General features: G+C 59.8%; 51 protein-coding genes and 2 tRNA genes (2 of these 53 running past the window's edge). 19 read left to right on the forward strand and 34 right to left on the reverse strand.

The features are described from left to right. From EIY72_RS14760 to EIY72_RS14770, 3 genes are all read right to left on the reverse strand, one after another. Window positions 1–134, reverse strand: the 5' portion of a protein-coding gene (locus tag EIY72_RS14760; RefSeq protein WP_093227091.1) for an esterase/lipase family protein. 757 nt of this gene lie to the left of the window's left edge; 134 of the gene's 891 nt are visible here — the first part of the coding sequence; the start codon lies at window positions 132–134; its stop codon lies off the left edge, out of view. A 96-nt stretch (window positions 135–230) separates the two neighbouring features. Next, window positions 231–536 (reverse strand): DMT family transporter, encoded by a 306-nt coding sequence (locus EIY72_RS14765; RefSeq protein WP_093227093.1) that lies wholly within the window; start codon window positions 534–536, stop codon window positions 231–233. Then, entirely contained in the window at window positions 537–1,175 is a 639-nt protein-coding gene (locus EIY72_RS14770) for an FMN-dependent NADH-azoreductase (RefSeq protein WP_093227096.1), read from the reverse strand. It abuts the gene before it with no gap. 110 nt (window positions 1,176–1,285) lie between these two features. On the opposite strand from EIY72_RS14770, the gene EIY72_RS14775 reads away from it, so the two are divergent. The 3 genes from EIY72_RS14775 to EIY72_RS14785 all read left to right on the forward strand — a co-directional run bounded on the left by EIY72_RS14775 (window position 1,286) and on the right by EIY72_RS14785 (window position 3,928). After that, complete coding sequence (locus EIY72_RS14775) at window positions 1,286–2,200, forward strand: LysR substrate-binding domain-containing protein (RefSeq protein ID WP_162276450.1); 915 nt, start codon at window positions 1,286–1,288, stop codon at window positions 2,198–2,200. Window positions 2,201–2,368: 168 nt separating this feature from the next. Continuing rightward, window positions 2,369–3,166 (forward strand): hypothetical protein, encoded by a 798-nt coding sequence (locus EIY72_RS14780; protein ID WP_093227101.1) that lies wholly within the window; start codon window positions 2,369–2,371, stop codon window positions 3,164–3,166. A 78-nt stretch (window positions 3,167–3,244) separates the two neighbouring features. Continuing rightward, complete coding sequence (locus EIY72_RS14785) at window positions 3,245–3,928, forward strand: hypothetical protein (protein WP_093227104.1); 684 nt, start codon at window positions 3,245–3,247, stop codon at window positions 3,926–3,928. A 75-nt stretch (window positions 3,929–4,003) separates the two neighbouring features. Here the strand turns inward: EIY72_RS14785 and EIY72_RS14790 are convergent, their stop codons facing one another. Continuing rightward, a complete protein-coding gene (locus EIY72_RS14790; RefSeq protein WP_093227106.1) occupies window positions 4,004–6,073 on the reverse strand; it encodes an AsmA family protein in 2,070 nt (689 codons plus the stop codon). 387 nt (window positions 6,074–6,460) lie between these two features. On the opposite strand from EIY72_RS14790, the gene EIY72_RS14795 reads away from it, so the two are divergent. The 7 genes from EIY72_RS14795 to EIY72_RS14825 all read left to right on the forward strand — a co-directional run bounded on the left by EIY72_RS14795 (window position 6,461) and on the right by EIY72_RS14825 (window position 11,826). Beyond that, a complete protein-coding gene (locus tag EIY72_RS14795) occupies window positions 6,461–6,973 on the forward strand; it encodes a hypothetical protein (protein ID WP_093227108.1) in 513 nt (170 codons plus the stop codon). A gap of 171 nt (window positions 6,974–7,144) precedes the next feature. Next, complete coding sequence (locus EIY72_RS14800; RefSeq protein ID WP_093227110.1) at window positions 7,145–7,777, forward strand: TetR family transcriptional regulator; 633 nt, start codon at window positions 7,145–7,147, stop codon at window positions 7,775–7,777. A 313-nt stretch (window positions 7,778–8,090) separates the two neighbouring features. Further along, window positions 8,091–8,591, forward strand: a complete 501-nt coding sequence (gene ureE / locus EIY72_RS14805; RefSeq protein ID WP_093227112.1) for an urease accessory protein UreE — start codon at window positions 8,091–8,093, stop codon at window positions 8,589–8,591. After that, window positions 8,588–9,262: an urease accessory protein UreF gene (locus tag EIY72_RS14810; protein ID WP_093227114.1), complete on the forward strand. Its 675-nt coding sequence runs from the start codon at window positions 8,588–8,590 to the stop codon at window positions 9,260–9,262. Before ureE ends, EIY72_RS14810 begins: the two co-directional genes overlap by 4 nt. Window positions 9,263–9,285: 23 nt before the next feature. Continuing rightward, a complete protein-coding gene (gene ureG, locus EIY72_RS14815) occupies window positions 9,286–9,900 on the forward strand; it encodes an urease accessory protein UreG (RefSeq protein ID WP_093227116.1) in 615 nt (204 codons plus the stop codon). Window positions 9,901–9,929: 29 nt separating this feature from the next. Further along, entirely contained in the window at window positions 9,930–10,502 is a 573-nt protein-coding gene (locus EIY72_RS14820; protein WP_093227118.1) for a HupE/UreJ family protein, read from the forward strand. 190 nt (window positions 10,503–10,692) lie between these two features. Further along, a complete protein-coding gene (locus EIY72_RS14825; protein ID WP_093227120.1) occupies window positions 10,693–11,826 on the forward strand; it encodes an AGE family epimerase/isomerase in 1,134 nt (377 codons plus the stop codon). A gap of 77 nt (window positions 11,827–11,903) precedes the next feature. Here EIY72_RS14825 and EIY72_RS14830 read toward each other — a convergent pair whose 3' ends face one another. From EIY72_RS14830 to amaB, 9 genes are all read right to left on the reverse strand, one after another. Further along, window positions 11,904–12,809 carry a cation diffusion facilitator family transporter gene (locus tag EIY72_RS14830; protein ID WP_093227122.1) on the reverse strand — a complete coding sequence of 302 codons (906 nt, stop codon included), beginning with the start codon at window positions 12,807–12,809 and terminating at the stop codon, window positions 11,904–11,906. 182 nt (window positions 12,810–12,991) lie between these two features. Continuing rightward, window positions 12,992–13,753, reverse strand: coding sequence for an SDR family oxidoreductase (locus tag EIY72_RS14835; protein WP_093227125.1), 762 nt, complete (start codon window positions 13,751–13,753; stop codon window positions 12,992–12,994). 750 nt (window positions 13,754–14,503) lie between these two features. Beyond that, window positions 14,504–15,220, reverse strand: a complete 717-nt coding sequence (locus EIY72_RS14845; RefSeq protein ID WP_093227127.1) for an ABC transporter ATP-binding protein — start codon at window positions 15,218–15,220, stop codon at window positions 14,504–14,506. Next, a complete protein-coding gene (locus tag EIY72_RS14850) occupies window positions 15,217–16,089 on the reverse strand; it encodes an ABC transporter ATP-binding protein (RefSeq protein ID WP_093227129.1) in 873 nt (290 codons plus the stop codon). Before EIY72_RS14850 ends, EIY72_RS14845 begins: the two co-directional genes overlap by 4 nt. Beyond that, the gene (gene livM / locus EIY72_RS14855; RefSeq protein WP_093227132.1) at window positions 16,086–17,369 is read right to left on the reverse strand and encodes a high-affinity branched-chain amino acid ABC transporter permease LivM; all 1,284 of its coding nucleotides are present in this window, start codon (window positions 17,367–17,369) and stop codon (window positions 16,086–16,088) included. Before livM ends, EIY72_RS14850 begins: the two co-directional genes overlap by 4 nt. A 3-nt stretch (window positions 17,370–17,372) precedes the next feature. After that, window positions 17,373–18,287, reverse strand: a complete 915-nt coding sequence (locus EIY72_RS14860) for an ABC transporter permease subunit (RefSeq protein ID WP_093227135.1) — start codon at window positions 18,285–18,287, stop codon at window positions 17,373–17,375. 239 nt (window positions 18,288–18,526) lie between these two features. Next, window positions 18,527–19,660, reverse strand: coding sequence for an ABC transporter substrate-binding protein (locus EIY72_RS14865; RefSeq protein WP_093227138.1), 1,134 nt, complete (start codon window positions 19,658–19,660; stop codon window positions 18,527–18,529). Between the two features lie 364 nt (window positions 19,661–20,024). After that, window positions 20,025–21,308, reverse strand: a complete 1,284-nt coding sequence (amaA, locus tag EIY72_RS14870) for an L-pipecolate oxidase (RefSeq protein WP_093227141.1) — start codon at window positions 21,306–21,308, stop codon at window positions 20,025–20,027. A 156-nt stretch (window positions 21,309–21,464) separates the two neighbouring features. Next, window positions 21,465–22,955 carry an L-piperidine-6-carboxylate dehydrogenase gene (gene amaB / locus EIY72_RS14875; RefSeq protein WP_093227144.1) on the reverse strand — a complete coding sequence of 497 codons (1,491 nt, stop codon included), beginning with the start codon at window positions 22,953–22,955 and terminating at the stop codon, window positions 21,465–21,467. Window positions 22,956–23,130: 175 nt separating this feature from the next. On the opposite strand from amaB, the gene EIY72_RS14880 reads away from it, so the two are divergent. The 3 genes from EIY72_RS14880 to nadE all read left to right on the forward strand — a co-directional run bounded on the left by EIY72_RS14880 (window position 23,131) and on the right by nadE (window position 26,223). After that, complete coding sequence (locus EIY72_RS14880; RefSeq protein ID WP_093227147.1) at window positions 23,131–24,042, forward strand: LysR family transcriptional regulator; 912 nt, start codon at window positions 23,131–23,133, stop codon at window positions 24,040–24,042. Between the two features lie 113 nt (window positions 24,043–24,155). Beyond that, the gene (pncB, locus tag EIY72_RS14885) at window positions 24,156–25,391 is read left to right on the forward strand and encodes a nicotinate phosphoribosyltransferase (RefSeq protein ID WP_093227150.1); all 1,236 of its coding nucleotides are present in this window, start codon (window positions 24,156–24,158) and stop codon (window positions 25,389–25,391) included. 4 nt (window positions 25,392–25,395) lie between these two features. Further along, window positions 25,396–26,223: an ammonia-dependent NAD(+) synthetase gene (nadE, locus tag EIY72_RS14890; protein WP_093227153.1), complete on the forward strand. Its 828-nt coding sequence runs from the start codon at window positions 25,396–25,398 to the stop codon at window positions 26,221–26,223. Between the two features lie 118 nt (window positions 26,224–26,341). On the opposite strand, the gene azu is transcribed toward nadE, so the two are convergent. Continuing rightward, complete coding sequence (azu, locus tag EIY72_RS14895; RefSeq protein WP_093227156.1) at window positions 26,342–26,788, reverse strand: azurin; 447 nt, start codon at window positions 26,786–26,788, stop codon at window positions 26,342–26,344. Window positions 26,789–27,133: 345 nt separating this feature from the next. Between azu and EIY72_RS14900 the strand changes: the two genes are divergently transcribed. Both EIY72_RS14900 and EIY72_RS14905 read left to right on the forward strand, forming a co-directional pair. After that, window positions 27,134–27,721, forward strand: coding sequence for an LOG family protein (locus EIY72_RS14900; protein WP_093227159.1), 588 nt, complete (start codon window positions 27,134–27,136; stop codon window positions 27,719–27,721). Window positions 27,722–27,789: 68 nt separating this feature from the next. Continuing rightward, on the forward strand, window positions 27,790–27,969 hold the full coding sequence (locus EIY72_RS14905; protein WP_093227162.1) for a hypothetical protein: 180 nt from the start codon (window positions 27,790–27,792) through the stop codon (window positions 27,967–27,969). A gap of 212 nt (window positions 27,970–28,181) precedes the next feature. Here EIY72_RS14905 and EIY72_RS14910 read toward each other — a convergent pair whose 3' ends face one another. The 11 genes from EIY72_RS14910 to rnr form a co-directional block, all read right to left on the reverse strand. Next, window positions 28,182–29,072: a transglutaminase family protein gene (locus tag EIY72_RS14910; RefSeq protein WP_093227165.1), complete on the reverse strand. Its 891-nt coding sequence runs from the start codon at window positions 29,070–29,072 to the stop codon at window positions 28,182–28,184. Beyond that, a complete protein-coding gene (locus EIY72_RS14915; protein ID WP_093227168.1) occupies window positions 29,072–31,558 on the reverse strand; it encodes a circularly permuted type 2 ATP-grasp protein in 2,487 nt (828 codons plus the stop codon). The genes EIY72_RS14910 and EIY72_RS14915 overlap by 1 nt, the downstream gene beginning before the upstream one ends. A gap of 88 nt (window positions 31,559–31,646) precedes the next feature. Next, complete coding sequence (locus tag EIY72_RS14920; protein ID WP_093227171.1) at window positions 31,647–34,922, reverse strand: transglutaminase family protein; 3,276 nt, start codon at window positions 34,920–34,922, stop codon at window positions 31,647–31,649. A 255-nt stretch (window positions 34,923–35,177) separates the two neighbouring features. Next, window positions 35,178–37,484, reverse strand: coding sequence for a YgiQ family radical SAM protein (locus EIY72_RS14925; RefSeq protein ID WP_093227174.1), 2,307 nt, complete (start codon window positions 37,482–37,484; stop codon window positions 35,178–35,180). A gap of 242 nt (window positions 37,485–37,726) precedes the next feature. Further along, window positions 37,727–39,124: a replicative DNA helicase gene (gene dnaB / locus EIY72_RS14930; RefSeq protein ID WP_093227177.1), complete on the reverse strand. Its 1,398-nt coding sequence runs from the start codon at window positions 39,122–39,124 to the stop codon at window positions 37,727–37,729. A gap of 121 nt (window positions 39,125–39,245) precedes the next feature. Continuing rightward, complete coding sequence (gene rplI, locus EIY72_RS14935) at window positions 39,246–39,692, reverse strand: 50S ribosomal protein L9 (RefSeq protein WP_007973276.1); 447 nt, start codon at window positions 39,690–39,692, stop codon at window positions 39,246–39,248. A 19-nt stretch (window positions 39,693–39,711) separates the two neighbouring features. Next, window positions 39,712–40,605, reverse strand: a complete 894-nt coding sequence (locus EIY72_RS14940; RefSeq protein WP_093227180.1) for a YybS family protein — start codon at window positions 40,603–40,605, stop codon at window positions 39,712–39,714. Between the two features lie 36 nt (window positions 40,606–40,641). Then, a complete protein-coding gene (gene rpsR / locus EIY72_RS14945) occupies window positions 40,642–40,872 on the reverse strand; it encodes a 30S ribosomal protein S18 (RefSeq protein WP_002551829.1) in 231 nt (76 codons plus the stop codon). A gap of 28 nt (window positions 40,873–40,900) precedes the next feature. Beyond that, window positions 40,901–41,323, reverse strand: a complete 423-nt coding sequence (rpsF, locus tag EIY72_RS14950) for a 30S ribosomal protein S6 (RefSeq protein WP_093227183.1) — start codon at window positions 41,321–41,323, stop codon at window positions 40,901–40,903. 307 nt (window positions 41,324–41,630) lie between these two features. After that, window positions 41,631–42,398, reverse strand: coding sequence for a 23S rRNA (guanosine(2251)-2'-O)-methyltransferase RlmB (gene rlmB, locus EIY72_RS14955; RefSeq protein WP_008064095.1), 768 nt, complete (start codon window positions 42,396–42,398; stop codon window positions 41,631–41,633). Beyond that, complete coding sequence (gene rnr / locus EIY72_RS14960) at window positions 42,395–45,031, reverse strand: ribonuclease R (protein WP_093227185.1); 2,637 nt, start codon at window positions 45,029–45,031, stop codon at window positions 42,395–42,397. The genes rlmB and rnr overlap by 4 nt, the downstream gene beginning before the upstream one ends. A gap of 224 nt (window positions 45,032–45,255) precedes the next feature. On the opposite strand from rnr, the gene EIY72_RS14965 reads away from it, so the two are divergent. After that, window positions 45,256–45,342: transfer RNA gene (locus tag EIY72_RS14965), tRNA-Leu, on the forward strand. A gap of 33 nt (window positions 45,343–45,375) precedes the next feature. On the opposite strand, the gene EIY72_RS29950 is transcribed toward EIY72_RS14965, so the two are convergent. Further along, entirely contained in the window at window positions 45,376–45,537 is a 162-nt protein-coding gene (locus EIY72_RS29950; protein WP_157720949.1) for a hypothetical protein, read from the reverse strand. On the opposite strand from EIY72_RS29950, the gene EIY72_RS14970 reads away from it, so the two are divergent. From EIY72_RS14970 to EIY72_RS14980, 3 genes are all read left to right on the forward strand, one after another. Continuing rightward, window positions 45,512–45,598 (forward strand) — tRNA-Leu (locus EIY72_RS14970). The two genes, EIY72_RS29950 and EIY72_RS14970, sit on opposite strands and share 26 nt — an antisense overlap. Window positions 45,599–45,823: 225 nt before the next feature. Beyond that, complete coding sequence (locus tag EIY72_RS14975) at window positions 45,824–46,834, forward strand: iron ABC transporter substrate-binding protein (protein WP_093227187.1); 1,011 nt, start codon at window positions 45,824–45,826, stop codon at window positions 46,832–46,834. After that, window positions 46,834–48,396: an ABC transporter permease gene (locus EIY72_RS14980; RefSeq protein WP_093227189.1), complete on the forward strand. Its 1,563-nt coding sequence runs from the start codon at window positions 46,834–46,836 to the stop codon at window positions 48,394–48,396. Before EIY72_RS14975 ends, EIY72_RS14980 begins: the two co-directional genes overlap by 1 nt. Window positions 48,397–48,477: 81 nt before the next feature. Here EIY72_RS14980 and EIY72_RS14985 read toward each other — a convergent pair whose 3' ends face one another. The 8 genes from EIY72_RS14985 to miaA form a co-directional block, all read right to left on the reverse strand. Then, entirely contained in the window at window positions 48,478–50,412 is a 1,935-nt protein-coding gene (locus EIY72_RS14985) for a methyl-accepting chemotaxis protein (protein ID WP_093227191.1), read from the reverse strand. Window positions 50,413–50,550: 138 nt separating this feature from the next. Then, entirely contained in the window at window positions 50,551–51,840 is a 1,290-nt protein-coding gene (locus EIY72_RS14990) for an adenylosuccinate synthase (protein WP_085711159.1), read from the reverse strand. 54 nt (window positions 51,841–51,894) lie between these two features. Beyond that, a complete protein-coding gene (locus EIY72_RS14995) occupies window positions 51,895–53,082 on the reverse strand; it encodes an ATP phosphoribosyltransferase regulatory subunit (protein WP_093227193.1) in 1,188 nt (395 codons plus the stop codon). A gap of 307 nt (window positions 53,083–53,389) precedes the next feature. Further along, entirely contained in the window at window positions 53,390–54,259 is an 870-nt protein-coding gene (gene hflC / locus EIY72_RS15000; RefSeq protein WP_093227195.1) for a protease modulator HflC, read from the reverse strand. Beyond that, window positions 54,259–55,440, reverse strand: a complete 1,182-nt coding sequence (hflK, locus tag EIY72_RS15005; protein WP_093227198.1) for an FtsH protease activity modulator HflK — start codon at window positions 55,438–55,440, stop codon at window positions 54,259–54,261. Before hflK ends, hflC begins: the two co-directional genes overlap by 1 nt. A 96-nt stretch (window positions 55,441–55,536) precedes the next feature. Then, window positions 55,537–56,838, reverse strand: coding sequence for a ribosome rescue GTPase HflX (gene hflX / locus EIY72_RS15010; protein WP_093227201.1), 1,302 nt, complete (start codon window positions 56,836–56,838; stop codon window positions 55,537–55,539). Between the two features lie 12 nt (window positions 56,839–56,850). Continuing rightward, on the reverse strand, window positions 56,851–57,111 hold the full coding sequence (gene hfq / locus EIY72_RS15015; protein WP_007902656.1) for an RNA chaperone Hfq: 261 nt from the start codon (window positions 57,109–57,111) through the stop codon (window positions 56,851–56,853). A gap of 92 nt (window positions 57,112–57,203) precedes the next feature. Further along, window positions 57,204–57,671: the 3' portion of a tRNA (adenosine(37)-N6)-dimethylallyltransferase MiaA gene (gene miaA / locus EIY72_RS15020; protein WP_093227204.1), read on the reverse strand. Its footprint extends 504 nt past the window's final position; only the last 468 of its 972 coding nucleotides appear in the window; the start codon falls outside the window, past its right edge; its stop codon occupies window positions 57,204–57,206.

Consider the following 57,671-nt stretch of genomic DNA (forward strand, 5'->3'; position numbering starts at 1 on the left):
GCGAACACCGTCGCACCCGTACCGCGCAGTGCTTCGACGATGCCGTACCAGTACGGATAAAACACCAGCCGGATGAACCCGAGCATCCCCGGGACCAACACCAGCGGATAACGCGGGGTAGAACCTGGCGACATGGGCAGACATCCTTGTGGGCGGGGGGTGACGCAAGGCGGGATGCAATTCATCCGCCAAGCATCGCCAGCGAAGATGACAAGTCTATGTCATCGGCCTTACTTAAGGCCCACAACCCCCGCCACGATCAGCCCGACCGACAGCAGCTTGATCAGGGTCAGGCTCTCGCCCAGCAATGCGAACCCCAGAAACACGGTGCCTAACGAGCCGATGGCGGTCCAGATGGGGTACGCGATGCTCACCGGCAGCTCGCGCATGGCCAAGGTCAGGAAGTAAATCCCGCCCACGGCGGCGGCGACGGTGATCAGCGATGGCCATAGCCGGGTGAAACCCTGGGCGTACTTCATGCCCATGGCGAAGGTGACTTCGAACCCGGCCGCGACCAGCAAGAACACCCAGGCCAATTAGAACTCCCCAGCCAACGCCCGCAAGCGTTCTTCGGCCTCGGCAGCGGAAACATCGAAGGTACGGTCAGCGGATTCTTCGCCCTCGGCGGCCACCACGGTGACATCGGTGATGCCGATGAATCCGAGCACCGTACGCAGCAAGGTGTCGGCATGATTCATCGACTCCAGCTCACCGCCCGGACCGAAACCAAAGCCGCCGCGGCTGGTGATGATCAACGCCTTTTTGCCTCGCACCAGCGGCTGGTACTGAGCTACGCCATTGTCCAGTGTGTGATCGAACGTCAGCCCGACCCGCACGATCTGATCGATCCAGGCCTTGAGGCCGCTGGGTACGCTGAAGTTGTGCATGGGCGTGGAAATCACCAGCAGATCGTGGCCGAGCAGCTCGTTCACCAGTTCGTCACTCAAGGCCAGATCGGCCTGCATCGACAGCGGCCGAGCATTGGGCTCCGGGTAAAACGCAGCGGCCACAAACGCTTCGTTGACCGGCGGTATCAACGCCCGACCGACTTCACGACGGGTTAACTGAGCCTGTGGGCGGCGCGCCTGCAAGGCTGCCAGAAACACTTCGGCCAAGCGCCGCGAGTGAGAGCGATCGCCACGGGGGCTGGCATGAACGGCAAGAATTTTACTCATCTGTATTTCCTCAAGAGCTACACTGGAACTGTTTGTGGCTTGCAGCTTGAAGCTCGCAGCTGCTTAGCTTCAAATGAGCATAAATCAGTCAGGATGAATTCAATTCATCTATGGTATTTCCAATGTTTGCCTCGCTACCCTTGACCGCCCTGCGTGCCTTTGAATCCGCCTCCCGGCTGCTGAGCTTCAAGGCGGCCGCTGAAGAGTTGGCGGTCACACCGACGGCCGTTTCTCATCAGATTCGTTCACTGGAAACCTGGCTCGGCGTGCCCTTGTTCGAGCGCCTGCCGCGCCAGGTGCGCCTGACCGACTGCGGTGAACGGCTGTTCCACAGCCTGCATGGCGCTTTTCTGGAGGTGGCACAAAGCGTCGACACCCTGCGCCCGCAACGCAGTAACGTGAACCTGACCGTCTCCACCACCGCCGCCTTTGCGGCCTTGTGGCTGGTCCCTCGACTGGGACGTTTCTACGCTCGACATCCCAACATCAACGTTCGCCTGGACACCCATTGCGAAGTCATCGACCTGCATCAGGACGCCAGCGTCGATCTGGTGCTGCGTTACAGCCTCGACGATTACCCGAACCTGTATGGGCTGTGCCTGTTCGATGAGTGCTTCGGGGTTTACGGTTCGCCGGAACAAGTGACGCTGGCGGCCACACGCACGCCGGCGCTGATCAGTGTTCATTGGCACAACTCCAAACTCTATGCCCACGGCTGGCAGGCCTGGTGTGCGCAGTCCGGCGAAAACTGGTTGGACAATTCACCGGCTGTGCGCGAATACGACGAAGAGCATTACGCCCTGCAAGCGGCGATTGCCGGACAAGGTCTGGTGCTGGCGAGCAACATCCTGGTGTCGGAAAGTGTTGCCAGTGGATTGCTGGTGCCTTATCGGGGTGACGTGCAGGTCGACGGCGCCGGGTACAGCGCATTGTGTGTACCGGGGCGTGAGCGACATCCGCCGGTGCGAGTGTTTTTTCAGTGGCTGCGGGAAGAGGCGTTATTGTCTGGACATGCGTTGCGATAAAGGGAAGTACGCACCATGCCGACTTTAAAAACCACATATAACGCCAAGACTTATTACCTACTAAAAACCTGAAGTCACAAACAACTTGTAGACTTTGAAAAAAACAAATTTATTCTAACATGGCACAGCCAGCCGGCTGTTCAAAACAAATAGTAAAGGACTACTTATATGTTACTTGAACAACGACTCGAATTCCTGGATTCCCTGCCACCTCTGCCACCTCTGCCACCTCTGCCACCTCTGCCTGCCGCCATACAGCCAGTTGCGTATGGCCCAGATAGCTTCTCGGAGGAATCTGAACACGACATCAACAAACCAACCGCCAGTATCATGCCTGGCACCATCGATGCATTTCTGCCCGGCGTGCCAAAAGAAATTATCGACGATGTGAACCTGTGCAAACTTGTCATGCAAAATGCGGCAGACAAGCTATACCCTAAAACAGAACAAATCTTTGAATGGTATCGATACTATGTCAACGGCCTGGGCAAGCTTGGCTGGGTCACTCAAAACAAAAGTATGCAAGAAATCACAATTCATAAAATTGGCCTGACTATGGACGAAGTGGCCCTCAGAATGGTAACAGGATTGATTGGCAATCAAGCTGCCAGCATTCTTAGCGTGGTTGCGAAAGAAGCACTTGAAAGAGTGAAAAAAGATCCAAAAGCCCTACAGGTATACGAACGAAACAAAACTACTGGTGTTGAGCCAAGATTCGATATATCCCCAATATGGCTTGACAACGGGCAACAGCCAAACATGATCCTAAATTGCATATCCCTTGATGCACGAGAAAGTACTCGGGGTATTTTGTTCTGGAAATCGACGAAGCAGTCCACCACTATAAAAACCGGCGCAGTTCGCTCGTATCTTGACAGCCGGGTTTTTTCCGGACTGCGTAATGAGCTGTACGAAAAATATACTGAAGCCGGTAAAAAATTTATTCGCAACCTTCCTGACCTCTAACAAACATCAATATATTAGATCCTGCGAAAGCGCCCGGCACAATATATTTAATGCACACACTGCAGTGCAGGAGAACACATGACAAAAACTGCGTTCGACACTTGGCTTATCAATGGCAACATAACAATCTTTTTTGGATCACACCCTGATAGCTTTAAAAAGGATATCCTGGCATCCAGCCTGCTAAGTGACCTGATAGCGGAAAAAAAAAGCAGCAATCGTCTCACTTCATGGCCAACATACAAAAATACCGTTCGAAATATTGGCTGGACAACAAACCGTCAAACATCCAGACGACTCGAGTTTGAGAGCACCAGCCTTTTAAAAATTACCAAACAGAGCGTCGGGAGTGCCTTGCTGGAAGATGAACAGCAAACACTCGCCAATGCAATTAAGCAAATGGCACTACTCCAACCTGAGTCGGTGGAGCTGATGACAATCATCAGAAAACTTGAAAGCAACGCGGTAAAGAGCGATACCCCTACCACAACCGTGACATCAACGGCTGCGTTGCTGACCATTATTCGCAGTAACAAGACAGTGATAACCCAACAATTGGCCTTCACCACAAACCATGCGCTATCGGTCGATCTGTTTGATCAACCAGTTCTAAGCTCCATCAACGACCGGCAGACCAACAGCTGGCAGTTGCACAGCCTGTTGGATGAGCGTCATTACAGCCAGATAAGAGATGACGTTCTCAAGAAACTGGGGCAGAACATCGAATCAAAGCTGATGCACATCCTCGCTCCCACCGCTTGATTTAAAAGGTCAGGCATTGCAAGTCGTTCCAGCGCCTCGAAACTGAGGCGCTGGAATCCTAAACGCTGATGCTCGTCAGTTCTTGACCGTTTTCGGCGCCTTGCCCGCCTTCATCTGCTCCAGAAGCGGCGCACACTGGTTTGGCTCCCCGCCGCTCGGCGCCACCAGCGCCAACAACCCGGCGGCTGGCGCAGCAATCACGCCCAGCGCCACCATCCCCGCGCCACGTAACATCAAAGGCACAGCCTTGACCCCGGCATCCGGCTTGATGAATTTGCCTCGCACGTACAACGGCGAACGCAGGGAAATCAGGCGCCAGCCCTTGGATTCAGGCGTGACGGTCAAGTCCAGTTGTTCGGTGGCCATGTTGGCCGTGCCGTCGATGTAAATGATGGCGTTCTCGGTATCGAAGACGAACAGTCGCGTGCTCGCCAGACCGGACTTGATGCCCATGTCGGCCGCCGCGCAGTTGATCTTCACTTCCTTGTCGCCAAAGATCTTGCCGACCACATAGTTGCCGACATTGAGCCCCGCCAGCTCCATCAGCTCACGACTGATGGCGCCATCGTTGATCAGCATTTTCAGGTTGCCGTTGGCGCTGCCCAGCAGCTTGGCCACCGAATTGCCTCGCCCGCTGATATCGGCATCGCCGTTAAGCTCGCCAAAACTGGTTTTCATCGGTTCAAAACCGGGGAACAACTGTTTGAGCTTGAATCCGCGAGCAGTCAGTTTCGCCTGGCCCTCCAGCGGGTCCGTGTGACCATTCAGGCGAATCTGTGCATCCAGTTTGCCGCCAGCCACACCGAAACGCAGCGGCTCCAGGCTGAGCACGCCATCGGTCAGCACCAGGTGGGTATACAAATCGTTGAACGGCAACTTTTCACTGTGGACGATGCGCTTGCCGGTGAACTCGACATCGGCGTCCATATCGCGCCAGCGATCGGTTTTGAATTCTTCTACCGGCAGCACTTTGTCCGCTGGCTGTTTGCTGTCGCCGCCCCGGGCCTGTTGCTTGGCATTGGAGTCGGCGCCGATCAGCGGCGCGAGGTCGGCGAATAACAATTGATTGGAAAGCAACGAACCGCTGAGTTTCGGCCGGGGCTGGCTGGCGACATAACTCAGATTGCCGTGAATGTCGCTCTGGCCGATCTTGCCGTTGAAGTCTTCGTAACGGAACAGCGCACCACCGGCCTCGTGCAGCCTGGCGGTCAAATGACCATCGGTTTCGTAGGGGGGCGTGTCGGGCAATGTCACGCCGGTCAGCGGATACAGGTTGCCGAGGCTGGTGCCGGCCAGTTTCAGGCGCAGATCCAGTGCCCCCAGGTTCATCGGGTCGGTCAGGGTGCCGGCCAGTTCGACGCTGGAATCAGCCACCTTCACCTGCGCCTGCAACGGAAACGGCCGACTCGCATCCTGCAAAGCCAGCAATCCGCCAATCTTGCCCTGGCCATTGAGCTTCTGACCGTGGTACTGGCCGCTGACCTTGATCGCGAACGCATAATCCTGGGGCGCCGCACCCTGCTCCTGCGTTTTTTTGGCGGCCTTGTCGCCGACTATGTCAGTGAACGGAATCGGCTTGCCCAACGGATCGATCAGCACATCGAGTTGCGTCTTCAGGCTTTGGTCATCAAGGGTGACATGGCCTTTATCAAAACCGATTGCACCAATGTCCACCACCCAGTTCGACGGCTCGGCGTTGGGATCTTTCGGGTCGAACTTGAATGTCCAGTTGGCGCGGCCATCAGCCAGGCGCTGTAATGAGGCATTGGGCTCGGTGAGGTCGATGCGCGGAATCACCACCCGCTGAGCGAGCAACGCCAACGGCGAAATGCGCAACTCGACACGCTTGAGGGTGGCCATCTGCGGCACCTTGGACCAGTCCGGATTACCCAGGCTCAGGTCCTGCGCAACCACATGCGGCCATGGCACCCAGGCTCGCCATCCGCCTTCGTCCGGCTCGCGCTGCCAGACCACGGACAGGTCGCCGTTGATGGCAAATGCCCGGTGCAGTTCTTCGGAGACTTTGGCATTGAGCGGCGGCTTGATCCGGTTCCAGTCGAAGAACACGATGATCAGCACCAACACCGCCAGCAGGAGAACGAGGCTGGCGAAGGTCCAGGCGAGGATTTTACGGGTGCGCGTCATTGCACAGAGCTCCTGATACGGCTGAGCGTCCTGACCGCGACGCCTTGATGAAACGGTAGGCCAGAAGCGGCCTGCCATGAAATCTACGACTGAAAAAAGCCGCGCAGGTTTAATCGAAAGACCGATTTCGCGCAAATACAGCAGTCCAATACTGACCAATCGGTCATATGGCGTTACCCCTCCCGCACTTTTGCGCAGCACAAATGGGTCGAAAATACCCACCTCGGTGCAAAACCGTCCGCCTGAAATGCCCGATCTAGAGCCTTCGCGGCAAACAATCAATTCTGTTGATTATTACCATTGCGGTTATGAACTTTTATATCGACTTATCGAGAGTAACATTCACCTCGTACCCACTTTTCAGCACTCCCAAGGAGCACAACAATCATGAAACGCCAATTACTGCTTAGCCTTACCCTTTCGATGCTGGCCAGTACCGCCTTTGCTTTGCCAGCCGCTGACCAGGCCACCCCTCAAGCCAAAGACAGCCGTTCGGTGTTCACCCAGACCGTTGCAGCAGACGGTTCCGACCGTACCCCACAAGGTCAGACCCTGGCCGAAGGTGGTAACGATCGCTTGAAAGAAAAAGGCCTGATCACCCAGGACGGCTCGGACCGTACTCCACAAGGTCAGACCCTGGCTGCTGACGGTTCCGATCGCACTCCACAAGGTCAGACCCTGGCATCCGACGGTTCCGACCGCACCCCACAAGGCCAGACCCTGGCATCCGACGGTTCCGATCGCACCCCACAAGGCCAGACCCTGGCTGCCGACGGTTCCGATCGCACTCCACAAGGCCAGACCCTGGCGGCTGACGGTTCCGACCGCACTCCACAAGGCCAGACCCTCGCTGAAGGCGGTGGTGACCGTGTGATCGAACGCAACAGCGCCCTGAGCTAAGCCCCATGGCCGCCCGGAAAAAAAGCCCAATCAACAGATTGGGCTTTTGACTTTTAGCGGTACGCGCGACACACCCCACACTTCCCGTCAGATCCCCGGATTGTCGTTCGACGCCAGCAAAGCCTATTTGCTAGAGTGCCCCGCTCTTCTTGTCCAGAAATCGTCTTCGTAATGCTGCCCCGCGCCGAACAGAAACAACAAACCCGCAACGCCCTGATGGACGCCGCCCGGCGCTTGATGGACGGCGGCCGAGGATTCGGCAGCCTGAGCCTGCGCGAAGTGGCGAAAACCGCTGGCATCGTGCCCACCGGTTTCTACCGGCACTTTACCGACATGGACGAACTGGGCCTGGTGCTGGTCAGCGAAGTAGGCCAGACGTTTCGCGAAACCATCCGCCTGGTGCGGCACAACGAATTCGTCATGGGCGGCATCATCGATGCGTCCGTGCGGATCTTTCTCGATGTGGTCAGTGCCAACCGCTCGCAGTTCCTGTTTCTGGCCCGCGAGCAGTACGGCGGATCGATAAGGGTGCGAAAGGCCATTGGCCGCCTGCGCGAAGACATCAGCTCGGACCTGGCAGCCGATCTGTCACTGATGCCAAAACTGCAGCACCTCGACATCGCCGGCCTGAGCGTCATGGCCGACCTGATCGTCAAAAGCGTGTTCGCCACCCTGCCGGACATCATCGACCCGCCCGCCGACACACTGCCCGAGCACCTGACGCCTCAGGCCAAGATCACCCAGCAGTTGCGGTTCATCTTCATCGGCCTCAAACACTGGCAAGGGCTCGGCAGTACCGAATAACCCCCATTTTTCCGGTTAAAACAAAACCCAGTGGGAGCGAGCTTGCTCGCGATGGCGTCGGCATGATCGATATCCAGGCCTCCTGACACACCGCCATCGCGGCGATGCGGTGATCCGACAAGCCCCGCAGGTAATCTCGGCGAGCTTCTGCGCCTCACTATGGTGCACGACGAAAAACACACGCACCAAACTCACGCGAAATCCTCCCTATCTGTAATTTATCCTACGTTTCAGACAGCTATTTCCTACACCTCCCGCGATTGGCAAGCCCCTTGCTCTAGCCTGAGCATTGCCCATTGCTGGAAGCCTTCCGATGCTGGTGATTCATCGCAGAATCGACCCTCAACCCGTCTGGGCCGCCGAACTTCACCTGACGTTCGAGGCCCGCAGCAAAAGCCGTTTGCGCTGTTTCAGTGCCGAGGGGGAAGACGTCGGGCTGTTTCTCGAACGCGGTCAGTCGCCACTGTATGACGGTGAATGCCTGCAAGCCGAAGACGGGCGGATCGTACGTGTCTGCGCCCGTCCGGAACAGTTGCTGCACGTCACTTGCGCCAATGCCTTTGAATTGACCCGCGCCGCCTACCACCTGGGTAACCGCCATGTCGCCCTGCAAGTCGGCCATGGCTGGCTTCGATTGCTCGATGATTACGTGCTCAAAGCCATGCTCGAACAACTCGGCGCCCATGTCGAAAGCATCGAAGCGCCCTTCCAGCCGGAGCACGGCGCCTACGGCGGTGGCCATCATCATTCGCGACATGGCGACGAAGACTTCAACTATGCACCGAAGCTGCACCAGTTCGGCGTGCGCACATGAATCCCGCCTGGGCCCTGCTGCGACTGGCCAGCCCGCAATTGCCGATTGGTGGATACAGCTATTCCCAAGGCCTGGAAATGGCTGTGGACAACAGTCGCGTAAAGGATCCGGACAGCGCCCGACGCTGGATCAGTGATCAATTGCTGTTGAATCTGGCGCGCTTCGAAGCGCCGCTGCTGCTCGCCCACTGCGTGGCCGCCCATGAGGAAAACTGGGCCGAACTGCTGCAACGCTGCGAAGAACACCGTGCCAGCCGCGAAACCCGCGAATTGCATCTGGAGAGCCGGCAGATGGGCTATTCGTTGCAGCAATTGCTCAACGGCCTGCCGGAACTCGACGAACCTGCCCGCGCCTTTCTTGCACAACGTGCGGAACCGCACCTGGCACTCGGTTGGGCATTGGCCGCGCGAGCCTGGCGCATCAGCCCGCAGGATGCACTGGCGGCCTGGTTGTGGAGCTGGCTGGAAAACCAGTTGGCGGTGCTGATGAAAACCCTGCCGCTGGGCCAGCAGGCCGCCCAGCGCCTGACCAGTGAACTGCTGCCGCTGTTGCAGCAGGCCCAGCACGAGGCCAGCCACATCCACCCCGATCACTACGGCAGTGCCGCCTTCGGCCTGTCCCTGGCGTGTATGGCCCACGAGCGCCAATACAGTCGACTGTTCCGTTCCTAGGGCCCTTTATCTTGGAGAAGCACATGAACACACAACCCCTGCGTGTCGGCATCGGCGGCCCGGTCGGCTCCGGTAAAACCGCCCTGACCCTGGCCCTGTGCCTGGCCTTGCGCGAGCGCTACAACCTGGCGGTCGTCACCAACGACATCTACACCCGCGAAGACGCTGACTTTCTGGTGCGCAATGAAGCCCTGGCGCCGGAGCGCATCATAGGCGTGGAAACCGGCGGCTGCCCGCACACGGCGATTCGTGAAGATGCCTCGATCAACCTCGAAGCCGTGGATCAGCTCAACCGGCGCTTTCCGGGGCTGGACCTGATTCTGGTGGAATCTGGCGGCGACAATCTTTCTGCGACCTTCAGCCCGGAGCTGTCCGACCTGACGATCTACGTGATCGACGTATCCGCCGGCGACAAGCTGCCGCGCAAAGGCGGCCCGGGCATCTGCAAATCCGATCTGCTGGTGATCAACAAGATCGACCTGGCGCCCTTGGTAGGCGCATCGCTGTCGATGATGGACAGCGACACGACACGCATGCGCAACGGCAAGCCGTTCGTCTTCAGTAACCAGAAAACCGGCCAGGGCCTGGAAGAGATCATCGCCTTCATCGAACGCCAGGGCCTGCTGACCGCCGCCTGATCACGACTTATCAACAAGGAAGCTCAACCATGACACTCCAGCGCATTCTTGGCGCCCTCGCCCTGCTGCTGACCCCGGCCATCGCCTTTGCCCATCCCGGGCACGGTGACAACGGTTTGATCGCCGGCATCAGTCACCCGCTCGGCGGTCTCGACCACTTGCTGGCGATGCTCGCCGTGGGTCTGTGGGCGGCACAACAGCAAGGCGCGGCGCGCTGGGCGCTGCCCTGCACCTTCGTCGGCACCATGTTGCTCGGCGGGTTGCTCGGTTTTGAAGGGCTGAACCTGCCGGCGCTGGAGAGCGGGATTGCCGCATCGGTGCTGGCGCTGGGCCTGGCGGTGGCCTTGGCGGTGCGCCCGCCGTTGAGCCTGGCGGTGGCCGCAACGGCGCTGTTTGCCTTGTTTCACGGTGTGGCTCACGGCCTGGAGCTGCCTGACATGTCGAGTCCGTGGGCGTATGCGGCAGGTTTCGTGGCGGCAACAGCAGCGCTGCATACGGCCGGATATGCCGTAGTACGGGTGTTGCCTCAGGCCGCTGCGCCACTGGTGCGAATTGCAGGTGCGGCCTCGGCGGCGATGGGTGTGTGGTTGTTGGCGGGTTGATTCACTGGCGCCTGCATTGGCCTCATCGCGAGCAAGCTCGCTCCCACGGGTTGTATGTTGCTCACATCATCGTGGATCGGCACAAATCCTGTGGGAGCGAGCTTGCTCGCGATGACGGCCTGACAGCCACCACACCTCTCAGGCCTGTTAACATGTCGCGCAATCAACCCTGCCGTGACGACGCCAGCCAATGCCGCCTGTTTCCCGCTCCGCCTCCCAGCCTGAATTGACCACCCTGTTTGCCTCGGTGCAACAGCACTTTGTGGACGTCATCGTGCCGCTCTGGCAAGGCCCGGGCTGGAACGCCGACATGGCGTTGCCTTACGAGGCGCTGGATGGCGAACACCGGCCACTGCCGCCTCAACGCTACCGGGCCATGGCCTGCGCAAGGCAGTTGTACCTGTTTGCCAGCCTGATCGGTCAGGTGCCCGGCGCAGAGGAACGTGCCAGCGCGCTGTTCCGCTCCCTGCAGCGGCACTTTCACGATGCCGAGCACGGTGGCTGGTTCTACAGCATCGACGCCCAGGGCCTGCCGCAGGATCAACGCAAAGACCTGTACACCCATGCCTTCATTCTGTTCGCCTGTGCCCACTATTGGGACAAGGTCCGTGAGCCGTTGGTGGAGTCGGTACTCAACGCCTGCCTGGAAGTCATCGCGCAGCGCTTCGCAACAGGCGACGGCCTTTACGACGCTGTGCTCGACCGTGACTGGTCGTCACTGGCCAGCGGCCCGTTGCAAAACCCGCTGATGCACCTGGCCGAGGCCTTCCTCGCCACACTGGCGGTACGCGAAGACCCTGCGGTGCAACAGGCCCTCGTCGAGTTATGCACAGCCATGCAGGCGCGCTTCATCGATCCGCAACAGAGCGTGTTGATGGAAAAACCGCTGGGCTCTGTGGATAACTGGTTTGAACCGGGTCATCAGTTCGAATGGTATTACTTGCTGGAGTCCTCCGAGCTGCTGCGCGGTTGCGCCCTGCATGCCTCGCTGGAACGGGCTTTTGCGTTCACCGAGCAATTGGGTGTCGATCAACAGACCGGCGCTGTGCGGGCCATGCTCGACCTCGGGCCGAACGGCGGCACCCGCGATGCCACGCAGCGCATCTGGGCCCAGGCCGAATACCTGCGCGCCTTGACCTTGCGCCCAGACAGCGAGGCCCATGTCCTGCGTCAGTTGCAGGCGTTGCAGCAACGCTCGCTGCACGCTGGTGGCTGGTATGAGTGCCGGGATGAGCACGGGGCAGTGAGCCGTCGCGATATGCCGTCGACCACGCCTTATCACCTGGCGACCTGCTATCGCGGTTTGGCTGAGTATCTTGGCTGACTGATCCGGCGCTTTCGCGAGCAAGCTCGCTCCCATCAGGTCTTCAGTGAGCTTGCTCGCGAAGGAACCGCCGCTCCTCACTCAATCCACTTGCGATCGCCGGTAAAGCTGATGGTCAGCCATCGCGCGGCATCCGGTTCGCCAAGTTTCGCGGAAATCTCCTCGCGCAAACTGTCCAGTTGCCCTACGCCGTCGAGCCAGTAATCCTTCGGCAAAACGATGTGAATTTCGATGAAACACGCACGCCCGTGCCTCTGAACGTAAGAAATGTAGTCGTCGAAACCGTGCTCGACCTTGACCACGTCCATCACCTGCCGCACCTTCTCGTCCAACTGGTTCGGGGCAATGCCCAACACATCGCGCAACGCCGGACCGAGAATCTTGTAGGCCGGGGGCAGCATGCCCAAGGCCAGCAGAATCAGGATCATCGGGTCGACGTACACCGCCCACTCGTCATAGCCCTGGGTCTTGAGCAACAGCGCGATGAGGAAACTCACCAGCAGCCCTGCCGACAACATCGCATCCACCAGCCAACTGATGTTGTCGAAGCCGATCAGCGATGAGTTGAGCGTGCGATTGCGATGACGGACGTAGAAGTAATAAATGAGTTCGATGACGGTGAAGACCGCCGCATAGACGATCACCAGCCCCAGTACGACCTCGCGGCCCCCGCTCAAAATCCCGAACACACCGTTGAGAAAGGCATAGATGGCGACGAGGAAAATGAAACTGCCCTCGATCACCAGCACCATGGGTTCCAGATGCCAGGAGCCGAACTGGAAGCGTTGATTGCTCTCCTTGGCGATCAGCCGCGAGGTGATCAGCATCAACACCTTGATGAATGCCGCGATCAGCGAAAAGAAGCCATCGAAGAGGATCGACTGGGCGCCCGAGACAAACCCGGTGATGATCCCGGCGAAGGTCACGATCAGCATCAGGAATGTGGATTGCTTGAGCAGGTTCTGCTCGATTCGATTGCGCACCGGATCTCCTCGAAAACCTCTAAACCGCCGCTTGTGGCGATTTGCTTGAGGGAGGAGTCTAGCTGATGTCCGGCGTTGTCAGTTTCGACGTCATCGCGAGCAAGCTCGCTCCCACACCGGATTTGTGATCACCGGAAAATCAATGTGGGAGCGAGCTTGCTCGCGATGGCCGTGACGCGGTCTTAAGCCTTGCGCTCGATGGCAAACCCGGCCCAGCTCTGGCTTACCGGCATCAGCTCCAGGGTGTTGATGTTGATGTGCGCCGGGGCATTGAGAATCCAGAAAATGGTCTCGGCGATGTCTTGCGGCTGGATCGGCTCCGCACCGGCGTAGGTGGCGTCGTAACGCGCCTGGTCGCCGGCAAAACGCACCAGCGAGAACTCGCTTTCGCACAGGCCGGGCTCGAGGTTGCTGACGCGCACGCCAGTGCCTTGCAAGTCACAGCGCAGGCTCAGGGAGAACTGTTGCACGAAGGCCTTGGTCCCGCCATACACGTGGCTGCCCGGATACGGATAGTTGCCAGCGACCGAGCCCAGGTTGACGATACCGGCGCCACGGCCGTGGGCAATCAGGCGCGGCAACAACAGGCGCGTGCTGTACATCAGGCCCTTGATGTTGGTATCGACCATGGTGTCCCAGTCGTCAAGGCTGCACTTGGGCGCCGGATCAGCACCCAGGGCCAGCCCCGCGTTGTTGATCAGCCCGCGCAGCTTGGCGAACGACGGCGGCAGGTTGGCAATGGCCTCTTCCATGGCCTTGCGGTCACGTACATCGAGCACCAGGCCATGGACCTCGGTCTGCTTCGACAGCTCGGCGCACAGCGCATTGAGGCGTTCTTCACGACGGCCGGTCAGCACCAGTTTCCAGCCGGCCTCGGCAAAACGACGGGCACAGGCTTCACCAAAACCGGAAGTTGCGCCGGTAATAAACAGGGTGTTGGACATCGTGTTCTCCTAGCTGTGGCTGAGTACCAGCCATTGGAATAGAAAATCAGCAGGCAGCATGCCCGCCCTTGTCCGGAGCAGCAACCACCACGCAGCTGTTCAAAAAACGAACAACCCAGTCAATCCCGCAGCGACCGTGGCTTGCAGCCATGTGCGCGCACGTTATCCACAGGCCGATCCACAGTCTTTGGGGGCAAGTGGAAAAGCTGTAAGCCGCTGCCCATATGGCTTTGCGAGTGTTTTCGAAAGTTTTTTGCTTGACCCTCAAGGGTCCCCCGTGTTGCCCCTGTCCAATTTCTCGACCACACGGTCAAACCGACAATGGCGCGAGGCCAGTAACTACGGCCTTCAGCCAGGTCTTTCCAGAGTTTAGTCACAGACTTATCCACAGGCTTGTCCACTCGGTTCGGGCCTGCTTCAGGCACCAACAAAAAGGTTGACAAAGTGCACTCCTGCTCCCTCAAAAACACCTGCTCAAAAAACAACCACCGCTCTGCAAGCCACGCTTTGCAAGGCTTTCAGCCAGCTACTCCCACGTTATTCACAGCCAGTTCCACAGCAAACGGGGACAAGTCAAAACGATGACAAAACAACGATTTGCAGCGGCTTTATGTCGCGCTTTCGGAGCTTTGGAATATTGTTTTCCACAATTTCCCGCAGGCCCATTCAAAAACCTGCGGGGAGTGCTACTTGGGAGATGTAAAAAGCCCCGACGATTGCTCGCCGGGGCTTGTGCATAACATTAAAAACTCAATGACCGCCGAGGTAAGCGTTGCGCACATCCTCGTTGACCAACAACTCCTTGCCGCTGCCGGTCATGCGGATTTCTCCGTTGACCATCACATAGGCCCGGTCCGACAGGCGCAAGGCATGGTTGGCATTCTGTTCCACGAGGAAAATGGTCATGCCGGTCTTGGCCAGTTCCCGCAGGGTCGCGAAGATCTGTTTGACCACGATTGGCGCCAACCCAAGGCTTGGTTCGTCGAGCAACAGCAGCTTGGGTCGACTCATCAAGGCTCGGGCGATGGCGAGCATTTGCTGCTCGCCGCCGGACATGGTCATTGCACGCTGAGTGCGTCGCTCTTCCAGCCGCGGAAACAGCTCGAACATGCGCTGCATGTCTTCCTTGGCGTATTTGTCACCGATCGGGATGGTGCCCATCAGCAGGTTTTCCTCGACGGTCATGTCGGGGAACACCCGGCGCCCTTCCGGCGATTGTGCGATGCCGTTGGAAGCGATGTAGTGGGATGACTTGTGGGTAATGTCCACGCCTTGATAGAGGATCTGCCCGTCCGCCGCACGCGGCTGACCGAAGATCGACATCAGCAGCGTCGACTTGCCCGCGCCGTTGGAGCCGATCAGGCTGACGGTTTCCCCTTCGTTGATGTGCAGCGAGACTTTTTTCAGGGCCTGGATCGGCCCGTAAAAAACGTCCAGCTCCTTGAGCTCGAGGATAGGTGCGGTCATACCACCTCCTCTTCGTCGGCGCCCAGGTAGGCGGCAATCACTTTCGGGTCGTTACGTATCGCGTCGGGCCCGCCCTCGGCAATCACAATGCCGTGGTCCAGCACCACGATGTGGTCGGAAATACTCATCACCATGCCCATGTCGTGTTCGATCAGCACCACGGTCAGATCGTGCTCGTCGCGCAGCAGCCGGATCATCGCGCTCAGCGCTTCGGTTTCCTGAGGGTTGAGGCCGGCGGCCGGTTCGTCGAGGCAGATGATCTGTGGCCGCGTGCACATGGCCCGGGCGATTTCCAGGCGGCGTTGCTGGCCGTAGGACAGTTCACCGGCCAGTCGGTTGGCGCAGTCCACCAGGTCCACCACCTCCAGCCAGTAGAACGCATGGTCCAGCGCGTCGCTTTCAGCCTTGCGGTAGCCCTTGGTGTTGAGAATGCCGGCGAGCATGCTGCGGTTGACCCACATGTGCTGGGCCACCAGCAGGTTTTCCAGCACCGACATTTCCTTGAACAGGCGAATGTTCTGGAAGGTCCGCGCCAGCCCGGCACGGTTGACCAGGTGCGTGCCGCCGAACATCTTGTAGTACAGGCGGCTGGCGAAGGATCGCGGCGAAACGAAATCGGTCGGTTTGAACGACTCGCCCAGCAGCTTGATGACGTTGGTCTTGTCGCCGCGCACATTGAGTTCGATCTTGCCGCCGCTGGCCTTGTAGAACCCGGTCAGGCAGTTGAACACCGTGGTCTTGCCGGCGCCGTTGGGGCCGATCAGGGCGAAGATGGAATTGCGCTCGACCTTCAGGCTGACATCGTTCAACGCCTTGATGCCGCCGAAGTGCATCATCAGTTTTTCGACACTGAGTACGACTTCGCTCATGGCGCTACTCCTTTACGCGGGGTCACACCGGTACGGCTGATCCGAATCAGGCCGCGCGGTCGCCAGATCATCATCAACACCATCAGGATGCCGAACAGCAGGACTCGGTACTCGGCGAAACCACGCAACAGTTCCGGCGCCACGGTCAGCACGAAGGCTGCGATCACGACGCCAATGGTCGAACCCATGCCACCCAGCACGACGATGGCCAGAATCAGCGCCGACTCGAAGAAGGTGAAGGAGGTCGGGTTGACGAAGCCTTGGTAGGTGGCGAAGAACACGCCCGCCAGACCGGCCGTGGATGCACCGATGGTGAACGCCGAGAGCTTGACCAGTACGTGGTTCAGGCCCATGGAGCGGCAGGCGATTTCGTCTTCACGCAGGGCTTCCCAGGCGCGGCCCACCGGCATTTTCACCAGGCGATGCTTGATGTACAGCACAGCCAGTACCACCAGGAACAACACGGTGTAGATGAAGTAATACTTCACGTCCGGGTTGTAGGCGAGGCCGAAGAACTCGTGGAAAGGTACACCACCGTCCTTCGCGCGCTTGCCGAACTCCAGGCCGAAGAAGGTCGGCAGTGGTGCCGGCATGCCGTTCGGGCCGCCGGTCAGGGACAGCCAGTTGTTGAGGATCAGCCGGATGATTTCACCAAAGCCCAGGGTCACGATTGCCAGGTAGTCACCGTGCAGGCGCAATACCGGGAAGCCGAGGATGCACCCCGCCAGCCCGGCGGTGATCGCCGCCAGCGGCAACACCGTCCAGAACCCCAGCCCCAGGTACTGGTAACCCAGCGCCAGGCCATAGGCACCGATGGCATAAAACGCCACATAACCCAGATCGAGCAGACCGGCCAGGCCGACCACGATGTTCAGCCCCAACCCCAGCAGCACGTAGATCAAGCCAAGGATGACCACACCCAGCAGATAGGAGTTGGAGAAGAACGGGAACACCACGGCGATCAGGATGACCAGCGGGATGACCCAGCGCAGCCGCGACTTGTAGTCGGGCGGCAGCACGTGAACACCGGAGCCGGTGACCTCGAACCCTTCGAGGATCCTCAGGCCCTTGGGCGTTTGCAGGAACAGGCTCAAGGCAAAACGACCGGCCATGACGATGGCGACAATCCAGGCCACCCGGGTCGGTTCCATGATGAAGCTGTAGCCGTCGAGCACGACGCCGACGATCGGGCCGAACACGATCAGGGCAATGAGGCCGGCAAGAATCGCGTCAACCAGGCTTTTTTTGATATCGATTGTTTTATGAGTGGTTGAAGACATCGCTTACACCTTCGACACAAGAGGACGGCCGAGCAGGCCTTGAGGCCGAAAGACCAGAACGAGGACCAGCAGCGAGAAACTGAACACGTCCTTGTAGTCCGAGTTGACCAGGCCGGAGAACAGCGACTCGGAAATGCCGAGAATGATCCCGCCAAGCATGGCGCCAGGCAGCGAACCGATCCCGCCGAGCACTGCGGCGGTGAACGCCTTGATGCCGATGACAAAGCCTGCGTAGAAGTCGAAGGTGCCGTAGTTCATGGTGATCAGCACGCCGGCCAGGGCCGCCATCGCTGCACCGATGATGAACACGTAGGAAATCACCCGGTCGGTGTTGATCCCCAGGATCGAGGCCATCTTGCGGTCTTGCTGGGTGGCACGGCACATGCGGCCGAGCTTGGTGTACTTGATGATGTAGGTGAGCAGGGCCATCCCGGCGAAAGCAGCGACCAGGATGAAGATCTTGGTGTAGGTGAGCTGGACGAAGCCGCTGCCGACTTCGACGCGCCATGCACCGGTGAGCAAGGTGGGTACGCCTTGTTGTTTGGCACCCTGGGCGATCTGTGCATAGTTTTGCAGGATCAGCGAAATCCCGATGGCGCTGATCAGCGGTGCCAGCCGGGTGGAGTTGCGCAGTGGTTTGTAGGCAATACGTTCAATGACCCAGCCATACACCCCCGTGACGACGATGGTGAAGACCAGTGTGCCGAGCATCAGCAGCGGGAAGGATTCAATACCGAAGTAAGCCAGCAGAGCCAGACTGATTGCCGCGAGGTAAGCGGAAATCATGTAAACCTCGCCGTGGGCGAAGTTGATCATGCCAATGATGCCATAGACCATTGTGTAGCCGATGGCGATCAGGCCATAGACCGACCCGAGGGTCAGGCCGTTGACCAGTTGCTGCAGGAAAATACCATCCATAACGCAATCTCACGCAATGAGAACCTGCACATATGTCTGCGCGGTTCTTCTAAGGAAAATACAGATTTACGTCGGAGCAATGTCAGAGCGCGATCACCCAGGCTTCCACATCCTCCTGTGGGAGCGAGCTTGCTCGCGAAAGCGGTGTATCAGCTACCGTTGATGGCGACTGACACCCGCATTCGCAAGCAAGCCCGCTACCACAGGGGTTTGTGGCGTTCAGATGATCGCGTCAGCCCTTACTTCTGTTTTTCCAGCTGGTGGTATTTGCCGGTCGCGTCCCACTGGTAAACCACGTAGTCGGAGACTTTCAGGTCACCTTTGGAGTCCCAGGTCTTCTCGCCCATGACGGTTTTGACCGGGTTGGCCTTGAGCCACTTGGCAGCGTCTTCGCCCTTGTTGGACTTGGCGCCGTTGAAGGCCGCAGCGAGGGTCTGGACCGAAGCGTAGGCGTACAGGGTGTAGCCTTCAGGTTCGGTGCCGGCCTTGCGGAAGGCGTCTACTACGGTCTTGCTCTCTGGCAGCAGACGTGGGTCGGCGCCGAAGGTCATCAGCACGCCGTCAACGTATTGCGGGCCGCCTGCGGTGGTCACCAGTTCGTCGGTCACGATGCCGTCGTCGGACATGAATTTCACGTCTTTCAGGCCTTCGGTACGCAGTTGTTTAACCAGTGGACCGGCTTCCGGGTGCAGGCCACCGAAGTAGACCACGTCGGCACCGGCGGCACGGATCTTGGTCACCACGGCGCTGAAGTCTTTCTCGCCACGGGTCAGGCCTTCATACAGCACTGGCTTGACGCCACGCTTCTCCAGTTGTGCCTTGGTGGCATCCGCCAGACCCTGGCCGTAGGTGTCCTTGTCGTGCAGGACCGCGACTTTCTTGCCCTTGAGGACGTCGACGATGTAGTCGCCGGCGACGATGCCTTGCTGGTCGTCACGACCACACATACGGAACATGGCGCTCAAGCCGCGCTCGGTCACCTGTGGGTTGGTGGAACCCGGAGTGATGGCGATGATGCCAGCCTCGTCATAGATCTCTGAAGCCGGAATGGTCGAGGACGAGCAGAAGTGACCGACAACGCCTGCCACTTTCTGGTTGGTCAGGTCCTTGGCGACCGTCACAGCCTGCTTCGGTTCGCACGCATCGTCGCCCTTGACCAGGACGATTTTCTCCCCGTTGACGCCGCCCGAAGCGTTGATCGCGTCAGCCGCTGCCTGTGCACCCTTCATGTACTGTTCGCCGAACGCCGCGTTGGCGCCAGTCATCGGGCCCGCCACACCGATTTTCACGTCAGCCTGTGCAAACGCAGAAACACCCAGCGCAGTTGCCACTGCGAGAGCCAGAAAGCCTTTCTTGTAAAACGTATGGGACATGAGGTGGTGCTCCAAGGTTTTTTTTTAGTTGGCACTGCGACTTCACTGAATGCTCTGAGCAAGGGCCGTGCCATCGGTTTTTTATTCTTGAACAAGTCGTTGCTTTATTGTTTTTTCGACTGTTTGGGGCCCATTTTCATTGGGCGTGCAACCGTCTAAACCGCGGAAGGTGAAACCCTGTAAATCATGAGGCGCAACCCGACTGCGCCATCATTGCAACCGCGGCACCAAACGACGTGCAACCAGCCTGTAACATCGTGCGTCACCGAAGTGCACACTGCTGGTGCGGGACTGCTACAACCCGCACCATTACAGGCTAGCTGCTGATCGAAAAAGCGCCGCTTCCAAGCACAAAAATCCCCACTCAGATGACGATCCGCAAGCACTGGCCCGCGTGATACAGCGAGAAACCCGCCTCGTACAGACAGCTACGCAAGCCCACCCCTGCCAATGGCTGCATGGGGGCAAAGGGAATCGGCAAGGATTGAGGATTTCCGTTACACAGATAGTCGGCGAAGGCTTTGCCGACGACCGTCCCCGTGGTCACGCCACGGCCGTTGTAGCCGGTGACTGCCACTAGACCGGGCGCTGGTTCGAACAGGCGCATCAGGTGATCAGGGGTGAAGGCGATGCAGCCGGTCCAGGTGCATTCCCACTCCACCGGTTTCAGGTAAGGGAAATAGTGCTGCTGCACACGATCGGCCCAGGCCTTGAGGAACCAGGCCGGCTTCTGATTGCCATTGCCGAGACTGCCCAGCAACAGGCGCCCGTCCTTGTCCCGACGAATGCTGCTGAGGACCTGACGGGTATCCCAGGAACCCTGGCCACCGGGGAGGATCTGTTGCGCAGCATCCTCGGTCAGCGGGACCGATGCCACTTGATAGTAATAACCGGGGAAGAAGTTGCGCCGCAGTTCGGTCCAGTCGCCCTCGGTGTAGGCGTTGGAAGCGATGACTACTTTTTCGGCCATCACCGAACCCTGCGCGGTCTGTACTGACCAGCGCTGGCCTTGCTTTTCCAGGCGCGTCACCGGGGAGTGGTCGAACATTTTCGCGCCGAGGCCAAGCGCCGCCTTGGCCAGCCCCGTGGTGTAGGCCATCGGGTTGAGCGTACCGGCACGGCGGTCGAGCAATGCGGCGGCGATCTTTTTGGTGCCGGTCGCTTGTTCGCAGGCCTGACCAGTCAACAATTCCACTGGAGCGCCACGGCGTTTCCATTGTTCTTCACGACTGCGCAAGTCGGCTTCGCCACGGGCGTTATGCGCCATGTGCAGCGTGCCTTCACGGCGCAACTGGCAATCGATGTTGTATTTATCCACAAGGCTGAACACCAGAGAGGGTGCCGCCCCCAGCATGCGGTTGAGCTGGCTGCCGACTTCGGTGCCGAATCCAGCCTCGATCTCGTCCGGGGGAATCCACATCCCGGCATTGACCAGCCCGACATTGCGCCCCGAACCACCGTGGCCGGCGCGATGGGCCTCCAGTACACACACGCTCTTGCCTTGCTCCAGCAGATGCACCGCCGCCGACAAACCGGTGAACCCGGCGCCGATGACGCAGACATCCACCGTGACCTCACCCTTGAGGGCCGTATTGTCCGGCCTTTGCGGCGTCAGTTTTTCCCACAGACACTCTTCGCGTAACGGCATTGCCAGACTCCGAAAATGAAACCCAACCAACCCACACAAATCAGTGTGGGAGCGAGCTTGCTCGCGACAGCGTCTTTTCAGTCACCTCATTGTTGAAAGTGCCGACGCCATCGCGAGCAAGCTCGCTCCCACAGGGGTCACCGCGTGGCTGAAATATCAGTCAAACGTAATGCCTTGTGCCAACGGCAACTCCAGCGAGTAGTTCACGGTGTTGGTCTGACGACGCATGTAGCCGCGCCACGCGTCGGAGCCCGACTCGCGACCGCCACCGGTCTCTTTCTCACCGCCAAACGCGCCGCCGATTTCCGCGCCGCTCGGGCCGATGTTGACGTTGGCGATGCCGCAGTCGCTGCCCACCGCGGACATGAACTGTTCGGCTTCACGCACGTCGGTGGTGAAGATGCACGAGGACAGGCCTTGCGGTACGGCATTGTTCAAACGCAGCGCTTCCTGGAAGTCGCTGTAGCCGACCACGTACAGGATCGGCGCGAAGGTTTCGTGGCAAACTACGTCGCTCTGCTCCGGCATTTCGACGATGGCAGGCGATACGTAGTAAGCATTGGGGAACTGCGCTTCCAGCTGACGCTTGCCACCGAACACCTTGCCGCCTTCGCTCAGGGCCTGCTCCAGCGAATCCTGCATGTTGTCGAAGCTTTGCTTGTCGATCAGCGGGCCGACCAGGTTGCCTTCCAGCGGATGGCCGATGCGCACTTTCGAATACGCCGCTTTCAGGCGAGTAACGATTTCCTCTTTCACCGATTCGTGGGCGATCAGGCGACGCAGGGTGGTGCAACGCTGACCGGCAGTGCCAACGGCGCTGAACAGGATGGCGCGAACGGCCATGTCCAGATCGGCGCTCGGGCCGAGGATCATCGCGTTGTTGCCGCCCAACTCAAGGATGCTGCGGGCGAAACGCGCGGCAACTTTCGGTGCCACTTCACGGCCCATGCGGGTGCTGCCGGTGGCGCTGATCAGGGCCACACGCGGGTCATCGACCAGGGCCTCACCGGCATCGCGGCCGCCAATGATCACCTGACTCAGGTGCGGTGGCGCATCGCTGAAATTCTTCAGGACGCGGTCGAACAGGGCCTGACAGGCCAGTGCAGTGAGCGGGGTTTTCTCGGAAGGCTTCCACACCACCGGGTTGCCGCAAACCAGCGCCAGCGTGGTGTTCCACGCCCAGACCGCAACCGGGAAGTTGAAGGCGCTGATCACGCCGACAACGCCCAGCGGGTGCCAGGTTTCGCGCATATGGTGGCCAGGACGCTCGGAGGCGATGGTCAAACCGTACAGTTGACGGGACAGGCCGACGGCGAAGTCGCAGATGTCGATCATTTCCTGCACTTCACCCAAGCCTTCCTGAGTGATCTTGCCGGCTTCCCAGGAGACCAGCTCACCGAGGTCGGCCTTGTATTCGCGCAGGACTTCGCCGAATTGGCGGACCAGTTCGCCACGGCGCGGCGCCGGAACCTTGCGCCACAGTTCGAACGCATGATCTGCGCGACTGATGTGCTGCTCGACTTCGGCCGCGCCTTCCCAGTTCACGGCGGCGATCTTGCTGCCATCGATCGGCGAATGCACCGCCACCTTGCCGTTCTGGTACAGGGCCGGGTTCACACCTAGACGATCAAGCAATGCGGCAACCATGGGTCACTCCTCAAGCAAAAGACAGAACATGTACAGCCGCCATGTCGCGGCTGGTCAGACCTGTAGTTTTAGCTGCCCGCAGGTTACTCAACAAACGACCTTTAAGAGAGATATCATTCCGTTTATTCATGCTGTGCATTGCTGGTAATAAAGCGACAAGAACAAAGGACCGTCCATGCTCAATAAACGCTACCTGCCATCGATTGCTGCGTTGCAGTGCTTCGAAGCCGTCACCCGGCATTTGAGCTTCACCCGGGCCGCCGAAGAACTCAACCTGACTCAAAGCGCCGTGAGCAAACAGGTCGCGCAACTGGAAGAACTGTTGCAGCACTTACTGTTTCGCCGGGTGCGCCGCCGCCTGCAAATGACCCCTGCCGGTGATTTGTACCTGGTTGAAGTACGAAAAATCCTCACCCAGGTCGAGATGTCGACCCACTACCTGCGCTCCTATGGCGGCGAAACCGAAGTCCTGCGCGTCTCGACGCCGCCCACCTTCGGCGCACGCTGGCTGGTGCCGCGTCTCAAGGGCTGGCGCCTGCGGCATCCATCGATCCATCTGGACCTGTGCAGTGAGCAGGAAGCCGACGACCTGTTGCAGGGTCGCAGCGACCTGGCGTTCTACTTCGGCCAGGGCTCACGGCCCGGTACCGAATGCCTGAAGCTGTTCGGGGAAGAACTTGTTCCCGTCTGTGCCCCCGGCAGCCTGCCTGACAAGCCATTCACCGACCCGACACAACTGACCGATCTGGTGCTGCTGCAAAACGCTTCACGCCCACAGGCCTGGCACGACTGGTTCGATCATCAGGGCTACCACACCGAGCACAGCTACCACGGGCCGCGCTTCGAAACCTTCTATATGTGCATCCGCGCTGCCCAGGTCGGTTGCGGTGTCGCCTTGTTGCCACGCTTTCTGGTGGAAGAGGAACTGGCCGACGGCAAGCTGGTCATTCCCTGGCAGCATGCGATGCCCAGCACCGACGCCTATTACTTGGCGTATCCGGAGCATTCGGCGGAAGTGCCGAAAGTGCGGGATTTCGTGAAATGGATGCTGGAGCAGATTGATAGCCCGCCGGTGTCGCCAATGTAGGCTGTCATGCTGTACCTGTGGGAGCGATCCAAGAAATGACTGGCCATTGCGCCCTCGGATATGCGCCACTAGCGCCATTGATCAATACCGCGACAACGCTGGAGATTCCCGTTATGAGCGAGAGTGTGTTTGCCGATCGCATCGTGCAGAACCTGCTCGACACCGACTTCTACAAACTGACGATGATGCAGGCGGTGCTGCACAACTACCCGAACGTCGAAGTTGAATGGGAGTTTCGTTGCCGTAACAGCGAGGACTTGCGTCCGTACCTGGCGGAAATCCGTTTTCAGATCGAGCGCCTGGCGGAGTTGAGCTTGAGCGCAGATCAACTGAGTTTCCTGGAGCGCATCAGCTTCATGAAACCGGACTTCTTGCGCTTTCTCGGCTTGTTCCGCTTCAACCTGCGCTACATCCACACCGGCATCGAGAACGGCGAGCTGTTCATCCGCCTGCGTGGTCCGTGGTTGCATGTGATCCTGTTCGAAGTGCCGCTGCTGGCGCTGGTCAGCGAAGTGCGCAACCGCTATCGCTACCGGGAAATCGTCCTGGACCAGGTCCGCGAGCAGCTCTACCGCAAGTTCGACTGGCTCAGCGCCAACGCCAGCAGCGACGAGCTTGCCGAATTGCAAGTCGCCGATTTCGGCACCCGCCGGCGCTTCTCGTACCGCGTGCAGGAAGAAGTGGTGAACGTGCTCAAACACGACTTCCCCGGACGCTTCGTCGGCACCAGCAACGTGCACCTGTCACGTGAACTGGACATGAAACCGCTGGGCACCATGGCCCATGAATGGATCATGGCCCACCAGCAACTCGGCCCGCGCCTGATCGACAGCCAGATCGCCGCCCTCGATTGCTGGGTCCGTGAGTACCGGGGCCTGCTGGGGATTGCCCTGACCGACTGCATTACCATGGATGCCTTTCTCGGCGATTTCGATCTGTTTTTCGCCAAGCTTTTTGATGGTTTGCGCCACGACTCCGGGGATCCGGTGATCTGGGCGGAAAAGGCCATTGCGCACTATCACAAGCTCGGCATCGACCCGATGAGCAAGACGCTGACCTTCTCCGACAGCCTGACCCTGCCCAAGGCCCTGGAGATATTCCGCGCGCTGCGTGGTCGGATCAATGTCAGCTTCGGCATCGGCACTAACCTCACCTGTGACATTCCGGGTGTCGAACCGATGAGCATCGTGCTTAAAATGGCGGCCTGCAACGGCCAGCCGGTGGCGAAGATCTCCGACGAGCCCGGCAAGACCCACTGCAAAGACCCGAATTTCGTCGCCTATTTGCGACATGTTTTCCAGGTGCCTGCCGCCCCTTCCAGTCCATCCAGCCTATCTAGCAAGGAGTGAATTCATGCAAGCCGTACAGCGTGAGATTGCTGAACAGCTCAAGGTCCAGCCACCGTTCGCCGACGAGGCTGCCCTCGAAACCGAAGTTACCCGGCGGGTGACCTTCATTCAGGACTGCCTGGTCAATTCCGGGCTCAAGACCCTGGTGCTCGGCATCAGTGGTGGCGTCGACTCGCTGACCGCCGGCCTGCTGGCCCAGCGCGCCATCCGCGAACTGCGCCAGCGCAGTGGCGATGCCGCCTACAAGTTCATTGCCGTACGCTTGCCGTACGAAACCCAGTTCGATGAGCATGATGCGCAGGCCTCGGTGGATTTCATCAAGCCTGACGAACGCCACACCGTGAACATCGGCCCGGCGGTCAAGTCGCTGGCCAATGAAGTGGCAGCGTTCGAGGGCAAGCACGCCGTCTCGGTCGACTTCGTGTTGGGCAACACCAAGGCGCGCATGCGCATGGTTGCGCAGTACACCATCGCCGGCGCTACCCATGGCCTGGTGATCGGCACCGATCACGCCGCCGAGGCGGTGATGGGTTTCTTCACCAAGTTCGGCGACGGCGCCTGCGACCTGGCGCCCCTGAGCGGCCTGGTGAAAAACCAGGTGCGGGCCATTGCCCGCAGTTTCGGCGCGCCGGAGTCGCTGGTGGAGAAAATCCCTACCGCCGACCTGGAAGATCTGTCGCCAGGCAAGCCGGACGAGGCGTCCCACGGCGTGACCTATGCCGAGATCGACGCGTTCCTGCACGGCCAGCCAGTGCGCGAGGAAGCCTTCAAGATCATCCTCGATACGTACCGCAAGACGCATCACAAGCGGGTGATGCCGTTTGCGCCTTGAGTGGTGAATGAATGAAAAAGCCCGCTGAAGCTCATCACTTCAGCGGGCTTTTTCTTTGGCCGGAACATGCATTGATGCTACTGGCCTCATCGTCCGAACGATAACGCAGTGACCCTGTTTACTTGACGGTCACAGTGCCTTTCATCATCGAGATGTGGCCCGGGAACGAGCAGAAGAAGCCGTAATCAGTGCCGGCTGCCAGCTTCGACACGTCGATGGTCAGCGAGTCCTTTTCACCGGCGCCGATGATCTTGGTGTGCGCGATGACGCGCTCGTCACCGTCCTTCAGGTAGTTCTTGTCGATACCGGCCGACAGGCCATCAGTGGCGATGGGCTGCATGTCCGCCGTCTTGCTGATTACCAGGTTATGGCCCATGACGTTCTTCGGCAGGCTACCGGAGTGAGTCAGTTCGACGGTGAAGGTCTTGCAGCTCTTGTCGATCACGATTTCCTTGCTGTTGAAGGACATCTGGTCGGTGGAGTCGATCGTGGTCTTGCACTCTGCGGCCATCAGTTGGCTGCTGGCCAGTGTCAACAGGGATACCGCAACAAGTTTGGCAAACATGGTGAATCTCCAAGGCAGGGTTAACGAAAATCGCGAATGGACAGAAGACTGCCTGAAATCTTCGCAAGTTCATATGACTTGAGTCAAAAATTGTATACAACTTTCAGGCTATGACAGCGATGCAGACAATCTACCAGCCAGGCGTCTGGTCCGGCCCTATCATCGGATCATCAACCAAAACCTGGAGTTGCGATCATGTCCATCAACAGCCTGTTGTGCAGTTTGCTGGCCGCCTACGCCTGTGGCGCCAGCGGTACCTATGAAACACCCCAGCGGGAAGTTTAGCCCTTGGAGTGCTGCGCACGTGCCTTTACTCTGTGGTCCTGATCGACCCTGGAGTAAGGCATGTCTTTAACATCCGTTTGTGTATTTTGTGGTGCCAGCACCGGCACCAATCCCGCCTATCGCGAAGCCGCCGTGGCCCTTGGCCAGGCACTGGCTGCGCGCAAGTTGACTCTGGTCTACGGCGGCGGTGCCGTTGGCCTGATGGGCATCGTCGCCGACGCGGCCCTGGCGGCCGGTGGTGAAGTGATCGGCATCATCCCGCAAAGCCTCAAGGACAAGGAAATCGGCCACAGCGGCCTGTCGCGCCTGGAAGTGGTCGACGGCATGCATGCGCGCAAGGCACGCATGGCCGAACTCAGCGACGCCTTTATCGCACTGCCCGGCGGCCTGGGCACGCTGGAAGAGCTGTTCGAAGTCTGGACCTGGGGCCAGCTCGGCTACCACGGCAAGCCGTTGGGGCTGCTGGAGGTGAACGGTTTCTACAGCAAGTTGACGGCTTTTCTTGATCACATCGTCGGCGAAGGCTTCGTTCGCGGCCAGCACCGTGACATGCTGCAACTGAGCGAATCTCCACAAACCCTGCTCGACGCGCTGGATGTCTGGCAGCCGACCGTAGCGCCCAAATGGACCGAGCAAAAACCCGGCTAACGGCTCGGCACCGATACAGGGCAGAATATGTGCCGCTCAACCTCACCTTCGACCCCAGAGGATCGCCCATGGCAAAACCTAATTATTCCTTCGCCAAACGTCAGAGAGACTTGGCCAAGGAGCAGAAGAAAGAGGAAAAGCTTCAGCGCAAGAAAGCTTCGGCTGAAGAGGCGGCACTGAACCCTGAGGGTGAAGTGGCGGCAGAAGATGATGTTGATGCACCGAAAGATCAGGCGCCCGACGCCTGAGCACCTCCGGGCCGGATAACCTGATCGGGCCCACAGGATCTGTGTAAGGGTTGGCGGCGTCGCTGCCGGCCCTCACAGGCCAGCCGAATGACTCCAAGACACCGCCGCCCTTTGTGGGAGCAAGCTTGCTCGCGATAGCGGTCTCTCAGTGACACAAATGCCGAATGTACGGCCGCCTTCGCGAGCAAGCTCGCTGCCCCAGTGAATGGGTGTTAATCCAGCGGCATCACGGTGACGCGCACTTCCGGATCATGATTGCCCCCGCCCAGAATCACCCCGCGTAGCGGCGACACATCGGAAAAGTCCCGACCCCAAGCCAACGTGATGTGCTCCAGTGCCGGTTGCACGTTGTTGGTCGGGTCAAAATCCACCCAACCTGACACCGGGCAAAACACCGACACCCAGGCGTGTGACGCATCAGCACCGATCAGCCTTGGCTGGCCCGGTGGTGGCTGGGTCAGCAGGTAACCGCTGATGTAACGCGCTGCCAGGCCACGGGAACGCAGGCAGGCGAGCATCAGATGGGCAAAGTCCTGACAGACCCCGCGCCGACGCTCCAGCACCTCGACCAAGGGTGTCGCCACCTGGGTTGCTTCGGCATCGAAGGTGAACTCGCTGAAGATCTTCTCCATCAAGGCCTGCACGCCAAGCAAGAGCGGCCGCCTCGGCGGAAAACAGCTTTGCGAGAACTCGACGAAGTTGCGCTTGAGGTGCACATAGGGCGACTCGAAGCGATAGCGACAAGCTTCGTGTAGCTCGGGACCGAGCGGTTGATTGCTGTAGGTCAGCGCGTTGCGGGTGTCTTCCCAAGCGGGCGACTGAGTGAAATCGGCGACCGCTCGGGGCAGCACTTCAAGGGTCAGGCTGGCGTTGACCAGCAACTCGTCGTGAGGTCGCTCGAACGCCAGGCGAGTCAGCGGATTACCGAACACATCCAGTTCATCACGGCGCGAAGTCGGCACCGGGCTGATCTGCAGTTGCCGGTCGCTGCAACGCTGCCATGCACACTCGCGCGGCCAAAGATGGGCCAGTTGCTGGGCCAGGGACACCGGACTGTCGTAGTGATAGTGGGTGTCGTGGAAAATCTGGTAGTGAGCGCTCATCAGACCGACACCGTGCGCTGGCTGACGTCGTCGACGTGAGCGAAATGCCGCAGCGCCAGGCGATCGGAGACTTGCCCGCTGGCATCGGCGATCTCTTGCAGCAATCCGGCCAGCCCTTCAATGGCCGCACGAACGCTGTCCTCGCCGAACAACGAATTCTCCAGACACCCCAGGTCGAATCGCGCCAGGCGCTCCACCAGCACCGGCAGCCCCGTTTCGCGCGGGGCGCCGAAGTCGTCGTTCAGACGCTTGACCGTGCGGGTCACCAGCTTCAGCTGGAACAGCACGGCGTGCGGGTTCTGCTCATCGAGCAACAACAGGTCGAGCACCGGAATCAGTTGCGCCACCGCCAGATAGCGCGAACGGTAGGTGATGCTGCTGTTGCCCAATTCAAGCAGCCACTCCAGCCCTGCTTGATCAACCGCACCCGGGCCGCGCAGGAAAGCCGCGAGACTGCCACTGAGAAATTGCAGGCGCTCGATCCGCCGGCCAATCATCAGGAATCGCCAGCCTTCATCGCGGGTCATGTCGTCCAGCGCAAACCCGGACAGTGCGGCCAGGGACATCACCAGGCGGTTGAGGAAGTCCAGCAACTCACCAAAGTCCGGCGCTTCGGTTTCCAGTTCCATGGCTTCGCGCTGCAACTCGACCAATGCCTGCCAGTTTTCCCGGGAGAGCTTGCCGCGCACCTGTGACGCCGCCCACTGCAAGCGCTGCAGGTTGGAACGCAGGCTGAACGGCCAGTCATCACCTAGCAAAGCCGCCAACAGCCGCTCAGGCAATTCGCCCTCATCGGGCAACAGCATCAGCCGCTCGCCGAGATCGACTGCAGCCTGCAAGGCTTGCGGGTCATCGCCGTCGACATACCGCGCCAGCACGATGCGCAGCAAGCGGGCGCTGTCATCACATCGCTCGCAATAACGACCAAACCAGAACAGGTTTTCCACCACCCGCGATGGCAGGTATGGGTCGCGCCGTATCAGATCCTGCACGCCGATAGTGCGTTGGGCTTTCCATTGTTCGCCGCCGGGTGCGTGCTCGCCCAGCACCCAGGTGTCCTTGCTGGCACCGCCACGCTGCATCGATACCACTTCAGCATCGGCCTCGGCGGCAACCCGGGTCAGGCCGCCGGGCAGCACCCGATAGCCTTCCTGGCTGGCCACCGCGTAAACGCGCATGCCGATGGCGCGGGGCTGCAAGTGACTGCCTTCAGCCTGCCAGATCGGTGCCTGTGACAACTGTGCGAGTTCTTGCGCGACATAAGCATAAGGACGGGCCCGGATGCGTTCGGCAAGCTCATGGCGCTGTTTTTCACTTAGATCACGGCCAAACACCGGAGCAAAACTCTGCGAAGGAAACGCCGGCTTGATCAGCAATTCCGGAAGCTTTTCCAAGGCCTGCGCCAGCACCGGCGCCTCACCGCACCACCAGGTGGCGATAGACGGCAAGATCAAGGCTTCGCCGAACAGGTACTCGTTGATCTTCGGCAGAAACCCCAACAATCCCGGTGATTCCAGTACCCCACTGCCGAGCGCATTCGCCACCAGCACTCGCCCCTGACGCACGGCTTCAAGCAACCCCGGCACACCGAGTGCCGAATCGGTGCGCAACTCCAGTGGGTCACAGAAGTCATCGTCGAGCCGGCGCATGATCGCGTGAACCCGGCGCAATCCGCTCAAAGTCTTCAGGTAAACCGTGGCATCACGCACGGTCAGGTCGCCGCCTTCCACCAGTGGATAACCAAGCTGACGAGCAAGATACAGATGCTCGAAATAGCTTTCATTGAATCGCCCCGGCGTAAGCAGCACCACCAGCGGCACCTCCTCACCGCTCGGCGCCTGACGGGCGAGGGTTTCCTGCAACGTGCGGAAAAAACCTGCCAGATGCTGCACCTTCAGGTCGCGATACAACTCGGGAAAGGCCCGAGACACGATGGTGCGATTTTCCAGCGCATAGCCGGCACCCGAGGGTGCTTGCGTGCGATCCGCCGTCACCCACCAGCGACCATCAGGGGTACGCGCCAGATCCACGGCATACAGATGCAGAAAAGCCCCATCGGGTGGATTGATCCCCTGACAGGGCCACAGAAAGTTGTTGTGGCCGAACACCAATTCAGCCGGTAGCAGGCCTTCGGCGATCAATCGCTGCGGACCATAGAGATCGGCCAAGACCGCGTTAAGCAGCCGGGCGCGCTGAGCAATACCGGCCGACAATTGCTGCCACTCGTCGGCCGCAATAACGTGAGGCAGCAGGTCCAGTTCCCACGGTCGGTCCGCGCCTTTTGGGTCGGCATACACATTGTAGGTGACGCCGTTTTCCTGAATTTGCCGCGTCAACAGCGCCTGACGCTGTTTCAGTTGCGCCGGGGTGCTGCGCTGCAAATGGTCGAACAGACGACGCCAGTGCGGGCGCACGGCGCCACTGGTATCGAGCAGTTCGTGATAAGTGCCCGCTGTCAGCGGGTAGCGGTCTAGCAGGTCAGGCATGGAAAGCTCGGCAGACAGCAATGAACGGTCAGACTAGCGCAGGCGCGTGACGCCCGGATAGACGAAAAACCCGGGCGTCGCGTACGGTTCAGAAACGTCGTAAATCGAGTGTCATCGGCAACTCGTCGTTGACCTGCGGATCGGCCACGACCAGCTTTCCGGGTGTATGCCCGATACGGAAAAAACGCGCCATGCGCCGGCTCTCCGCTTCGTTGGCGTTCACCGGCAAGCTGTCGTAGTTGCGTCCACCCGGGTGGGCGACGTGGTACTGACAGCCACCCAGAGAGCGTTGCATCCAGGTGTCGAGCAGGTCGAACACCAAAGGCGCGTGGACCGGGATCGTCGGTTGCAGGCAGTTGGCCGGTTGCCAGGCACGAAAGCGCACGCCGGCGACAAACTCGCCAACGCGTCCGGTCGGCTGCAGCGGCACGGGAATGCCATTGCAGGTCAGCACATAACGTTGCGGCGGCAAGCCGCTGAGCTTGACCTGCAGACGCTCCAGTGACGAATCGACATATCGCACCGTACCGCCCACGGCGCCCTCTTCACCCAGCACATGCCAGGGCTCCAGGGCCTGACGCAATTCCAGTGCAATGCCGCTGACGGCGTAGTCGCCCACCTTGGGAAAGCGAAACTCCAGGTGCGCCGCGAACCACTCGGCCCGCAGTGGATAACCGGCGGCGTTGAGGTCGACGATGACGTCGGCAAAATCCTGCTCGATAAAGTGCGGCAACAGGAAACGGTCGTGCAGTTCCGTGCCCCAGCGCGCCAGTTTTGCCGGTGCATAGGGCTCGCGCCAGAATCGCGCGACCAGCGCCCGCAACAGCAATTGCTGGGCAAGGCTCATGCGCGCATGGGGTGGCATCTCAAAGGCGCGCAACTCCAGCAAGCCAAGACGGCCGGTCGCGCCATCAGGCGAATAGAGCTTGTCGATGCAGAACTCCGCCCGGTGAGTGTTGCCCGTGACGTCGATCAGCAAGTTGCGCAACAGGCGATCCACCAGCCATGGCGGGCACGCTTCGCCAGGCGCGGGCATCTGTGCGAAGGCGATTTCCAGTTCATACAGGGTATCGTTGCGTGCCTCATCGATACGCGGCGCCTGGGATGTCGGGCCGATGAACAATCCGGAAAACAGGTAGGAAAGGGACGGATGGTTATGCCAGTAGCTGATCAGGCTGCGCAGCAGGTCCGGGCGACGCAGGAACGGTGAGTCGGCCGGCGTCGCGCCACCCAGGACAAAATGATTACCGCCACCCGTGCCGGTGTGCCGGCCATCGATCATGAACTTTTCGGTGGTCAGTCGGGTTTGCCGCGCCTCTTCGTAAAGGAACTCGGTGCGTTCGACCAGTTCATCCCAACTCGCCGACGGTTGCACGTTGACCTCGATCACGCCCGGGTCCGGGGTGATACGGAAGTTGCTCAGACGCGTATCGCTCGGCGGCTCGTAGCCTTCGAGCAGCACCGGGCATAGCAGTTCTTCGGCCGTAGCCTCGATGACGGCGACCAGTTCGAGGTAATCCTCGACCCGCTCCAGTGGCGGCATGAACAGGTACAAACGGCCGTCGCGCGCCTCGGCGCAGAGCGCGGTGCGGGTCAGCCAGTCGGCGGACTCATCGATCTTTGGCGTTCGGTCCTCGGTGACAGCGGACATGCCCTGGCTTTGCAGCTGCGCAGCATCCGGTAGCGGAGGGAAATCCTGATTCGGATCCTGCGCATGAATGAACGGATACTCCGCCGCTTTCACCCAAGGTTGCGAACCCAGTGGCAAGCGATAGCCCAGCGGCGAATCCCCCGGCACCAGTCGGCAATGCTCGTCACGCAGGTACCAGCGCCCGCTCTGCCATTGATCACCCTTGGCCGTGCGTGCCAGGGGCAGAACCTGACCGATAACCTTGTCCAGGCCCTGATTGAATACCTTGCGCAGGCGCGCTCGCTCCAGCGGCTCTTCCAGGCGCGAGTCTTCGGCGCTGACGTTTTGCGGCAACGCGCCCTCACGCCAGAGATAATAGAAATTGTCTTCGTAGGCCGGGAACACGAAACGTGTCGGAATGTTCAACCGCTCGGCGACGCTCGCCAGAAAACGCCCAGCCAACACAGCGTCAGCGCCGTAGTCTTCCCGCTCATCGGCGATCAGCGCGCTGTTGTGCCAGATCGGTACACCATCACGACGCCAATAGCAGTTGAGCGACCAGCGCGGCAGCTGCTCACCGGGATACCACTTGCCCTGCCCGAAATGCACGAGACCTTGCGGCGCGTAATGCTTGCGCAGGCGCTGGAACAGTTCGGCGGACAGCTTGCGTTTGTTCGGCCCCAGCGCGGCAGTGTTCCACTCGGCGCCATCCGGATCGTCGATGGACACGAAGGTCGGCTCGCCGCCCATGGTCAGGCGCACATCGCCTTCGAGCAGATCGGCATCGATCTGCCGCCCCAGTGCCTGGATCGCTTGCCACTGATCGTCGGTGTAGGGCTTGGTGACACGCGGCGCCTCCCAAATCCGCTCCACCGACATGTCATGGCTGAATTCGCACACGCAAGGCTCCACCAACCCACTGATCGGTGCCGCAGAGGACGGATCGGGACTACAGGCCAACGGGATATGTCCTTCACCGGCAAACAGCCCTGACGTGGCGTCCAGGCCGATCCAGCCGGCACCGGGCAGATAGACTTCGCACCAGGCGTGCAAATCGGTGAAATCGACCTCTGTCCCTGAAGGGCCATCGAGGCTTTTCACGTCGGCAGTCAGTTGAATCAGGTAACCCGAGACAAACCGCGCCGCCAGCCCCAGGTTGCGCAGCAACTGCACCAGCAGCCATGCCGAATCGCGGCAGGAACCCGAAGCGTGCTCCAGTGTGTGCTCCGGGGTTTGCACACCCGGTTCCATGCGGATCAGGTAATCGATGTCTTCGCTCAGACGCTGGTTCAATGCCACGAGAAAATCCACCGCTGGCAGCGGCGTCCGGTCGATGCTGTCCAGGTAAACCTTGAATTGCGGCGTCAGCGGCAGGGTTTCCAGGTACGGCGCCAGCTCCTTGCGCTCATCGGCGGCATAGGTGAAGGGGATTTTTTCGGCATAGGGTTCGAGGAAGAAATCGAACGGGTTGAAGATCGCCATCTCGGCCAGCAGGTCGACTTCGATGCGCAGCTCGTCGGTTTTCTCCGGGAACACCAGACGCGCCAGGTAGTTGCCCTGCGGGTCCTGCTGCCAGTTGATGAAATGTTGCTCGGGGGAGACTTTCAGCGCATAGGACAGAATCCGCGTGCGACTGTGAGGCGCTGGGCGCAAGCGCACGATCTGCGGGCCGAGCTCGACTGCGCGGTCGTAGCGGTAATGGGTGACGTGATGCAATGCGACATGAATCGACACGGCGTGCCTCCTGCGAGCCCTAAGCGTATTGGAAAGCGCGCAAGACTTATGCCATGCAGCGGCACTGGCGCTTTCTCCTTTTGCTGGAGGCAGTACAGCACCAAAATTGGGCGATGCGGGGAAATGAGTTAATGGGATTGCTCGTTTTTGTGGCGGCCAGTGGCGAAAAGGCCATTGGCTCCAGCTCAACGGGTTGAACCCTGAAATGCAAAACGCCAACCCGAAGGTTGGCGTTCTGTTCAGCTCAAGAGCGGCTTAGCGCGGCACGACCGGCTTGCGCGCAGGTTTTGGCCCCTTGCCCTTGGCCGCGTCCTTACGTTCCTTGGCAGCCTGCTGGTTACGGGCAAAAGCCTCGGCCTTGGCCTTCTCACGCTTGTCCCACGGATTACCGCCATCGCTGGCACGCGGTGGCAGCCCGGTGTGTTGGGTGAGGATCTTGGTGGTCTTTTCTTTCGCCGCCACTTTATGGCTGCCGGCTGGCGTCGAGTTCTTGCGACGGGCGCTCTGGTAGCTGTCAGTCGACGGCTGGTGCAACGGAATCAGCTGGTTCTTGCCCGGCCCGATCAGGTCGGCACGACCCATGCGGGTCAGCGCTTCGCGCAGCATCGGCCAGCCTTTCGGGTCGTGATAGCGCAAGAACGCCTTGTGCAAACGACGCTGCTCTTCGCTCTTGACGATGGTCACCGCGTCACTCTTGTAGGTGACCTTGCGCAGCGGGTTCTTGCCCGAATGGTACATCGCGGTGGCGGTGGCCATCGGCGACGGGTAGAACGCCTGCACCTGGTCGGCACGGAAGCCGTTGCCCTTGAGCCACAGCGCCAGGTTCATCATGTCTTCGTCGGTGGTGCCCGGGTGGGCAGCGATGAAGTACGGAATCAGGTACTGCTCCTTGCCCGCTTCCTTTGAGTACTTCTCGAACATGCGCTTGAACTTGTCATAGCTGCCGATGCCCGGTTTCATCATCTGGTTGAGCGGACCTTCCTCGGTGTGTTCCGGGGCGATCTTCAGGTAACCACCGACGTGGTGGGTCACCAGCTCCTTGACGTACTCCGGCGACTCGACGGCGAGGTCGTAGCGCAGGCCGGAAGCGATCAGGATCTTCTTCACACCCGGCAATTCACGGGCACTGCGATACAGCTGGATCAGCGCCGAGTGGTCGGTGTTCAGGTTCGGGCAGATGCCCGGGAACACGCACGACGGCTTGCGGCACGCGGATTCGATTTCCGGGCTCTTGCAGGCGATGCGGTACATGTTGGCGGTCGGGCCGCCAAGGTCGGAAATCACGCCGGTAAAACCAGGAACCTTGTCGCGAATTTCTTCGATTTCGCGAATGATCGATTCGTGGGAACGGTTCTGGATGATGCGGCCTTCGTGTTCGGTGATCGAGCAGAAGGTGCAGCCGCCGAAGCAGCCACGCATGATATTCACCGAGAAACGGATCATGTCGTAGGCCGGAATCTTTTCCTTGCCGTACGCCGGGTGTGGAATGCGCGCATACGGCATGCCGAACACGTAGTCCATTTCTTCAGTGGTCATCGGAATCGGCGGCGGGTTAAACCAGACGTCGACTTCGCCGTGCTTCTGCACCAGCGCGCGGGCGTTGCCCGGGTTGGTTTCCAGGTGCAACACACGGTTGGCGTGGGCGTAAAGCACCGCGTCGTTGCGGACTTTCTCTACCGATGGCAGACGAATCACGGTCTTGTCGCGGGTCATCTTCGGGCTGGCCAGGATCTGCACGACCTTGGCTTCCTGCGGATCTTCAATCGGGCCTTTTTCCTGCTCGATGGCGCAGGCGGCAGTGTCCTGGGTGTTGACGTACGGGTTGATGATCTTGTCGATCTTGCCCGGACGGTCGATACGCGTGGAGTCGACTTCGTACCAGCCCGCCGGGGTGTCACGACGGATGAACGCAGTGCCGCGCACGTCGGTGATGTCTTCGATCTTGTGACCGTAGGACAGGCGCTGGGCGACTTCGACGATCGCACGCTCGGCGTTGCCGTACAGCAGGATGTCGGCGCTGGCGTCGATCAGGATCGAGTTGCGCACGCGGTCCTGCCAGTAGTCGTAGTGGGCGATGCGGCGCAGGGAGGCTTCGATGCCGCCCAATACGATCGGCACGTGCTTGTAGGCTTCCTTGCAACGCTGGCTGTACACCAGGCTGGCGCGATCAGGACGCTTGCCGGCCAGGCCACCTGGCGTATAGGCATCGTCGGAGCGGATTTTCTTGTCGGCGGTGTAGCGGTTGATCATCGAGTCCATGTTGCCGGCCGCGACACCGAAGAACAGGTTCGGCTCGCCAAGCTTCATGAAGTCGTCTTTGGACTGCCAGTTCGGCTGCGCGATGATCCCGACGCGGAAGCCCTGGGACTCCAGCAGCCGGCCGATGATCGCCATGCCGAACGACGGATGGTCGACGTAGGCATCACCGGTGACGATGATGATGTCGCAGGAATCCCAGCCGAGCTGATCCATCTCCTCCCTGCTCATTGGCAGGAATGGCGCTGGTCCGAAACATTCGGCCCAGTACTTGGGATAGTCAAATAACGGCTTGGCTGCTTGCATGTCGATAACCGGTGTTGGCTTTCATTGAATTTCGCGGGCGCGGAATATAGCACAAATTTTGACCAATTCCGACGGTTGTGGTCGGAAATCGGAGAGTCAGGCGCGTTTCCCTGTGGCGAGGGAGCTTGCTCCCGCTCGACTGCGAAGCAGTCGCAACATATGAATCTGGGTGGTTGCTAGCAATGGGGCGGCTTCGCAGCCCAACGGGAGCAAGCTCCCTCGCCACAAAGTCTGCACCCGATTTATTCGTCGTCGTCGAAGTTGTAGCTGCCCGGCGCCAGGTTCTCGAATCGCGTGTACTTACCGATAAACGCCAGGCGGATAAAGCCGATCGGCCCGTTCCGCTGCTTGCCGATAATGATTTCGGCAATGCCCTTGTGCTCGGTTTCCGGGTGATACACCTCGTCGCGATACACGAACATGATCACGTCGGCGTCCTGCTCGATGGCTCCGGATTCACGCAAGTCGGAGTTCACCGGGCGCTTGTTCGGCCGTTGTTCCAGGGAACGGTTGAGCTGCGAGAGCGCCACCACCGGGCAGTTGAATTCTTTGGCCAGCGCTTTCAGGGATCGGGAAATCTCGGAAATCTCGTTGGTCCGGTTATCGCCGCTGGAGCCCGGGATCTGCATCAGTTGCAGGTAGTCGATCATGATCAGGCCGACATCGCCGTGTTCGCGCACCAGACGTCGGGTCCGTGCGCGCATTTCCGACGGACTGATGCCCGCGGTATCGTCGATGAATAGCTTGCGGTCGTTGAGCAGGTTGACCGCCGAGGTCAGGCGCGGCCAATCGTCGTCTTCCAGCTGACCGGAACGCACCTTGGTCTGGTCGATCCGCCCCAGGGACGAGAGCATACGCATGATCAGCGATTCACCTGGCATCTCGAGGGAGTAAACCAGCACCGCCTTTTCGCTACGCAGCACGGCGTTTTCCACCAGGTTCATCGCAAAGGTGGTTTTACCCATGGACGGACGGCCGGCGACGATGATCAGGTCGGCCGGCTGCAGGCCGCTGGTCTTCTCGTCGAGGTCGGTGTAGCCGGTGGACAGGCCGGTGATCGCGTTGTCGGTGTTGAACAGCGTGTCGATACGGTCGATGGCTTTGGTCAGCAGTTCGTTTACACCCACCGGGCCGCCGGTTTTTGGCCGGGCCTCGGCGATCTGGAAGATCTGCCGTTCAGCTTCATCGAGGATTTCTTCGGCCGTGCGCCCTTCTGGATTGAAGGCGCTGTCGGCGATTTCGGTGCTGATGCCGATCAGCTGGCGCAAGGTCGCGCGCTGGCGAACGATCTGCGCATAGGCCTTGATGTTGGCGACCGACGGCGTGTTTTTCGCCAGTTCACCGAGGTAACCGAGGCCGCCGACCTGTGAAGTCTGACCTTCCTTGTCCAGTTGCTCGGACAGGGTCACGACGTCGATCGGCATGTTCTGATCGGCCAGTTTGGCGATCGCACGGAAAATCAGGCGGTGGTCATGCCGGTAGAAATCGCCGTCGGAGACTTGATCGAGCACGCGTTCCCAGGCGTTGTTGTCCAGCATCAGACCACCGAGTACTGCCTGTTCGGCTTCGATGGAATGCGGCGGCACCTTCAGCGCGGCGGTTTGCAGATCGTATTGCTCGGGAGCGGAAATTTCGTTCATGGCCACTTGAAATCAGAATGGAAAAACCGGGATGCCAGAAAGACAAAGGGCACGACCTGTAAACAGGATCGTGCCCGATGTTACCGGCAAGCACCCGAGGGTGCCAGCCGACAAGTGCTGCTTAAGCTGCTACCACGACAACGCGTACGGTGGCTTCAACTTCGGCGTGCAGGTGCACGGCTACGTCGAATTCACCTACGTTACGGATAGTGCCGTTCGGCAGACGAACTTCGCTCTTCTGCACTTCAACGCCGGAGGCGGTCAGTGCGTCAGCGATGTCGTGAGTACCGATCGAACCGAACAGCTTGCCTTCGTCGCCAGCGGTGGCAGTGATGGTCACTTCCAGCTCGGCCAGTTGGGCAGCGCGGCTTTCAGCCGATGCTTTGCGATCTGCTGCAGCTTTTTCCAGCTCAGCGCGACGCTCTTCGAACGCAGCCAGGTTGGCTGGGGTCGCAGCGGTAGCTTTGCCGTAAGGCAGCAGGTAGTTACGACCGTAACCAGCCTTAACGTTCACTTTGTCACCCAGGTTGCCCAGGTTGGTGACTTTTTCCAGAAGGATCAGTTGCATGTGAAAATCCTCTTAACTTTTAACCTTCACCGTTCGCGTTATCGGCGTCTTTCGGCGCCAGACGACCGCGAAAATCAATCAGGCTGTCGACGATGGCCAGGACCACCAGCAACGGATAGATCAGCTGCATGAACAGCAACAGCGTGACGTACAACCCCACCAGCCAGAATTTGGCCAGTCGCTTTTGCGCCACCAGCCCGTGAATCAGGGCCAGCCCGGCGAACACCAGCGGTACGCTGCACAACGGCGTCAACATGGCCATCTGCGGACCGATGTTCGGCCCCAGAAGCATGCACGCCAGCAGCAACATCGCCGGCAACAGCGGGAAGCGGATGGCGCGAAACTCGCGACCAAAACCGCCCGGGTTGTACAACAACGCCTGCCAGTAGCGCCCGACAAGCAGGCTCAGCAAGCTGACGATTTGCAACAATGCCGCTATAAGGCCGGTCAGGACCGGTGCAATCAGGGACGCAAAATGCGCTTGTTCATCTACCGACAACTTCTGGTAGACATCACCGAGCAGCGACGGCATGACCTTGATCAACGCCTGCGCCAGCATCTCGATCTGGGGTGCAAAAGCCATCCCCAGCACCACTGAAAACACCACTCCCATCGCTATGCTGACCAGCAGCACGCGGTTCCAGGACTCGCTTGCGCGCAAAACCAACGCAAGGCTCGCAGACCCCAGCAGCACCAGAAGTGCCCGTGGGTCGTCGGAGTAAAGCCACCAGATCAACGCCGGCAGCAGTCCCAGAGCAAGAACGCCCAGGGCGTCCTTCAATCCGCGCCGCAGGAGCACGAGGCATCCGGCGGCAGCACCCAACCAATACAACAACGGCAACGCCGCGCATCCAGCCACTACCAGAGTGGCCTGCATACGGCCGCGCATGATGAACTCAGCTATGGCCCGCATGCATTCAATCCTTTGCTACGTGTCGACTGCCCGGTCTCAGCGGCCGTGGCTGTCGGTGTAGGCCAGCAGGGCCAGGAAGCGGGCGCGCTTGATAGCGGTGGCCAGCTGACGCTGATAACGAGCTTTGGTACCGGTGATGCGGCTTGGAACGATTTTGCCGGTCTCGGATACGTAGGCTTTCAGAGTGTTGAGATCTTTGTAATCGATCTCTTTCACGTCTTCAGCGGTGAAGCGGCAGAATTTACGACGACGGAAGAAACGTGCCATTTGATAGGCTCCTTAAAAGGTCCGTGGATTACTCGTCAGCGTTATCGCTGTTGTCGCTGTCATCACTGTCAGCGCTTTCAACGCCTTCGTGCTCAGGACGGTCGCGACGCTCACGGCGCTCACTGCGGTTTTCTTCAGCCTTGAGCATCTCGGATTGGCCGGTAACGGCTTCTTCGCGACGGATGACCAGGTTACGGATCACTGCATCGTTGTAGCGGAAGTTGTCTTCCAGCTCGGCCAGGGCCTTGCCAGTGCACTCAACGTTCAGCATCACGTAGTGAGCCTTGTGAACATTGTTGATTGCGTAGGCCAGTTGACGACGGCCCCAATCTTCCAGACGGTGGATTTTGCCGCCGTCTTCTTCGATCAGCTTGGTGTAACGCTCAACCATGCCGCCGACTTGCTCGCTTTGATCCGGGTGGACCAAAAAGATGATTTCGTAATGACGCATGAATGCTCCTTACGGGTTGTAGCCTGCCGCTCAAAAGCGGTCAGACAAGGAGTGAATGACACTTATGGACTTGCGGACGCTAGACACATGGGTGCCTGCCATCACAGCAAGGGGCGCAATTGTAGAGAAGGGACAGGAGAGGCGCAAGGTAATTGGTGATTATTTGAACAACCATCAATTCACGCCACACCACAAAACACTGTGGGAGCGAGCTTGCTCGCGATGAGGGCGCAACATTCGACATTGATGCTGAATGTTACCCCGTCTTCGCTAACAACCCAGCTCCCACATTTGCTTCGCGTACGGCTTAGGCTTTTTTGGCAGCAGCCTTCGCTTTGACGCTACGCTGACGCTGCGCCTCGAACAGGCATACGCCCGTCGCCACGGAAACGTTCAGGCTGCTGACACTACCGGCCATCGGCAGGTTGACCAGGTAATCGCAGTGCTCACGGGTCAGGCGACGCATGCCCTTGCCTTCGGCACCCATGATCAGGATGGTCGGACCGGTCAGGTCCTGGTCGTACAGGCTGACTTCCGCCTCACCCGCCGTACCGACAACCCACAAGCCACGCTGCTGGAGTTTTTCCAGGGTGCGCGCCAGGTTGGTCACGGCAACCAGCGGAATCACTTCGGCGGCACCGCAGGCGATTTTTCGTACGACCGGCGTCAGCGTTGCCGATTTGTCCTTGGGCACGATCACCGCCAGCGCACCCGCCGCATCGGCGGAGCGCAGGCAGGCGCCGAGGTTGTGCGGATCGGTCACGCCGTCGAGCACCAGCAACAAAGGCGCACCTTCGGTACGATCGAGCAGCTCGTCGAGCATCGCCTCGCCCCAGACCTGGCTCGGACTCACGTCCGCGACCACGCCCTGGTGCACACCTTCAACCCAGGCGTCCATTTCGCGACGCTCGGCCTGACCCACCTGAACACGGTTCTCGTTGGCCAGCTCGATCAGGGTCTGCACCCGCGGATCATTACGGCCTTCGGCCAACCAGATCTGCTTGACGCGTTTAGGGTGGTGACGCAGCAACGCCTCTACAGCGTGTACGCCGTAGATCTTTTCCAACTGACTCATGGTTTGGCCTTAGGTTTACGCGCCCCGCCGCTTTTCGCGGCCGGAGCGGAGCCCGCTTTTGGCGGACCCTTACGGTGTTTGCTCGGTTTGGCAGGTTTGCCGCCGACAGCCTTGTCAGGCGCCGACCGACTGGTCTTTCCCCCAGACGCCGCTTTACCACCGCTTTTCGCACCGGCCAGCAACGCCTGTTTCATTTCACGACTTTTGCGCACTTCAGCGTTTTTCGCCGCAGCATCGCTTGGACGATAGGCTTCTACAGCAGCAGCCTTCTCCTTGGCAGGACGACGACCGGTTTTCGCCGGAGCCGGCTCTGCTTCAACCTTGGCGACAGGCGCCTTGGTGTCGGCACCGCGCTTCTTGCGGCCGATCGGCGCACTGATGGTTTTTTCCGCCATCTCGAAGTCGATTTTGCGCTCATCAAGGTCGACGCGCATGACGCGCACTTCCACGGTGTCGCCCAGACGGAAGCTGCGACCGGTGCGCTCACCGGCGAGGCGGTGGTGCACAGGGTCAAAGTGGTAGTAGTCACCCGGCAGCGCGGTGACGTGCACCAGGCCTTCGACGTAGATATCGGTCAGCTCGACGAACAGGCCAAAACCGGTTACGGCGGTGATCACACCCGGGAAGGATTCGCCCACGCGGTCTTTCATGAACTCGCACTTGAGCCAGTTCACCACGTCGCGAGTCGCTTCGTCGGCACGGCGCTCGCTCATCGAGCACTGCTCGCCGAGTTGCTCCAGGGCCGCTTCGTCGTACGGGTAGATGCGCGCCTTCGGAATGGTCATCGCCCCGGCACGGCGAACGTGCGGGGTGTCCTGCTTCGAATGGATCACGCTGCGAATCGCCCGGTGCGTGAGCAAGTCCGGGTAGCGGCGAATCGGCGAAGTGAAGTGGGTATAGGCTTCGTAATTCAGGCCGAAGTGGCCCTGGTTGTCAGCGCTGTACACCGCCTGGCTCAGCGAGCGCAGCATCACGGTCTGGATCAGGTGGAAATCCGGACGATCCTTGATACCGGCGAGCAACGCCTGGTAATCCTTCGGCGACGGGCCGTCCTTGCCTTTGTGCAGGGACAGGCCGAGCTCACCGAGGAAAGCGCGCAGCTTTTCCAGACGCTCCGGTGGCGGACCATCGTGAACGCGATACAGCGCAGGAATCTCGTGTTTTTTCAGGAATTCAGCCGTGGCCACGTTGGCCGCCAGCATGCATTCCTCGATCAGCTTGTGCGCATCGTTACGCACGGTCGGGCGGATTTCGGCGATCTTGCGCTCGGAACCGAAGATGATCCGGGTTTCCTGGGTTTCGAAATCGATCGCGCCACGCACGTGACGAGCGGCCAGCAACACCTTGTACAGCGAATACAGCTGCTTGAGGTGCGGGACGACGTCGGTGTACTCGCCACGCAACTTGCGCGCTTCGGTGGCTTTCGGCGTTTCGAGCATGGCGCTGACCTTGTTGTAGGTCAGGCGTGCATGGGAGTGAATCACCGCTTCGTAGAAGCAGTAGTCGGTCATTTCGCCGGACTTGGAGATGGTCATCTCGCAAACCATGGCCAGACGATCGACCTGCGGGTTCAGCGAGCACAGGCCGTTCGACAACTGCTCGGGCAGCATCGGAATCACGCGCTCGGGGAAATACACCGAGTTGCCGCGCACCTGGGCTTCGGCATCCAGTGCCGAGCCGAGTTTCACGTAGCTGGAAACGTCGGCAATCGCCACGTACAACTTCCAGCCGCCGGAGAACAGGCGCAGCTTGCCCGGACGGGCTTCGCAGTAAACGGCGTCATCGAAGTCGCGGGCATCTTCGCCGTCGATGGTGACGAACGGCAGATGGCGCAGGTCGATGCGCTTCTCTTTGTCCTTCTCTTCGACTTCCGGCTTGAGCTTGGCGGCCTCCTTGAGCACGGCCTCAGGCCAGACATGGGGAATGTCGTAGGTGCGCAGGGCAACATCGATTTCCATCCCCGGCGCCATGTAGTTGCCCACGATCTCGACCACGTCGCCTTGCGGCTGGAAGCGTGGCGTCGGCCAGTGAGTAATCTTCACTTCGACGAACTGACCGATCTGCGCATTGGCATTACGGCCCGGGGTGACCAGCACTTCCTGCTGGATCTTCGGGTTGTCGGCAACGACGAAACCGATACCACCCTCTTCGAAGTAGCGACCGACGATGCTCTCGTGAGCACGGGACACCACTTCGACGATCACGCCTTCACGGCGACCACGACGGTCCAGACCGGAAACCCGCGCCAGCGCGCGGTCGCCGTCAAACACCAGGCGCATTTGCGCCGGGCTCATGAACAGGTCATCACTGCCGTCATCCGGCACCAGGAAACCGAAACCGTCACGGTGACCGCTGATACGACCGAGGATCAGGTCAAGCTTGTCCACCGGCGCATAAGTGCCGCGACGGGTATAGATGAGTTGAGCATCGCGCTCCATGGCGCGCAGGCGGCGGCGCAGGGCTTCGATCTGGTCTTCCGTGGTCAGACCAAACTCTTCGACCAACTGCTCGCGGTTAGCAGGCGAACCCCGATCAGCAAGGTGCTGAAGGATCAGTTCGCGGCTAGGAATAGGGTTTTCATATTTTTCCGCTTCACGAGCGGCCTCGGGATCGAGGGACTGCCAATCGGCCATTAGAGAGTTTTCACCTTGTCTATATGCGGGTTAGTTTGGCATAGGCGTAATGAAACGGGAAATTTCAGGCTAAGACGACCCATCTGAAGCCCTTTATCGACATCGCAAAGCCCATTTGAAGACCGCTGGCGAAATTTTCCAGGTTTTTTTGATTCCGGGGGTTTACAGTTAAAAAGACGCTCCGTATAGTGCGCGCCATCGACGACGGAGACGTTGCCGATACTGCCCAGATGGTGAAATTGGTAGACACGCCAGCTTCAGGTGCTGGTGGCCTTACGGCCGTGGAAGTTCGAGTCTTCTTCTGGGCACCAATTTCGAGCTTGAGATTAGATCAATTTCAAGGCTCACACAAAAACCCGCGAAAGCGGGTTTTTTGCATTCTGGGCTTCTGATTTATTAATTTTTAAAATCAGGGGTTTACAGATCAAAACGCGCTCCGTATAGTGCGCCACATCAACAGCGGCAACGCTGAAGATGATTGCCCAGATGGTGAAATTGGTAGACACGCCAGCTTCAGGTGCTGGTGACCTTACGGTCGTGGAAGTTCGAGTCTTCTTCTGGGCACCAATTCAAATTCAAGGTTACGACCTTGAATTTCACAGAAACCCGCGAAAGCGGGTTTTTGCGTTTCTGGCTTCCTGAAAATGTCACCACCCTTGCAGATGTCCTTTGTGGTGAGGGGATAGGCCAAACCACCATGTGGACTCTCTTTCCCCGTAGCGCGCATTTGAGAAACAATATCGTTTATCATTGTTGCAAGTTTTTGCAATGCGACAGTGAGGAACCCTGCGAATGATGTTTCGAAATACCCTGCGCCGTGGCTTGACCTTCACCCTCCTCGGCCTGGCACTCGCCACTCCCCTCACCCAAGCCGCCGACCCGGTTTCCCTGACGCTCTACAACGGCCAGCACAAGGAAGTCGGCGATGCGGTCGCCAAGGCCTTCGAAGCCAAGACCGGCATTCACGTCAACGTGCGCAAGGGCAGCAGCAACCAGCTCGCCAGCCAGATCGTCGAAGAAGGCGATCGCTCCCCCGCCGATGTGATCTACACCGAAGAATCGCCCCCTCTGAACAAACTGGGCGAACAAGGCTTGCTGGCCAAGGCCGACGACGCCACCCTCGCCGTTCTGCCCAAGGAATACGTCGCCGGCAATGGCACCTGGATCGGCGTGACCGCCCGGGTGCGCGTGGTCGCCTACAACCCGAAACTCGTCGATGAAAAAGACCTGCCCAAGTCGGTAATGGATTTCGCCGACCCGAAATGGCAAGGCAAGGTCGGCTTCGTCCCCACCAGCGGCGCGTTCCAGGAACAAGCCGTGGCCATCATCAAGGTACATGGCATGGACGCCGCCGAAGAGTGGCTGACCGGACTGCGCGCTTTCGGCAAGACCTACAGCAACAACATGGTTGCACTTAAAGCGGTTGAAAACGGTGAAGTGGCTACCGTACTGGTCAACAACTACTACTGGTTTGCCTTGCAGCGGGAAAAAGGCCAGCTCGACTCGAAACTGCATTACTTCACTGGTGGCGATGTGGGCGGCTTGATCACCGTCTCCAGCGCGGCGGTGCTCAAGTCCAGCAAACACCCCAAAGAAGCCCAGCAGTTGCTCGCCTACATGGCCAGCGAAGAAGGCCAACGCGTCATCACCCAGACCACTGCCGAGTATCCGCTGCACAAGGGTATGGAGTCCGACCGCGGGCTCAAACCGTTCAGCGAGCTGCAAGCACCGAATGTCACACCCGCCGACCTCGGCAACGCCGAAGAAGCGTTGGATCTGGAACGTGACGTTGGCCTGAACTGATGAGCGTATCGCTATCCGCCGCATCGCGCACTGGCTTCGTGCCCCGGCGCAAGCGGCCGTCGATCTGGCTGGTGCTGCCGGTGCTGCTCCTGGTCGTACTGAGCTTGCTGCCGCTGGCCTATGTTGGCCTCAAGGCCTGGCAAGCCGGCTGGGCTCAGGCGCTGCATCTGCTTTGGCGTCCGTACGTGTTCGGCCTGCTGCGCAACACCCTGGCACTGATGGCCGGGGTCACCCTCACCTGCGGCGTGATCGGTCTGTCGCTGGCGTGGTTGCTGGAACGCAGCAATCTGGCAGGGCGCCGGTTATGGGGTGTGGTCCTGTGCCTGCCATTTGCGGTCCCGGCCTTTGTCAGCAGCTTCACCTGGGTTTCCCTGAGCGCTCATTTCGAAGGACTGGGCGGGGCCATTCTGGTCATGAGCCTGTCGAAATACCCGCTGATTTTCCTGCCCGTGGCAGCAACCCTGCGCAATCTCGACCCGTCTCTTGAGGAGTCGGCTCGCACATTGGGGCAGAATCGTTGGGGCGTTTTTTTCCGCGTCACACTGCCGTTGTTGTGGCCATCGCTGCTGGCCGGATCGTTGTTGATCGCCCTGCATATGCTGGTGGAGTTTGGCGCCCTGTCGATTATCGGCCTGCAAACCTTTACCACGGCGATCTACCAACAGTTCGAACTTGAGTTCAGCAATGCCAATGCGGCGATGCTGTCTGCGGTGCTGCTGGCGCTGTGCCTGACGTTGCTGTGGCTGGAACTGCGCATGCGCGGCAAGGGGCGACACGTGCGCACGGGCCAAGGCGCTGCGCGACGGGCCGAGCAGGTTCGCCTGGGACCGTGGGCGGTCGTCGGCCAGCTGTACTGCGTGATCCTGGCGATTGTCGGCAGCGGCATTCCGTTGGGGATGCTGGCTTATTGGCTGGCAGTCGGGTCGTCAGCAGCATTCCCGGTCGCAGCGATCACTGAGGCTTTGCTGTCGTCACTGGCGCTGTCGCTGGGTGGCGCGGCGCTGTGCTTGCTGCTGGCAGTGCCGGTCGGGCTGCTGGTGGTTCGCCACAAGGGCCAGCTGGCGATCTGGGCCGAGCGCCTGCCGTATCTGCTGCATGCACTGCCGGGCTTGGTGATTGCACTGACGCTGGTGTATTTCGCCCTGCACTACGTGCCGGCGCTGTATCAGACTTCGGCGTTGTTGCTGATTGCCTACGCACTGCTGTTTTTGCCACTCGCGCAGGCACCGATTCGCACCGCACTCAATAAGGCTGCACCGCAACTGGAAGAAGCTGCGCGCACTCTCGGCGCATCGTCATTCAGTGCGTTCTGTCGGGTGACGCTGCCGATCATCTTCCCGGCATTGGGCGCGGCGTTCGCGCTGGTGTTTCTGGATGCGATGAAAGAGCTGACGGCGACGCTGCTGCTGAGCCCGACCGGGCTGAACACTCTGGCGACGGAAGTCTGGGCGCATACCGCGAATGTGGAGTTTGCGGCGGCGGCGCCGTATGCGGCGCTGTTGATCGTGGTGTCGGGGTTGCCGGTGTATCTGCTGACGACGCGGATGTATCTGAGTCGCTGAGTCCGCTATCGCGAGCAAGCTCGCTCCCACAGGGGTTGCGCTGCACCTGTGGGAACGAGCTAGACCGGCACTGCTTTCAGATCAAGCCCTGAACTGCCCCAGGCTCGCCTTCAGCTGTGCAGCCAGACCATCCAGCACCTTGCCGCTGGCCGTGGTTTCCTGAACGGCTTGAGCAGCCTTCTCGGCCTGCGCATGAATGGTCTCGACACGCCCACGTACGGCTTGCGCGCCATTGGCCTGATGTTCGGCCGCCTGAGTCGCCAGACCGATAGCGGTGTGCACCTGCTCGACCGAAGCCTGCACCGACTGCTGCAATCGCGCACTGTCACGAAGCACCAGAAGACCTTCGCTGGCCTGACGCCCGGCCTGACCAATCGCCGCCACAGCCTCACGTGCGCCCTGCTGAAGAGCAACGATGTGCGCCTGAATATCACCTGTTGAGCTTTGGGTCTTGCTCGCCAGCGCCCGCACTTCGTCGGCCACCACCGCGAAACCACGACCGGTTTCACCGGCACGCGCCGCCTCGATGGCCGCGTTCAGCGCCAGCAAGTTGGTCTGCTCAGCGATGCCGTGGATCACCGTCAGCACCACCTCAATCTGCTCGCTCTGCTGCGCCAGTCGCTCAATGACTTGTGCCCCGGTGTCGACCTGCCCCGCCAGCGCCTCGATCAGGCTGCCGACCTTCGCCGAAGTCCTGGTGTTCTCGTCTGTGGCCTGACGAATTTCAACTACCTGGCGCAACGCCGCCTGCATGGCGTGGCTTTCAGACTGGGCTTCGTCAGCCATTTTCGACAAGGCGCGCAGACTTTCCGCCACCTCGTCACGCTGCATGCCCGCCGCCGCATCGGCACCGGCATTGCGCAAGGTCATGGCGCCGATTTCCACGCCGGTACGCTGGGCCACGTCACCCGCCTCACGCACGATCGGCTGCAACTTATCCACAAAGCGGTTGACCGCCGAGGCCATGTCACCGATTTCGTCTTTGCTGTTGATCTGTACACGCTTGGTCAGATCGCCGTCGCCCGCCGCCAGGTCATCCATGGCCACGATCAGCATTTTCAGGCGATTGACCACTCGACGCCCCAGTACCACGGCCAGCAACAGCAGGACACCAAAACCGACCACGGCCAGGCACACACCAATGCGCCAGCGAAGGGTCGCCGCGGCCTCCTGGACGGTGCTGGTGGTGTTGGCTTTCATTTCGCCTGCCGTGGATTGCGCCGATTGCAGGCGCGAGCGCATGGCGGCGGCGCTGTCTGCCGCTGCGCCTTTGAGGCTATCGCCGACCAACTGGTCGCTGCTGGCAATCAGCGCCGAGAAGCGCTTGTCCAGCGCCGCCAGATCAGTCTCGACGGACTCGGTCGACACGCCCATCAACACCTTGCCGATTTCCACGCCGTTCGGATTGATCGAGGCTTCGATGTAGAAAACCGACGGATCGTTTTTCGCTGCATCCAGCACCTTGTCCAGCGCGCGCTCGCCTTGGCCTTTCTCCAGCAGAGCCTTGTTGATCGGGTTTTCCCGGTTGAGGTAGCGCGTCAGGTGTTGACCGGTGGCATCGTCGTACACCACAAACAGCACGTTGGGATTGCGCTGGGCGCGACGGGCGAACTCGGACAGGGTGGGAACGTCGTTGTCCCACATGGCGCGGGGTGCGACCGAGGCCAGAAGCTGCGCCATGTCATTGGCGGAGTCCTTCAGGTCTTTTTCCAGGGTCGCACGCAGTTGCGCCTGCTCTTCCTCGAGTCGCGAGGACAAACCGGCCGTGAGGCGTTGACGGGTGCTGGTGGAGAGGCTGTCGAGACTCGAGGTGACTTCACGCCCCGCTTGCTCAAGCTCTCCGGAAAGTTTTTGACTGTCCGCCCCAAGTCGCGTGCCGAGATCGGCTTCCAGTGCAGTCACCGTGCTCCGAGTCAGAGCAACAGCCACCAGCACCTGCACCAAAAGGGCGATACCAAGGGTAACGAACACAGGCCGTAATAAACGGCTTTGTAACAGTGAGAGAACGGCCGACACTGTGAATCCCTCTACTTTGACGCCATTAAATTGATGGCACTCTTATCGGGATATTTACAGCAAAGGTCATGCCGTCCAACAGGCATAAACGACAAAGGGCCCGATTATGGGCCCTTTGTGTTTCACATCAATGACTTATCAAGCGAACGGATGACGCAGAACGATGGTCTCGTTGCGGTCAGGGCCCGTCGAAATAATGTCGATCGGTGCGCCGATCAACTCTTCAACGCGCTTGATGTAGGCACGGGCGTTAGCTGGCAGCTCTTCCAGGGTCTTGGCGCCCACGGTCGATTCGGTCCAGCCCGGCACTTCTTCGTACACCGGCTGCAGGCCTACGTAGCTGTCAGCGTCAGTCGGCGCTACGGCGTTGCCTTGCGCGTCCTTGTAGCCGGTGCAGATGTTAATGGTTTCCAGGCCATCGAGGACGTCCAGCTTGGTCAGGCAGATGCCCGAGATGCTGTTCACATCGATAGCGCGACGCAGGATAACGGCATCGAACCAGCCGCAACGACGGGCACGGCCGGTGGTAGCGCCGAACTCGTGACCTTGTTTGGCCAGGTGTGCACCGACTTCGTCAAACAGCTCGGTCGGGAACGGGCCCGAACCTACGCGAGTGGTGTAAGCCTTGGTGATGCCCAGGATGTAGTCCAGGAACATCGGGCCAACGCCCGAACCGGTCGCCACGCCACCGGCGGTGGTGTTGGAGCTGGTCACGTACGGGTAGGTACCGTGGTCGATGTCGAGCAGCGAACCCTGGGCACCTTCGAACATGATGTCCTTGCCGGCGCGACGCAGGTCGTGCAACTCGGCGGTCACGTCCAGCATCAGCGGCTTGAGCAGCTCAGCGTATTCCTTGCACTCGGCCAGGGTCTTTTCGAACTCGATGGCAGGCTCTTTGTAGTAACCGACCAGCATGAAGTTGTGGTAGTCCACCAGCTCACGCAGCTTGTCTTCGAAGCGCGGCATGTTGAGCAGGTCGCCCACACGCAAACCACGACGGGCAACCTTGTCTTCGTAAGCCGGGCCGATGCCGCGACCGGTTGTACCGATCTTCAGCTCGCCACGGGCCTTTTCACGGGCCTGGTCCAGCGCCACGTGGAAGGACAGGATCAGCGGGCAGGACGGGCTGATACGCAGGCGCTCGCGCACCGGTACGCCTTTCTCTTCCAGCTTGGTGATTTCCCGCAGCAGGGCGTCAGGTGCAACCACCACGCCGTTGCCGATCAGGCACTGCACGCCTTCGCGCAGCACGCCCGACGGGATCAGGTGCAAGACAGTCTTTTCACCGTCGATCACCAGGGTGTGGCCAGCGTTGTGGCCACCTTGGTAGCGCACTACGGCGGCAGCATGTTCGGTCAGCAGATCAACGATCTTGCCTTTGCCCTCATCACCCCATTGGGTGCCCAGGACTACGACATTCTTACCCATAACACTTGTCCTCATTCGCGCAAACTTGGTGCCGGCGGCAGCCGGCGGGAAAACTCAAGAAGCCAGTGGCGATACTTGCCAAAGCCCGTTCTGCTGGATCAATTGCCGGTCGCAGTCCGCTTCACGGGCGGCGGCCAATGGCTGCCCAGGCAATGCCTGGACGACACGCTGACCCTCACTGCGCAACTGGCAAACCTGCTGCCAGAGTGCCGCATCCGTACTGTCAGGCATCCAGATACCGCCAGACGGTAGCTCGATCTCAGCACGCCCCAGGGTCACCAGGGTTTTCAAATCGGTAGAGAAGCCGGTGGCCGGACGGGCGCGACCGAAGTCGGCACCGATGTCGTCGTAACGACCACCCTGAGCAATCGACTGGCCAACACCCGGCACAAACACGGCGAACACTACGCCGGTGTGGTAGTGATAACCGCGCAGCTCGCCCAGGTCGAAGTACAGCGGCAGCTCCGGGAAACGCACGGACAGACGCTCGGCAATCGCCAGCAAGTCGTCCAGTGCCGCCAGAACAGGAGCCGGCGCCTTGGCCAGGCGCTCGCGCGCAGCCGTCAGCACTTCACGACCGCCACACAGGTCGACCAACGCACGCAGCATGCCCGACAGGTCCGCCGGCAAGCCTTCGGTCAAGGTAATGACCTCGTCGATAGCCTTGCGTTGCAAGGCATCGAACAACTGCTGCTCGACTTCACCGGACAAACCGGCCGCACGGGCCAGGCCACGGTAGATGCCGACATGGCCGAGGTCCATGTGCACGTCCGGCACATCGGCCAGTTGCAGCATGGCGAGCATCAGGCTGATGACTTCCACGTCACTGCTCGGATTGCCGTCGCCGTACAACTCGGCGCCCAGTTGAATCGGGCTGCGCGAGGACGACAGGGCGCGAGGCTGGGCATGCAGAACGCTGCCGGCATAGCACAGGCGGCTCGGGCCTTCGCGGCGCAGGGTATGCGCATCGATGCGCGCCACTTGCGGTGTGATGTCGGCACGGAATCCCATCTGACGGCCCGACTGCGGGTCGATGACCTTGAAGGTGCGCAGGTCCAGGTCCTGGCCCGCGCCGGTCAGCAGGGATTCCAGGTACTCGATATGGGGAGTCACGACAAACTCGTAACCCCAGCTCTGGAACAGATCCAACACCTGACGCCGCGCCACTTCAATACGCGCCGCTTCCGGTGGCAGTACTTCTTCGATGCCATCTGGCAGAAGCCAGCGGTCTACCGTTGCCATTACGCCTTCCCCTATATCCGGGCAGCCAGCCTGTCGGCGAGCCTTGAGTGAAGCAGAAAATGATCGGCCCACGCACAATCCACGCGCATGAGCGACGGAGCGAAAAGCCTTCTACGGCTTCGCTGACCACTTTCCTCGAAAAACTGTCGGGCCATGAGCCCGGCATCTGCCTAAAACCAGCAATCAAACGTGCAGACGCAAAAAAGCCGGGAATTTCCCGGCTGCCGCATCATACACACGTTTTCCCAAAGGATCACCCCGCCAGAGGTTTTAGCCGCCAGGCGGGATGATTCAGGTCAACGGCGTATCAAGGCTTGGCTTTTTCCAGGTAGTGGAAGAAGTCGCTGCTTGGGTCGAGGACCATGACGTCGGATTTGTTCGCGAAGCTTTCACGGTAGGCACGCAGGCTACGGTAGAACGCGTAGAACTCCTGATCCTGACCGTAGGCCTTGGAGTAGATCGCAGCGGCCTGGGCGTCGCCGTCACCGCGAATCTCTTCAGATTCACGATAGGCTTCAGCCAGCAGTACGCGGCGCTGACGATCGGCATCGGCACGAATGCCTTCAGCCAGCTCGTTACCCTTGGCGCGGTGCTCGCGAGCTTCACGCTCACGCTCGGTGCTCATACGTTCGAACACGCTGCGGTTCACTTCTTTCGGCAAGTCGATGGTCTTGACCCGAACATCGACCACTTCGATGCCCAGCTCTTTCTCGGCCATCTTGTTCAGCGAAGAAGTGATGTCCGCCATCAGCGCATCACGCTCACCGGAGACCACCTCGTGCAGGGTGCGCTTACCGAACTGGTCACGCAGGCCCGATTCCAGACGACGGGACAGACGCTCGTCGGCGATCTGCTTCAGACCGGAAGTCGCGGTGTAGAAACGCTCGGCGTCCTTCACACGCCACTTGGCGTAGGCATCGACCATCACGGCTTTCTTTTCCAGCGTCAGGAAGCGTTGCGTCGGCGCATCCAGCGTCATCAGGCGTGCGTCGAATTTACGCACCTGGTTAACGTACGGCACCTTCACATGCAGGCCCGGCTGAACATCGGCCTGAACCACGCGACCGAATTGCAGCAGCACCGCGCGCTCGGTCTGAGCCACGATGTAGAAGCAGTTCCAGGCAGCGATGGCCACGACGACGCCGACAATAAGGGCGATCAGCGATTTATTGCTCATCAGCGAGTCTCCCTGGTACGCGCTTGCTGTTGCTGCAGATCAACTGCCGCACGCGCATTCGCTTCATTGCTGGTAGCGGCCGCACTGGTCACCGGAGTGCTGGTGCTGCGACTACTGTCGATCATCTTGTCCAAAGGCAGATACAGCAGGTTGCTCTGGCCATTCTTGTTGCCGGTCACGAGCACTTTGCTGGTGTTGCTGAAGACTTCCTGCATGGTGTCCAGGTACAGACGCTGGCGGGTGACTTCAGGTGCCTTGCGGTATTCGGCCACCAGCTTGGTGAAGCGATCGGCCTCACCCTTGGCGCGGGAGACGGTTTCGTCACGGTAGCCGTTGGCATCCTCAAGGATGCGCTGGGCCTGACCACGAGCTTCCGGCACAACGCCGTTGGCATAAGTTTCAGCCTGGTTGCGCGAACGCTGCTCGTCTTCACGGGCGCGGATCACGTCATCGAAGGCTTCCTGTACTTCGCGCGGTGCCGCTGCGCTCTGTACGTTGACCTGGGTCACGGTGATACCGGTGCGATAGGTATCCATGAAGCGTTGCAGACGCTCCTTGATTTCGCTGGCCATCAATTCACGACCTTCGGTCAGCACCTGGTCCATCGCGGTGGAACCCACCACATGGCGCAAGGCACTGTCGGTCGCGTGCTGCAGGCTGATTTCCGGCTGATCGACGCTCAGCACGAAGTCCTGCAGGTTGCTGATCTTGTACTGCACGGTCAGCGGCACTTCGACGATGTTTTCGTCTTCAGTCAGCATTTGACCCTGCTTGGTGTACGCACGCTCACGCGTCACGTTTTCCATGTACTTTTTATCGATCGGCGGGAAGTAGATATTCAGGCCCGGACCTACGGTTTCGTAGTACTTGCCGAAGCGCAGCACCACGGCCTGCTCCTGCTCGTCGACGACATAGACCGCGCTGTACAGCCACACGGCTGCCAGGACGACCAGACCGATGCCAAGCAGGCCGCCGAAGCCGCCACTGCCCTTGCCCGGACCACCGCCGTCATCACCACTGCCACGTTTCTTACCACCACCGAACAAACCGTTCAGGCTTTCCTGCAGCTTTCGGAAGGCCTCGTCGAGATCCGGTGGCCCCTTGCGATCGCCGTTGTTACGACGCTTGCCACCCCAAGGATCCTGATTATTCGAGTTGCCACCCGGCTCATTCCAAGCCATAGCGCTCTCCATCTGATAAAGCAAAGACGCACCCACGGCGCGCCGACCAATGCTACAGAATGCCTGTCACCACGACACAACCGCTTTCTCAGGCTTTTATTGCAAAGTGTGTTGCTCGATGAATTCCATCGGCTGCAATCCTTCGCGGCTTACCAGTCGATTCAACTCGACCCTGGGCAAACGAACGGCCAGCAAACTGATGCCTTCTTCGTCGTGTTCTTCTTTCTGCACCGCACCGAGTTCGAAAAACTGCGCACGCAGTCGGGCGAATCGTTGCGGCAAGCGCAAGGTACCAATGAACAGATCACTGCCAAGCAACTCGGCAATGGCCTGCTCAAGCAGTTCCAGACCCGTGCCATCACGCGCCGACAGCCAGACCCGCTGGGGCTTGCCGTTTTCGTCGCGCTGGATTTGTGGCTCAACGCCTTCAAGCAAATCGAGTTTGTTATAGACCTCGAGGATCGGCAAGTCCTGGGCACCAATCTCGCCCAGCACCACCATCACCTGCTCGATCTGCAACATGCGATCCGGTTCGGCCGCATCGATCACGTGCAACAACAGGTCAGAGTTGCTCGACTCTTCGAGGGTAGACCGAAATGCCTCGACCAGCTTGTGGGGCAAGTGGCGAATGAAACCCACGGTGTCGGCCAGGACAATCGGCCCCAGGTCGTCAAGCTCCAGACGGCGCAAGGTCGGATCCAGCGTCGCAAACAACTGGTCAGCCGCATACACCTCGGACTTGGTCACGTTGTTGAACAGCGTGGATTTACCGGCGTTGGTATAGCCCACCAGGGACACGGTCGGGATATCCGCACGGGATCGGCCACGTCGCGACTGCTCACGCTGACTGCGTACTTTTTCCAGGCGCCCCTTGATCTGGCGCAAGCGAACCCGCAGCAAACGACGGTCGGTTTCCAGTTGGGTTTCACCCGGACCGCGCATGCCGATACCGCCACCTTGACGCTCAAGGTGAGTCCAGCCACGAACCAGCCGGGTGCTCATGTGGTCAAGCTGGGCCAGTTCTACCTGGAGCTTGCCTTCATGGGTACGGGCGCGTTGGGCGAAAATATCGAGAATCAGACCGGTACGGTCGATCACGCGACACTCGAAGACACGTTCGAGGTTACGTTCCTGACTGGGCGTGAGGATGTGATTGAAAATCACCAGATCGGCTTCTTCAGCCTTGACCAGGTCGCGCAGTTCCTCGACCTTGCCGCTGCCGATCAGGTATTTGGCGGTTGGCCGATGACGCGGCACGTTAAAAAACGCAACGGTCTCGGCGCCGGCCGAATTAGCCAATTCCTGAAACTCCTGCGGATCTTCGCGCGCCTCAGGGTCCTGTCCATCCAAGTGAACGAGAATGACTCGTTCACCACCACCGTGGCGCTCAAAGAACAAAGGAGACTCCTATCAGGCGTTACCTGGCTCAGCGTCACCTGCTTCGGATTCGGTTGCGCTAGGCAGACGAATCGGGCGAACAGGAACCACTGTCGAGATAGCGTGCTTGTAAACCATTTGGCTGACGGTGTTCTTCAGCAGAATGACGAACTGGTCGAAAGACTCGATCGTGCCTTGCAGCTTGATACCGTTGACCAGGTAGATGGACACCCCAACTTTCTCTTTACGTAAAGTATTCAAGTAAGGGTCTTGTAGCGAATGCCCTTTTGACATGTGCCGCACTCCTTTAAGGATTCAAAATAAAAATAGGTAATCAGATGGCTTTAGCCGCCACACCCCCAAGGATAGACGGCAATTGCAAGGACTCACCTCAATATGGAGATGGTCCCCAGGTATTTCAAGGCGCGCGGCAGATTGTCGCAATCCAGGCTGTCCAGCCAGTGTAAATCAGCCCAGCTGCGCAACCAGGTGAACTGGCGTTTCGCCAACTGGCGCGTGGCAATGATTCCACGCTCCTGCATTTCGGCTGACGTCAGTTTGCCATCCAGGTAATCCCAGACTTGTCGGTAGCCTACTGCACGTATAGACGGCAACCCGGCATGCAGGTCACTTCTTTTACGCAGGGCTACGACCTCGTCAATGAATCCCTGTTCCAGCATTAAAGTGAATCTTTGTTTAATTCGCTCATGCAATACCTGTCGATTTGCCGGAGCAATCGCCAAGTTCGCAACAGTATAGGGCAATTGTTGCCGTCCCGAAGCGGCTGCTTCAGTACTTTGCGCAGATTGTTGCTGACGCAGGGCGGTCATGCTTTGACCGCTGACCCGATAAAC

Source organism: Pseudomonas vancouverensis (assembly GCF_004348895.1).
GTDB lineage: Bacteria > Pseudomonadota > Gammaproteobacteria > Pseudomonadales > Pseudomonadaceae > Aquipseudomonas > Aquipseudomonas vancouverensis.

What these genes read in the sequence shown, in the direction of transcription:
- dnaB (WP_093227177.1), bottom strand. Translation starts at nt 39,124, where the DNA reads ATGAACGAAATTTCCGCTCCCGAGCAATACGATCTGCAAACCGCCGCG.
- EIY72_RS14905 (WP_093227162.1), top strand. Translation starts at nt 27,790, where the DNA reads ATGGCAAAACCTAATTATTCCTTCGCCAAACGTCAGAGAGACTTGGCC.
- hflK (WP_093227198.1), bottom strand. Translation starts at nt 55,440, where the DNA reads ATGGCTTGGAATGAGCCGGGTGGCAACTCGAATAATCAGGATCCTTGG.
- EIY72_RS14770 (WP_093227096.1), bottom strand. Translation starts at nt 1,175, where the DNA reads ATGAGTAAAATTCTTGCCGTTCATGCCAGCCCCCGTGGCGATCGCTCT.
- EIY72_RS14825 (WP_093227120.1), top strand. Translation starts at nt 10,693, where the DNA reads ATGCCGCCTGTTTCCCGCTCCGCCTCCCAGCCTGAATTGACCACCCTG.
- hfq (WP_007902656.1), bottom strand. Translation starts at nt 57,111, where the DNA reads ATGTCAAAAGGGCATTCGCTACAAGACCCTTACTTGAATACTTTACGT.
- EIY72_RS14835 (WP_093227125.1), bottom strand. Translation starts at nt 13,753, where the DNA reads ATGTCCAACACCCTGTTTATTACCGGCGCAACTTCCGGTTTTGGTGAA.
- ureG (WP_093227116.1), top strand. Translation starts at nt 9,286, where the DNA reads ATGAACACACAACCCCTGCGTGTCGGCATCGGCGGCCCGGTCGGCTCC.
- EIY72_RS14940 (WP_093227180.1), bottom strand. Translation starts at nt 40,605, where the DNA reads ATGCGGGCCATAGCTGAGTTCATCATGCGCGGCCGTATGCAGGCCACT.
- EIY72_RS14845 (WP_093227127.1), bottom strand. Translation starts at nt 15,220, where the DNA reads ATGACCGCACCTATCCTCGAGCTCAAGGAGCTGGACGTTTTTTACGGG.
- EIY72_RS14860 (WP_093227135.1), bottom strand. Translation starts at nt 18,287, where the DNA reads ATGGATGGTATTTTCCTGCAGCAACTGGTCAACGGCCTGACCCTCGGG.
- EIY72_RS14910 (WP_093227165.1), bottom strand. Translation starts at nt 29,072, where the DNA reads ATGAGCGCTCACTACCAGATTTTCCACGACACCCACTATCACTACGAC.
- EIY72_RS14800 (WP_093227110.1), top strand. Translation starts at nt 7,145, where the DNA reads ATGCTGCCCCGCGCCGAACAGAAACAACAAACCCGCAACGCCCTGATG.
- EIY72_RS14810 (WP_093227114.1), top strand. Translation starts at nt 8,588, where the DNA reads ATGAATCCCGCCTGGGCCCTGCTGCGACTGGCCAGCCCGCAATTGCCG.
- EIY72_RS14865 (WP_093227138.1), bottom strand. Translation starts at nt 19,660, where the DNA reads ATGTCCCATACGTTTTACAAGAAAGGCTTTCTGGCTCTCGCAGTGGCA.
- EIY72_RS14975 (WP_093227187.1), top strand. Translation starts at nt 45,824, where the DNA reads ATGATGTTTCGAAATACCCTGCGCCGTGGCTTGACCTTCACCCTCCTC.
- ureE (WP_093227112.1), top strand. Translation starts at nt 8,091, where the DNA reads ATGCTGGTGATTCATCGCAGAATCGACCCTCAACCCGTCTGGGCCGCC.
- EIY72_RS14795 (WP_093227108.1), top strand. Translation starts at nt 6,461, where the DNA reads ATGAAACGCCAATTACTGCTTAGCCTTACCCTTTCGATGCTGGCCAGT.
- amaB (WP_093227144.1), bottom strand. Translation starts at nt 22,955, where the DNA reads ATGGTTGCCGCATTGCTTGATCGTCTAGGTGTGAACCCGGCCCTGTAC.
- rpsF (WP_093227183.1), bottom strand. Translation starts at nt 41,323, where the DNA reads ATGCGTCATTACGAAATCATCTTTTTGGTCCACCCGGATCAAAGCGAG.
- hflC (WP_093227195.1), bottom strand. Translation starts at nt 54,259, where the DNA reads ATGAGCAATAAATCGCTGATCGCCCTTATTGTCGGCGTCGTCGTGGCC.
- EIY72_RS14995 (WP_093227193.1), bottom strand. Translation starts at nt 53,082, where the DNA reads ATGGCAACGGTAGACCGCTGGCTTCTGCCAGATGGCATCGAAGAAGTA.
- nadE (WP_093227153.1), top strand. Translation starts at nt 25,396, where the DNA reads ATGCAAGCCGTACAGCGTGAGATTGCTGAACAGCTCAAGGTCCAGCCA.
- rnr (WP_093227185.1), bottom strand. Translation starts at nt 45,031, where the DNA reads ATGGCCGATTGGCAGTCCCTCGATCCCGAGGCCGCTCGTGAAGCGGAA.
- rlmB (WP_008064095.1), bottom strand. Translation starts at nt 42,398, where the DNA reads ATGAGTCAGTTGGAAAAGATCTACGGCGTACACGCTGTAGAGGCGTTG.
- pncB (WP_093227150.1), top strand. Translation starts at nt 24,156, where the DNA reads ATGAGCGAGAGTGTGTTTGCCGATCGCATCGTGCAGAACCTGCTCGAC.
- livM (WP_093227132.1), bottom strand. Translation starts at nt 17,369, where the DNA reads ATGTCTTCAACCACTCATAAAACAATCGATATCAAAAAAAGCCTGGTT.
- rplI (WP_007973276.1), bottom strand. Translation starts at nt 39,692, where the DNA reads ATGCAACTGATCCTTCTGGAAAAAGTCACCAACCTGGGCAACCTGGGT.
- EIY72_RS14790 (WP_093227106.1), bottom strand. Translation starts at nt 6,073, where the DNA reads ATGACGCGCACCCGTAAAATCCTCGCCTGGACCTTCGCCAGCCTCGTT.
- rpsR (WP_002551829.1), bottom strand. Translation starts at nt 40,872, where the DNA reads ATGGCACGTTTCTTCCGTCGTCGTAAATTCTGCCGCTTCACCGCTGAA.
- EIY72_RS14820 (WP_093227118.1), top strand. Translation starts at nt 9,930, where the DNA reads ATGACACTCCAGCGCATTCTTGGCGCCCTCGCCCTGCTGCTGACCCCG.
- EIY72_RS14880 (WP_093227147.1), top strand. Translation starts at nt 23,131, where the DNA reads ATGCTCAATAAACGCTACCTGCCATCGATTGCTGCGTTGCAGTGCTTC.
- EIY72_RS14775 (WP_162276450.1), top strand. Translation starts at nt 1,286, where the DNA reads ATGGTATTTCCAATGTTTGCCTCGCTACCCTTGACCGCCCTGCGTGCC.
- EIY72_RS14915 (WP_093227168.1), bottom strand. Translation starts at nt 31,558, where the DNA reads ATGCCTGACCTGCTAGACCGCTACCCGCTGACAGCGGGCACTTATCAC.
- EIY72_RS14925 (WP_093227174.1), bottom strand. Translation starts at nt 37,484, where the DNA reads ATGCAAGCAGCCAAGCCGTTATTTGACTATCCCAAGTACTGGGCCGAA.
- EIY72_RS14850 (WP_093227129.1), bottom strand. Translation starts at nt 16,089, where the DNA reads ATGAGCGAAGTCGTACTCAGTGTCGAAAAACTGATGATGCACTTCGGC.
- EIY72_RS14980 (WP_093227189.1), top strand. Translation starts at nt 46,834, where the DNA reads ATGAGCGTATCGCTATCCGCCGCATCGCGCACTGGCTTCGTGCCCCGG.
- EIY72_RS14780 (WP_093227101.1), top strand. Translation starts at nt 2,369, where the DNA reads ATGTTACTTGAACAACGACTCGAATTCCTGGATTCCCTGCCACCTCTG.
- amaA (WP_093227141.1), bottom strand. Translation starts at nt 21,308, where the DNA reads ATGCCGTTACGCGAAGAGTGTCTGTGGGAAAAACTGACGCCGCAAAGG.
- EIY72_RS14990 (WP_085711159.1), bottom strand. Translation starts at nt 51,840, where the DNA reads ATGGGTAAGAATGTCGTAGTCCTGGGCACCCAATGGGGTGATGAGGGC.
- EIY72_RS14900 (WP_093227159.1), top strand. Translation starts at nt 27,134, where the DNA reads ATGTCTTTAACATCCGTTTGTGTATTTTGTGGTGCCAGCACCGGCACC.
- azu (WP_093227156.1), bottom strand. Translation starts at nt 26,788, where the DNA reads ATGTTTGCCAAACTTGTTGCGGTATCCCTGTTGACACTGGCCAGCAGC.
- EIY72_RS14785 (WP_093227104.1), top strand. Translation starts at nt 3,245, where the DNA reads ATGACAAAAACTGCGTTCGACACTTGGCTTATCAATGGCAACATAACA.